Genomic DNA, 57,671 nt, shown 5'->3' on the forward strand with positions numbered 1-57,671 from the left:
GGATGGTGCCAAGAAGGAGACTGTGGCTCAAAGCACGAAGGCGGTCTCATGTAAGCGATTCGCCGAGCCAGATTCCGACAGTAAGAAGAACTGACGCCGAGCATCGCAGGTGCGGCCTGGGGCGTCTGGTGCGCTGGATGGATGAATACGGAGGGAGGAGAAGTATGAGAGTCGCGACTACGCTGCTGGCCGGCCCGATCCTCCTAAGGGCATGCGGACCCACCCACCCGGGAACGGCGATGCAGCCTCGCAGCCTCAGCCTGCGGAAGACACTACGGTTCCTACCGAGATGACGCTCATCGACGCGTCGGAGGTCAGGAACGCCGCGACGGATCAAGTCCAAGTCGTTATCGGCGCATTCGAAACGATGCGGCCGGGGAGCGGCGGCCATTCGTAGACTTGACGCACCACTCCGGTTCAATCCAGACGACCCCGGAGCCGTAAAGCGGATTGAAAGCCTAAAGGAGGCGTGCCGCGGAAATGTCGCGAAGTGCTAAGTCAAATAAACCGGCCCCACCGAGCCTCGCTACTCTAAGCTGGCCTCACAGCACCTTCGTCCCGCACGATGATCTCGGCACGTGAGCTGTGCGGCCAGCTATCGGTCACCGATGGAGATCTGTTGTTGCTCCCTTGCCGGACTCGATGCCGTGACCATCAAGGTGGTGGGTGGCTGGAAGACTCGCGCGGTAGCCGAGCGCTATAATCATGCGGCTTCGATGTGGGACGCGATGGACACGCTGCAGACCCGGCTCTCGGGACGCACAGGTACAAAGTTGCACGGGCCCACTCGCTGATCCGCCTGAAAGCCTTGACGGGCCTATAGCTCAATGGTTAGAGCAGAGGACTCATAATCCTTTGGTTCCAGGTTCGAGTCCTGGTGGGCCCACCAAATCGACACCCGCCCATGGCCGTGGATGTTGCACCTTCTCATGGGCGTCATTCTCTTTGTGACCTTTGTGTTTGAGGTCAGCTGATGGCGGAACATCACCGCCGGCGGCTCTGCTCCAGTGGCAACGCGGTCACGAGGCCATCCAGGCACGCGATGGCATGCGCGCCGGTGCCGGGCAGGGCGTTGGCGCCGCCGGTGAACAGCGAGAAGGCGGGCAGGATGGTCATGTGGGGCCACAGGAGGAACGCGGGCCAGCGCCCCGGCAATCCGGGGTAGCGCACGCGGGGATGGACATGGCCGGCGATCACGTGCGCCGCCGTCTCCCGGGGCATGTGCCGGAATTCGAAGGGCCCGTGCGATTCGCCTTCCGGGTGAAGCGCGACCTCCCAGGCTTCCGCGTTGCGCGCCAGACGCCGGTCGTGATTGCCGGCCACGATCGAGATGGCCAGGGTGGCGTGTTTCGCGCGCCATGCATGCCAATCTTCCCGCCACGCGCCTTCGCTCGCGCCATGGAGGAAATCGCCGAGCACATGCAGGGCGACCGCACCAGTCTGCTCCACAAGCAGGTGCAGTCGTTGCAGGTCTTCGCGTGTCCCGCCGCGTGGCACGGCGATGCCGCCGCGGCGTAGTGCTTCGCCCTTGCCCAGATGCAGGTCCGCGATGAGCAGCCATCGCCGCGCCGGCCAGAACAAGGCGCGCTCGGCCAACAACTGCACGGGCTGACCGGCCCGCTCGACCGTCAGGCTAGCGCCCATGCCGCCGCTCCAACTGCTCGGCCGCGCGCCGTACCCGCGCCTGCCAGTCCTCGGTGCTCAGCTGCGCCCGCATGCCATCGGCCCAGAGCGGGAAGGCGAGGGGTGTCAGGCTCTCGGGCCGTTCCAGGGCGATGGCGCGCCCACTCAAGCGGACCAGCAGCGTCTCCATCGCCGCGATCTGGAGGTCCTCCTCGAGGGCTTCACGACGCGCCAGCGCCAGCAGCAGGTGGCCCGGATCGTGTTGGGACAATACGTCGAACAGCAACCCACTCGACGCCTGCAGCTGTCTCAGACTGCGCGGAGTGCGGCCCGGCAGGGACGGTGGCAGCAGGCCCGCCACGCGCGCGATGCTCCGGAACTGTCGGCGCGCCAGTTCGGCCAGGTTGGCGCCATGCGCCAGATCGTCGACCAGCCGCTCGGACGTCAGCAGGCTGCGCAGCAGGTCGACATCCAGCGCAAGCGGCAGCTGCGGCGACAGCATGAAGCCTAGGTCGTTGGCCGACAGCGAAAAGGTGTTGGGCTGGCGCCGCCCCAACCGCCACGCGAGCAGCGCGGCAAGCCCTTCATGCGCGCGGCGTCCGGCGAACGGGAATACGAACAGATGCTGGCCGTCGCGCCGGCGCACCAGCTCCACGAGCAGCACGTCCGGTGGCGGCACCTGGCTGAGGCGCGCCTGCACCGAGAGCAGCGGGCGCAGCGCACGCATCTCCGGTGAAGTCCGGTCTCCGGACAGGGTCGCCTGCACCTGCGCGGCGAGACGCGAGGACAGGGGCAAGCGCCCTCCCATCCAGCGCGGCACGACCCCTTCACCGTGCTTCACCAGACGCACGTAGGCCGTCATGTCCTGCAGCTTGACCAGTTCCAGCAGACGCCCCGCGAAGCGGAAGCGATCGCCCGGCCGCAGCCGGCTGAGGAAGGCCTCTTCCACCGCTCCCAGGTTTCCGCCCCGCAGGAACCGGACCGCGACGCTGCCGTCGCTGGCGATGGTGCCGATGGAAAGGCGATGACGCAGGGCCACGACGCGATCGTGCACCCTGTGCACGTCATCCGGGTCGCGCACGACGCGGCGATACTCGGGATAGTGTTCCAGCGCATCGCCACCGCGGACGACGAAGTCCAGCACTCGTCGCCAGGTCGCCGCATCGAGCGCCGCGAAGGCGTCCGTGGTGCGTACTTCGGCGAAGAGATCCTCCGCGTGGAAGCCGCCACCCAGTGCCACGGTGACGCAGTGCTGGGCCAGTACGTCCAACGGCAATCGTGGCGGCCGCCGCGTCTCGACGACGCCTTCGGCGATCGCCGTGCGGGTCGCCGCATATTCGGCCAGTTCCAGCGCGTGCGTCGGCACGCAGAGCACGTGGCCGGTCTCGCCCGGGCGATGGCGGGCGCGGCCTGCGCGCTGCAGGAGTCGGGCGACGCCCTTGGGGCTGCCGATCTGGATCACCTGGTCGACCGAGGGGAAGTCCACGCCCAGATCCAGGCTGGAGGTGGCCACCACGCAACGCAGCGTGGCGTCGCGCAAACCCGCTTCTGCTTCCTTCCGAACCCCGGGATCGAGCGAGCCGTGATGCAATGCCAGCGTGCCCGCGTCCTCCGGCCATACCGACGCCAACGCCTGGTGCCAGAGTTCGGCCTGGGCGCGCGTGTTGGTGAACAGCAGGCTGGTGCGCACGGCGAACACGCGCTCGAGGACGCGCGCGAGCTGGCTCAAGCCGAGATGGCCGCTCCAGGGAAAGCGCGCCGGATCGTCGGGCAGGAGGGTTTCGAGCGTCATCGGCCTCGGCCGCGCGGCCGCCAGGACACGCGGTGGCGCGCCGGGCGGCAACAGGGCCCGGCACGCCTCGTCGAGATTCCCGAGCGTCGCCGACAGACCCCAGGTGCGCAGCTGCGGCGACCATCGACGAAGCCGGGCCAACGCCAGCTGCGTCTGCACGCCACGCTTGCTGTCCATCAGCTCATGCCACTCGTCGACCACCACGCAGCGCAGGTCCGCGAACATCGCGGACGTATCGGGGTAACTGAGCAGCAGCGAAAGGGACTCGGGCGTCGTCACCAGCACGTCCAGCTTGCCGCCCCGGGCCAGTCGCTTGTCGCGCGCGCTCGCATCCCCCGTGCGCTGCGCCACCTGCCACGGCAACCCCACGGCCTGGGAAGCTTCGGCCAATGCACGGGTGGTATCGGCAGCAAGGGCGCGCAGGGGCGTGATCCAAAGGACGCGCAGCGGGCGCGCGGTGCGCGTGCGGCGGCCCGCCGTCGAAGCAGGCGTCGTGGTTTCTGCCAACGCCTCGATCAACGGTCCGCCGAAGGCCGCGAGCGTCTTGCCACTGCCCGTAGGCGTATGGATCAGTCCCGACTCGCCCGCCAGATAGTGGCGCCAGGCCTGGCGCTGGAAAGGGAGCGGCTTCCATCCGCGGGCGAGGAACCACTGTTCCAGGCGCTGGCGGGGGGTCATCGGGCGAGCGCCTTCAGAACCTCCAGCCGATCGGCCTCGGCGGCGGGCTTGTCGTGACGCCAGCGCAGGATGCGCGGAAAGCGGACCGCGACGCCCGATTTGTGCCGCCCGCTGATGTTGACGCCTTCGAAGCCCAGTTCGAACACCTGCTCCGGGTCCACCGAACGCACCGGCCCGAAGCGCTCGCGCGTATGCGCGCGGATCCATCGGTCGAGTGCGGCGATCTCGCCATCGTCCAGGCCGGAGTAGGCCTTGGCGACCGGTACCAGCTCGCCGGCGTCATTCCACACCCCGAACGTGTAGTCGGTGTACAGCGTGCTGCGACGACCATGGCCCGCCTGCGCGTACAGCAACACCGCATCGAGGGTCAGCGGATCGATCTTCCATTTCCACCAGTCGCCGCGCCGGCGCCCGCTGCGGTAAGGCGAACTCCGGCGTTTCACCATCAGCCCTTCGACGCCCCGCGCGCGCGATGTCGCACGCAATGCGGCCGCGTCGTCCCACGTCGCCACGTCGGCCTCCACCGACAGCACGAGCCGCGGATCGCCGGTTGCCTCCAGCAGGTCGCGCAGGCGCTGCCGGCGCGACGCCAGCGGTGATTCGCGCAGGTCTTCGCCCGCCAGCTCCAGCAGGTCGTAAGCGAGTACGCGCGCGGGGGCGGACGCCAGATGCTTGCTGGCCGGGCGCTTGCGCTGGATGCGGGTCTGCAGCGCGGAGAACGGCAGGGGTGCGTCGCCCTCGTCCCACGCCAGCAGCTCGCCATCGATGACCGCATCCAGCGGCAGGTGGGCGGCGGCGGCTTCGATCTCGGGAAAGCGGCCATCCAGCCGCTCCTCGCCGCGCGACCACAGGGCGACCTCGCCGCGACGGCGGATGATCTGCAGGCGGATGCCGTCCCACTTCCATTCCAGCAGCCATTCGTCGACCTCGCCGAGTTGCTCGGGCGAGCCGTCGAGCGGTGACGCGAGAAAGAAGGGATAGGGCTGCTCGCGGTCGCTGTCGAGTGCCTCGGTGGACAGCAGCGCGGTCAGGAAATCCGGCGTCGGCGGCCAATCGCCCAGCATGCGCTGCGCGAGGGTGGCGATCGGCACCTCCGACACATCGGCGAGGGCCTGCTGGACCAGGCGCAGCGACACGCCGACACGGAGCGCGCCCGTCAGCAGTTTGTTGAAGACCAGGCGCTCGCCATCCGGCAGGCGCATCCAGCTGTCGATCACCGTGCGGCGCCGCGTTTCCGCATCCGCGCCGGCGACCGGCAGCAGGCGCTGCTCGATCCATGCATGCAGCGGTACGTCGGCTTCGGGCGAGTCGGTGGAGGGAAGCAGCAGCGCCAGCGTTTCCGCCAGATCGCCGACATGCGAGTAGCTGTCGTCCACCAGCCATGCCGGCAGTCCGGCCACGTCGCCTCCCCACGCGCGGAGTTCGCCGCTGCCGGCGATCCGTCGCAGTTTGTTGCCTGCCAGCAGCCACAGGCCCCACGCCGCATCCGCGCGCGGGACGGTCCGCACGTAGTCGGCGATCGCCGCGCGCTTGTCGAGCGTGCCGGTGCTGTGCTCAAGCGCCTGGTACAGCGCGGCGAAGGCCCTCATTCCTCGGCCCCGAAATCGGTGGCGAACGCCTGCGCGTCCCGGCCCTGCTCGCGGAGGAAGCGGATCAACGCATCGGTGCTCCCATGCGTGGCGATGATGCGCCGTGCGCCGGTCTGCTCGATGGTGGACAGCAATGCCGGCCAATCGGCGTGGTCGGACACGACGAAGCCGCGATCGTAGTTGCGGCGGCGCCGGTTGCCGCGCAGGCGCATCCAGCCGGACGCGAAGCCGTGTTCGGCATCGCGGAAGCGCCGGACCCAGGGTGAACCGGCGGCGGAGGGCGGTGCCATCACCAGGCGGCCTGCATGATCCTTGCCTTGCGGCTGCTCGCCGGCGGGCTCCGTCGCGATCATGGCGATGCCGGCGTCGCGATAGACGCGGGCACCGGCATCGATCGCGCCATGGAGCAGTACGGGCGGCTCGTCGAAGCCCGCGAGCTCGGCGAGCAGGCGCTGTGCCTTTCCCAACGCGTAGACATACAGCACGGCGGCGCGGCCGCGCGCGGCGCAGGTGCGCCGCCAGGCCACGATGCGCGCCACTTCATCCGTGGTGTGCGGCCAACGGTAGACAGGCAGGGCGAAGGTCGCTTCGGTGATGAAGACATCACAGGGCACCACTTCGAACGGCGCGCAGGTCGGGTCCGGCTGTCGCTTGTAGTCGCCGGACGCCACCCAGACCTCGCCGTCGACCTCGACGCGCACCTGCGCCGATCCGAGCACATGCCCGGCCGGATGCAGCGAAACGCGTGCATCGCCCAGGCGGAAGCCCGCGCCGTAGTCATGGGCATGCAGCGTCTGCTCGCCCAATCGCCAGCGGAGGATGGGCAGGCTCTCGGTGGCCGCATGGTATGCCCCCATGCCGATGCGCGCGTGGTCCCCGTGGCCGTGCGTGATCACCGCCGTTTCGACCGGCTGCCAGGGATCGATGTAGAAGCGGCCCGCCGGACAGTACATGCCCTCCGGACGGAGCACGATGCGTTCACGAGAACTCGGAGCCATGGTGCGAGCCTGCGCAACACAGCCTTCAGGACGGGTGAAACCGCGGCATGCGCGTGAAGAAGACAGGTGTCCGTGCGATCACGCCGCGTCCACGCTGAGACAGCTAGGCACGTCGCCATCCGTGACGGCTGAGGTGTCGCGCATCTCCGATGAATGCGATCACGCCAACGAGACGCGATGCAATGTTCCGCTATGCGATGGGGTCACGCGCTCTGTGCCGAGTGCCCAGACTCGCCACTGCCACACGGACGGCGCCGAGGATGTCTCTTCTGCACCCGCTTCCGGTCGTTCGCAGCGCACGCGCGATATCGCCGCGTCCCGATGCTCGAGGATGCCGGTGAGCCGCTCCGATCGCTCGATATCACTGTGCAACCGACGGATGGTTAGCGAGGCTAAGCGAGCGGTCTCGCGTACGTCGCGTGCGCCGCCTGCGATTCAGTCATTCTCCACACGATGCACACGACATCGGCGCAACCATGCCCGGGTCAGGAAGGACGGAATACGACGTGTCCAGTACAGGGGCAGGAAGATCGGACGTGGCGGTGGTCGCGGTGTTGGTCGCGGCAGGCGCCTGGCTGTCCGTCGCCTGGACCGGCCGACCGGGGGAACTGTCCGCGGTCTGGATACCCAGCGGCATTCTGTGTGCCTGGCTGTTGATGAAGCCGCATGCGGCGTGGCCGGCCTACTGCCTCGCGGGCGTGGCGGCGGACATGGCCGGGCAGGTCCTCGCCGGCGCTCCGGTGCCCCTCGCATCGATGCTGTCCGTCTGTCATCTGGTCGAGGTGCTGTGCGTCGCGTTCTTCATCCGGCGCAGCATTCCCGACATCCGCGACCCGCGGCACTGGGTCCATCTCGGCGGTGTCGCCACCGCCAGCACGCTGGCAGGCTGCCTGGTCTCGGGGTTGCTGGCATCGCTGGTCGGCCGCCCCTTCCTGGGCGCCGAGCCGGTCGAGGTCTTCGCCACGTGGTACGGCGCGCACGTGATGGGCATGGTGATCGCGGGCACCACCGCGCTGGTGATCCTGGTGGAGGGCGTCCGTGTCCTCGCCCCGCCGGGCCGGCGCACGGGCTTCATCCTCAGCCTGGTACTGGTGTGCCTGATGGGTGGATTCGCGTTCGTCTCCGACTACCCGTTGCTCTTCCTCACGTATCCGCCGTTGCTGCTCGGCGCATTCCGCCATCGCTTCGTCGGTGCCGCGGTCGGGGTGTCGCTGCTCGCCCTCATTGGCGTTTCATCGACGGCGGCGGGATACGGTCCGCTCGCCGAGGTCGCCGGCTCGAATCTGGCCTGGCGCATGGTGCTGTTGCAGTTGTATCTCGCCGGGGGGTGCCTGATCACCCTGCCGGTCGTGCTGGCGATGGCGGAGCGGGACCGGCTGACGGCGCGCGTGCGCGACAGCGAGCAACGGTATCGCTTGCTCGCGGACTACTCGGGCGATCTCGTGGTCAGGCTAAGTTCGACCGGCGAGCGCACCTACGTGTCGCCTTCGGCCCTCGAGATGCTCGGCTGGGCGCCCGAGGACATGCTGGGCACCCGCTGGGACCTCATCCATCCGGAGGACCGCGAGGCGCAGCGGCAGGCGATGCTGGAAGTCCTCGCGTCGGGACTGCCGCAGACGCACCGCTATCGCGTCCGGCACCGGGACGGGCGCTACGTGTGGACGGAAGTCGTCATGCGGTCCGCGCCCCGTGGCGGCACGGACGATGAGCGCGACCTGATCCTGTCGGGACGCGACATCAGCAAGCGCGTCGCCGCCGAGCAGGCGCTGGAGGCCAGCAGGCAGGAGCTTCAGCGGCTGACGATGATCGATGCGCTGACGGGCATCGCGAATCGGCGCCAGCTGGAGCATCGGCTCTCGCGGGCGATCGCCCGGTTGGGACAGGAAGGGAGCGCCGTGGCGCTGTTCTTCCTCGACATCGATCACTTTAAGGGCGTTAACGATACGCATGGCCATGCATCCGGCGACAGCGTGATCCGCATGTTCGCGCAGCGGCTGCAGGCGCATGCCGGGCTCGGCGGCCTCGTGGCCAGGCTGGGGGGCGACGAGTTCGTGATCCTGCTGGATGGCGACGTCACGTTGGCCGCCGCCTCGAAGATCGCCCGCAAGCTGCTGGTGGCCGTCAGGGCGCCCATGCGCGTGAGCGATCGCACGCTCACCGTGACGACCAGCATCGGGATGGCGTTCGCAGCGATCTCCGCCAGCGAGGACGATCTTCTGTCCGCAGCGGATGAGGCGCTCTACAAGGCCAAGGAACGGGGCCGCGACAGGTATGAAACCGCGATCGTCGGGGGCACGGCCTTGGTGGCGGACCGCGCGGACGGCGTGCCGCCGCACGGCGGACGGACCGGACAGCACAAGGGGCCTGGCAAAAAATGGGGGGCAGGATGACGGAAAGGACGGCGGGGTCGGCACCAGGGCGGGTCACGGTGGTGCGCTGGGTGGGCGTCTACCTGGGAGTGGTGATCAGCATCGGGTTGTTGTTCACCATCTTCCAGGACAGGAGCGCGCGGATCGACGCCGCGCGACGGCAGGGCATGGCGGTGACGGTGGGGGTGGACAGGCTCCTCCACTTCGAGATCCGCAACCTCGAGCGCGCGCTGCGCGGCATGGCCGTCGAGGCCGATGGATTCGCGCACGAGCGGCAGGACAGGAGCCGCTGGGATCTTCCGGGGGCCATCCGCGGCGTGATTTCCCGGCATGCCGAATTGCAGGACATCGATCTGTACGGTGCGGACGGGCAGGCGATCTACCAGGGCGTCACCGAATACGGTCAGGAGACGCTGCGCCTCGACGTGGCCGCCGCGCCGTCGCGCGCGCTGGGCGTGGGGCGGCTGGTGCAGGAGGGTCGCGCGGAGCCCATCGTCCCGCTGATGCTGCAGACGCCGGAAGGGAACTGGCTGGTCGCCCGCCTGCGCACGAGCGAACTGCAGCGGATGATCGAGGGCCTCGATGTGGGCGAGCAGGGCAGCGTCGGCATCCTCAGCCATGACGGCATCGTCCTCGCCCGCCGCGGCGTGGGCGGCGCGCACGTGGGAAGGCAGGTGCCGGTGCCCGCGGGCCTGACCCCGGGTTCGATGACCCAGCAGGATCTCGTCAGCCGGTTGGACGGCATCGAGCGCTTCGCCAGCTTCTCCGTGACGAGCGGGTATCCGTTCGTCGTGGCCGCAGGCATTTCGAAGCATGAGGCGCTGGCGCCCTGGCGCGACTACGCGCTCACCGCGATGAGCCTGCTGGCGCTCTACTGGTTGGGATCGCTCTACCTGATCCGTAAGACCGCCAGTTCCGAATCCTCCCGCGACCTCGCCCACGGCGAGCTCCAACGACATGCGGACTGGCTCGCCAAGGCGCAGGAGGCATCGCAGGCGGGCGTCTGGGCGATGGAACACGAAAGCGACTCCGTGCGGGCGTCGGCGCACGCCGCGCGGCTGTTCGGCTTCCCGCCCGTGCCCGCGATCCTGCGATTGGATGAGTTCTTCCAGCGCATGCATGGCGACGACCGGGAACGGGTGGAGCGAGCGTTCTCCGAGGCATGGGAAAGCGGCAGGCCTTTCCACGCCGAGTACCGCATCCTGTTGCCCGATGGCCGGCAGCGGTGGATCAACGCCCAGGGGGCCCTGGTTCGGGACGGCGACGACGTGCCGTTGATGACCGGCACCATCATGGACGTGACGGAGCGTCGGAACCAACAGGAACAGGTCGAGCGGACTGAAGCGCAGTTCCGCGAGCTGTTCGAGCTCAATCCGCTGCCGTTCTGGGTGTTCGACGTGCACACCCTGCGCCTTCTTGCGGTGAACGAGGCCGCGGTCCGTCGCTACGGCTACTCGCGCGATGAATTCCTCGGCATGACCATCCTGCAGATCCGCCCGCCCGAGGAGCAGGCGGGCGTCCACGAGAGCGTGCAGGAGAGCGTCGAGGAAGCGGTCGAGCCCCGCGACTCGTCGCGCGTCTGGATCCATGCGGCCCGGGATGGAAGGCGGATCCATGTGCGGATACACAGCAGCAGCATCAGTTTCGACGGCCGCGACGCGCGCCTGGTGCTGGCGGAGGACGTCAGCGGCCGCGTGGCGTACGAAGAGGATCTCGCCTGGCGCGCCGCGCACGACGAGAACACGGGACTGCTCAACGTGCGCACCTTCCTGCAACGGATGGAGCACGTCGGTGACGGCATCGCGGACGCGTCATACGCGGTCGTGCACGTCCAACTGCGCGATCTCGAGCTGGTATCGCCCATGCTCGGGCGCCACACGCGCGACGAGATCGTCGCGGCGATCGCCCAGCGGATCGCCCGCGTGAGCACGGCGTTCGGTCCCGTCGCGCACGCGCCCGCCGACGCCTTCCTGGTCGCGGCTCCCGAGGCCGAACGATGGGACGTCCTGGTGGATGCGCTGCGCGACGTCTTCGCGATGCCGGTGGTCTCGGAGTCCGGCAGCCATCGGGTCGAGGCCTGGATGGGCGTGGCGTTCCGGCAGCGGCCGGACCAGCGATGCGAAGAAGTGGTCGGCCATGCGGCGTTGGCCGCGCTGCAGGCGCGCGCCGAGAACACCCCGACGATGCACTACTCGGACGTCCTCGCGGAGCGGGCCAGCACGCGCGTGTCGATCGTCGGCCAGATGCGCAATGCGCTTTCGAACGGGGAGTTCGAGCTCTTCTTCCAGCCCATCCAGCGCGTGCGCGACGGGCGGGTGATGGCGGCGGAAGCCCTGCTGCGGTGGCGCTACGCAGAGGGCTACATGCCGCCGTCCACCTTCATTCCCTTGAGCGAAGAGTCGGGCCTGATCGTGCCCATCGGGGAATGGGTCATCGAGCAGGCAGCGCGGGCGCAGTCGATGCTGGCCGAGGCGGGCTTCGCCCACGTCGCCATCGCCATCAACGTGTCCGCCGTCCAGTTCATGGCGGGCTCGGTCCCCCGGCTGATCCGCGAAGCGGGCAGGCGCCATGGCCTCGCGCGCGGTGCCCTGCAGGTGGAGCTCACCGAAAGCGCGATGTTGAGAAGGCCCGATGCGGCGAAATTCGCGATGGAGGAGCTGCAGCACGACGGCGTCTGCGTATCGATCGACGACTTCGGCACCGGCTTCTCGAGCATGGCGTACCTGCGCGACCTGTCGCTGGACCACTTGAAGATCGATCGGAGCTTCGTGGCCCATGTCGACCAGGACCCGCGCAACGCATCGATCTGCCGCGCGCTGATCGCGCTGGGCAAGGGGCTGGACCTCAGCATCGTGGCCGAGGGCGTGGAGCGCGAAGAGGAACTGGCCTGGCTGTCCCAGCATGACGTGGACCACGTGCAGGGCTACTACATCGCACGCCCCACGCCCCTGGCGCCCTTCATCGACTGGCTCAATGCGCGGGTGGTACCGGCCGGCTCCTGAGCCTCGTCGCCGGCGTCACATCCGCCGCTGATCCCGTCCGCTACGCCTGAAAGCCCGACACGATCTCCAGCAGTTGGCCTGCCTGGTCCTGGAGGCTGTGCGCGGCGGCGGAGGCTTCCTCGACCAATGCCGCGTTCTGCTGCGTGTTGTGGTCGATGTGCGCAATGGCCTGGTTGATCTGCTGGACGCCGAGGTTCTGCTCCTGGGCCGCCTGGCTGATCTGCCCGATCAGCGTGCTCACGCGCACCACGCTGGCGACGATGTCTTCCATGTTGGTGCCGGCGCTTTCCGCCAGTCGACTGCCCGCATCCACCTTCTCCAGCGAGTCGCCGATGAGCTGCTTGATCTCCCGGGCAGCGCTCCCGCAGCGTTGCGCGAGCGAGCGTACCTCGCTGGCGACCACCGCGAATCCCCGGCCCTGCTCGCCTGCGCGGGCGGCTTCGACCGCGGCGTTGAGCGCCAGGATGTTGGTCTGGAACGCAATGCCGTCGATCACGCCGATGATGTCGGCGATGCGCCGCGACGAGGCGCTGATCTGCGACATCGTATCGGCGACGCCGCGCACGACCTGCCCCCCGCGCGACGCGACGTCCGCGGCGCTTACCGCCAGTTCGGCGGCGACCCGCGCGTTGTCGGCGGTCTGACGGACCGTCGCGCTGACTTCCGCCACCGAGGACGCGGTTTCCTCCACCGACGCGGCCTGCTGCTCCGTGCGTTGCGACAGGTCGCTGTTGCCGGCCGCGATGTCGCGCACGCCCATCCCCACGACCTCCGCGGCGCCCTTGATGTCGCGCACGAGGCCCGCCATCACCTCGACCAGGGCATTGATGCCCTGGCACAACTCGGCAACGGCACCGTCCTTGTCGGCGGTGGGCACCCGCAGGCTCAGGTCGCCCGAACGCGCCGCCTGCACGACGTGCCGGCTCTGGGCCAGGGCCGCCTGCAGGGCTTGTGTGCCACGCACCTGCGCCGTCACGTCCGTGGCGTACTTCACGACCTTCACCGGCTTTCCGGAGGCATCGAAGATCGGGTTGTACGAGGCCTGGATCCAGATTTCGCGCCCGCCCTTGCCATGGCGGAGATACTGTCCCGCGTCGTATTCGCCCCGGCCGAGTTTCTGCCAGAACGCGCGGTACGCGGCGCTGGCGCGATACGCGTCGTCCGCGAACATCGAATGGTGCCGGCCCTGGATGTCCTCCCATCGATACCCCATCGTGTCCAGGAAGTTCGCGTTCGCCGACAGAATCGTCCCCTCCAGATCGAACTCGATCACGGCCTGGGATTTGTTTATCGCGGCCAGCTGGCCCGCGTAGTCCGCCGCCCGGAGGGTCTCCGCCGTGATGTCGGTGGCGAACTTGATGACCTTGTACGGCTTGCCCTGTGCGTCGAGAACGGGGTTGTACGAGGCCTGGATCCAGACTTCGCGGCCGCCTTTTCCAAGGCGCTTGTACTGGCCCTCGTCGAACTCGCCGCGGCCCAGGCGCGCCCAGAACTGCCGGTACGCCGGACTCTCCGCCTGTTGTCCATCGACGAACATCCGATGGTGCCGGCCGACGATCTCCGCCAGGCTGTATCCCAGCGCCGCGAGGAAATTGGCGTTGGCGGTGAGGATGGTGCCGTCCAGATCGAACTCGATGACGGCCTGGACCTTGTGCAGCGCGTCGACCTGGGCCTGCAGCTCATCCAGGCGCGCGCGTGCCCGATCACCGGCATGCGATGCGGAAGCACGGATGCGGAACAGGTGCGCGACCCAGGTGCGCCATGCGAACGGCGACGACGCGTTGGCGGACGACAGGGTGGCTGCATGGCTCATGACGAGCGTTCCTCGAGTGCGTGCGGTGACGTGCAGGGTCGGATGAAAAACCTGCGTTTTTTGCGGGGCGCCTTCATAACGCGGCGCTGCATCTGCATAACGGCCATGCCAAGGTCATCTTGATATGACGTACCGTCGGTTTGCCCCGAATCACTAACGCGGGTGAGCGTGGCTTACGTGGTGCGCGCGGGCGTTGTAAGCGAGGTCTCATCGGGAGTGCGAAGACGTCCACACATCCCTTTTCTTCACTGCGCTCCACACACATCGCAATGCGGGGACGGCGCCGAAACGGATGCGCGGTTACAGGCGGCGTCCGGTGCCGAGGAGCAGCGAGTGACCGGCGAGCCGAACACCGGCACGCGTCAGGCGTTTCGCTCCGCTTCCGTTGGCGAGATCCTTCGCTTCAATCCCGAGAAAATCCCGCACGGGAGATCAGCCGCCCGCCCCGCCGCGCCTGCATCGACCCGCCAACGACCTGCGCGCGACGGCCTACCCGCGGGTCAGGACCTGCGAGGACTCGGTCCGGATCGCGCCGGAAACGTCGGTGGGGCAAGGGTCTCCGCCGCCATTGCGACGGATGGTGGCGTTCCGGCTCTTCATTCACCTTCATGAATCACCTCACATTTGTGACGGTCGTCTTGACCATGTGTGATTCGAATTACACAATTTGTCCCGTAGTCGGGGTATGCGGTCGTGCTTTGCCGGACGCATAAAGTTTGATCTACGCACCGCTTTTCGTGATCCCAGGCGCCTGAAAGGCCGGGTTGAAGAGCTGGCATCGCGGACGGCGATGGGTGCGGTACAGGGGAAATCCGAAGTGATGAAGCAATCTGGCCCGGCGGCAGGTGTCGCTGCGTGCGTACGTGCGAAATCTGAATTACCCCACGAGTTCCCTGCGCGAACCGCATCGCGGACGTCCCGGTCATGGCGACGGCTGGCCTTCTTCGCGCTGAGCTGCCTGGCGCCTGCGGCATGGGGCGCCGACCTGCAGATCAGCAACCTGTCCGACACCGGTTACGACCCGACCCCCGTAGGAGGGCAGGTCGTCTATCACGTGGTGGTCGAAAACGGCGATATCGATACGGTCTCCGATGCCGTTGCGCTGTTCGACCTGCCCGCCGGCGCAACCCCGGCCCCGTTGCCCGCCTTCTGCGCGAGCCTGGGCGGTTCGCCGGTGCGGATCCGCTGCGACATCCCCACGCTGACGCAGGCGTCGTCGTCGGCCGCTTTCGATATCCAGATGAATACCGCCGGGATGACGGCCGGTACCGTGCAGATCCACGGTGCGGTCGGCTTCGCCGGCGCGCTGCCCGGCGCAGGCGAATCGCTCAACGCGTTGTCGCCGACGCACCCCTTCTACGGCAGCGACAGCGACACCGACAACAATCACCTGAGCCAGGGCACCACCCTGCAGCAGTCCGGCGATCTGCGTCTGGTCAAATCGGCGACGCCTTCGCCGGTGATCGGCGGCGGTGAAGTGACGTACACGCTGCAGGTATTCAACGACGGCCCCGATGCATCGGCCGGCTTCAATGTCGTGGACACGCTGCCCGCCGGCGTCAGCCTCGTGGCCGGCAGCTTCCTGGGAACCGGTTGGACGTTCAACACGGGCACGATGACGGCGACCCATGCCGGCTCGCTCGCCAACGGCGCCAGCAGTTCCTTCAGTTTCCGCGCCAAGGTCAACGTCGGCAGCGGCAACATCACCAATGCAGCGGTGGTGAACGCGGGCGCGATGCCCGATCCGAACGTGGGCAACAACACCGCGGACGTGACCACGCCGGTCACGCCCGGTGCCGACCTGATGATCAGCAAGAGCGCCAATCCGGCGCCGGCGATCGCGGGCGAACCGATCACCTTCAACATCCAGGTCCGCAACCTGGGCCCCAGCGCGGCGACCAACCCGCGCTGGACCGATACCCTGCCCGCCGGCTTCCTCGTCACCGGCGGCAACCAGCCCGCGGGCTGGACCTGCACCACCAGCGCGGGCGACACGGTGCGCGGCTGCGTGCTTGCGGGCGATCTGGCGGTGGGCTCCATCGTCAACTTCACGATCCAGGCGACGGTGCCGTCCAACGGCGCCAACAGCAGCGGCAACGTGACCAACACGGCCACGGTGACGTCGGACACGGCCGACGCGGTGTCGACGAACAACACCGGCAGCACCACCTTCAGCGTCGTGCCGGATGGCGCCGACCTGGGACTGGCGAAGAGCAAGGCGCCGGCGCTGGTCGCGATCTGGCCGGGCACCGGCGACGACAGCGACAGCCGCATGACGTCGACCATCGCGGTGCACAACTACGGTCCGCGCGCCGCCACCGGCAATGTCCGCGTGGTGGATACGCTCGCGCCGGGCGAGGAATACGTCAGCGGCGGCAACACGGGCGAGTGGACCTGCTCGGTCGCGCCCCCGGCGTGGAATGCCGGCGGCCCGACCCAGGTCGTCACCTGCGACCTGGATCCGTCCCGCTATCCGCTGGCGAGGAACCAGGACGCACCGGACCTGCGCATCATCACGCGCGCCCGCACGGCCGACATCGCGCTGACCAACAACGCCTGCACCGGCGGTTCCGGCGGCTCGCTCGAGCCGCTCACCGGCAGCATCGACGAAGACCGCAACACGACCAACGACTGCGCCGGCGACGGCACGCGCACGACCAACGATCGCGTCGACCTGCAGCTCGAGAAGTGGACCAACGCGCCGGGCGCGGGCGACAACACGATCGCCGTCGGCGTGGACAGCTTCACCTACACGCTGCGCGTCACCAACCTGGCCATCACCGATGCGGTGCCCGCCACCGGCATCGTGGTCAACGACACGCTGCCCGGCTTCGTGCCGGCCTCCAACGGCCTGCCCAGCACGGGCATCTCGGTCAGTGCGCCCGCCGGCTGGAACTGCCCGGTCAGCGGCGCCTCGATCGTCTGCCGTTCGAACGCGACGGCGCTGGCGCCCGGTGCGTTCGCCGACATCGTCATCACCGTCTCCCGCCCGCTGTTCGACAGCGTCGGCCAGAGCCCGGGCAGCTGTGGCGCGGGCGCGCCCGCGTCCGGTGCGTTCTGCAACACCGCCGGCGTGGCGGTGGACCCGGCCGTGCCGGACTCGGTCGGCGAGGTCAACGGCGCCAACAACCAGGCCAGCGACTGGGTGCGCATCGAGCGCGAAGCGAACATCCGCACCACCGCCAAGAACATCACCACCGGTAATGTCGGCCGCGCGGGCGTGAACACCCAGTACGTGATGTCCTACCTCAACGAAGGTACGGCGTCCGTGCCTGGCGTGGTCTTCCGCGACACCTTCACGATTCCCGCGAACGATGCCGGCTTCGTGCTCGTGTCGGCCACGCGCACCCCCGGCACGGTGGCCTGTACGGCGACGCCGGCAGGTGGCCTCACCGCCATCAACACCGCGGGCGGCATGTCGTACGCCAACCCCACCGGCGCACCGCTGCAGCTGGCGATCGAATGCCCTGCGCTGTCGATGTCGCACCGGCAGGGCGAAGACCTGCGGGTGACCATCCGCCCGAACGTCAACAGCGGCAACAATCCCGCCGGACGCCAGTTCGACAACATCGCGGGCTTCAGCATCGCGGGCGGCGCGACCGGCAGCGACGCCAACGGCGCGTACGACTACAACACCGACACGTCGGCGGCCGACGACCAGAAGACCGCCTCGCTGACGTTCCAGCAGGGCGTGGCCGACCTGATCGTCAACAAGACCGATCTCGGGTTCACCGGCGGCGTCGACCCGCTGGGCTACGACGCCCTCAATCCCGCCAACAACCTGATCACCTATCGCATCTCGGTGCGGAACGTCGGTCCGTCCGTGGCGACGAACGTCCGCATCCACGACACCTACCGCGTGCCGAACGGACGCCAGGTGCGTTTCATGGGCATCGCACCGGGCCCCATCGGCGGTCCGTCCGCCGGCTTCAGCACGGCGGGCTGCACGGTCTCTTCGGCGAATCCGTTCACCGGCACCGGCACGACGCCCGCCGATACCGGACTGGTCATCGATTGCGACGTGCCGGGCGCGGGCTTCGGCGCCAGCGACACGGCCGGTATCCTCGGCGTGAACGCGACCAGCTACGTCTACGTGCAGTACCGCTACGAGACGCCGCCCGGCGCCAGCGGCGACACCGCCCGCAACTACGTGGACGTGTCGGGCGCCGAAACCGATCTGAACACCGCCGACAACAGCGTCGACGAGCAGACCTCGATCCGTGCCCGCGCCGACGTCGGCGTGACCAAGCACGTGTTCACCGAATTGCCGAACAGCGACCCCGATGTCGCGTTGCCCGCGTCGCCGGCGACGACGGTGGCCTTGCGCCAGCCGTTCTACTGGGTGATCGAGGGCGCCAACAACGGTCCCGGTGCCAGCCTGTCGCGCGACCGCACCGGCACCAGTCCGTTGAACGGCACGGGTACGGTGATCGCCGACACCCTGCCGGCGGGCCTGGAAATCCTCGGCAGCGCCACGTGGCAGAAGAAGGGTCCGCCCGCCGGCGGCGACGAAGTGCCCAACGGCACCGGCGCCTGCACGGCCGTCGGACTGGCGCTGACCTGCCGCCTGGGCGACATGACGGTGACCGGCAAGGTCCGCGTCGTCATCCCGGTGCGCTGGACCACCTATCCCGGCGTCGCGGCGCAGATCAACACCACCAGCATCACCACCGAGCAGGTGGATCCGAACCAGGGCAACAACACGGGCACCGAGGACATCCTCGTCACCCGTTCGTCGCTGGCCGGCGTGGTGTTCCAGGATCGCAATCGCGCGGGCGCCAACGGCGGTACCCACCAGGGTGTCGGTACCGAACCCGGCATCGCCGGCGTGACCATCACGCTGACCGGCACCGATGCCTACGGCAATGCCGTCAGCCGCACCGCGGTCACGGCCACGGGCGGTACCTACAGCTTCACCGACCTGTCGCCGGCGAACGCCTCGGGCTACACGCTGACGCAGACGCAGCCGGCCGGCTATGTGAACAGTCCGTCCGCACTGCCCACCACGGGCGGCAGCGAGCCGTCCGTGGGCGGCACCTACAGCGCGGGCTCCCCGAACTCGGTGATCGCCGCCATCCCGGTCGGCGCCAACGACACCGGCGTGCGCTACAACTTCCCGGAAGTGCGCCGTCCCTCGCTGTCGGGCTTCGTCTACATCGACGGCAACTTCAGCAACATGCGCGAAGGCAGCGACGGCGCCATCGCGGGCGCGACGGTCGAACTGTTGAACGCCGGCACCGGTGCCGTGGTGGCGACCACCACGACCAATGCGTCCGGCGCCTACAGCTTCACCAACCTGGATCCGCTGATCGTCTACACGCTGCGCGAGGCCCTGCCCGCCGGCAATTACCAGAACCGCCAGACGGCAGTGAACGCCGGCCTGATCGGCGGCGTGGCATGCGCCACCGGCTGTACGCCGGGCACCGGTGTCGGCGGTGATGCCGCGACGACCGACCGCATCAGCGCCATCGACCTCGGCGCCGGCACGGACGGCACCGTGTTCAACTTCGGCGAAGACGCCGTGGCCGGCATCAGCGGCAGCGTCTACGTCGATCGCAACGGCAACGGCGACTTCGACGCCGGCGACGCGGGCGCGACGCACTCGCGTCCCAACGGTGGCCTGCAGGGCGTGACTGTGACGCTGACCGGCGCGGGCGCCGACGGCATCTTCGGCAACGGCGACGATCCGGCGCCGGTGACGCTGCAGACCGATGTCAACGGTGCGTACCAGTTCACCGGTCTCGTGGTCGGGCAGAACTACCGGGTGACCGAGACGCAGCCGGACGGCTACGGCAACGGCACCGAGAACGCCACCAACGTCATCGACGTCAACGCGCTGCCGTCCGTGGGCGTGACGGGTCGTGACTTCGGCGAAACGCTGGGTTCGCTGGCGGGCGCGGTGTTCGAGGATTTCTCGACCACGCCAGCCAACAACAACAACGGCAGCTTCGACGGCGGCGAGAACCCGATCGCCAACGTGACGCTCACGCTGACCGGCACCGACCGGCTGGGCAACGCGGTCAACGTCACCGTGCAGACCAACGCGAGCGGCGCGTACGTGTTCCGCGACCTGCTGCCGCCGCAGGCCGGCACCACGTACACGATCACCGAAACGCAGCCCACCGGTTACATCGACGGCCGGCATGCGCCGGGCAACGCGGCCACGCCGGGCACGGCGACCACCGCGAACGTCATCGACGGCATCGCGATCAACGCAGGCCAGGCGGCGACCGGCTATCTGTTCGGCGAACTCGCCAACGCGATCATCAGCGGCACGGTGTACCTGGACCGCGATGACGACGGCGACCGCGACGCGGGCGAACCGGGTATCCCCGGCGTCACCGTGGTGATCGAAGGCGCGGGCCCGGATGGCGTGTTCGGCACGCCGGACGACCTGCCGCCGGTCACCCTGACCACCGACGCGAACGGCGGCTACAGCTATGGCGGTGCGATCACCGGCCAGAACTACCGCATCGTCGAAACCCAGCCGACCGGGCTGGCGAACGGCCAGGAAAATCCGACCAACACCATCGTCGTCACCAACCTGCCGGCGAGCGGTTCCAGCGGCAACGACTTCGGCGAGCGCGCGGCATCGCTGTCGGGCAACGTGTGGCTCGATGCGAACAACAACGGCGTGCGCGATGCGGGCGAGAACGGCATCGCCGGCGTCAGCGTGTCGCTGCCGGCCGGCACCGTGGATGCGCTGGGCAATGCGGTGGCCGCGATCGTCACCGACGCCAACGGCAACTACCGTTTCGACGATCTGCTGGCGGGCACCTATACCGTCAGTGAGCAGACCGCGCAGCCCGTGGTGGGCGGCGTGACCACGATCAACGGCACCACCGTGGCCGGCACGATCGGCGGCAGCCCCAGCGGCACCGCCACGCCGGTGGCCACCGTGCCGAGCGCGGTGTCGGGCATCGTGCTGCCTGCGGGCGGCGCGTCGATCGGCAACAACTTCGGCGAGACCTTGGGCGTGGCGCTGTCCGGCCGCGTGTTCTTCGATGCCAACAACGACGGTGCCCAGTCCGGCGCGGCGGAGACCGGCATCGACGGCGTGACCATCACGCTGACCGGCACCGACGACACCGGCGCGGAGGTCTCGCTCAGCACCACCACCGACGCCAACGGCGACTACACGTTCGAAGGCCTGCGTCCGGGCACCTACACGGTGACCGAGCCCACGCAGCCGGCCGGCACCAGCAACGGTCAGACCGTGGCCGGCACGATCGGTGGCACGCCGTCGGGCACCGCCACGCCGATCACCACCGTGCCCAGCGCGATCAGTGCGATCGACCTGACCACGCCGGGCGCGAGCTCGATCGGCAACAACTTCGGCGAGATCCCGCTCAACAGTTCCATCGGCGGCCGCGTGTGGCGTGATGCCGACAACGACGGCGTCATCGATCCGTCCGAAACCGGCATCGGCAATGTGGTCGTGCGCCTCAGCGGCACCGACCTGGCCGGCAACACCATCACCCGCGAAGTGACCACGCAGCCGGATGGCACCTACGCCTTCACCGAACTGCCGCCGGGCACGTACACCATCACCGAACCCGAGCAGCCCGCGGGTACGTTGAACGGCATCACGAACGCCGGCACCGGGGGGGGCACCGCGACGCCGCCGACCTCCACGCCTTCCGTCATCAGCGCCATCACACTGGGCGTGGGCGAGGACGTCAGCGGCAACGACTTCGGCGAAGTGCCGGCCGGTGCGATCAGCGGCCGTGTCTACAACGACGGCAACAACAACGGCGTGATCGATGCGGGCGAGGGTGGCTACGCGAACGTGCAGGTGGTGCTGACCGGCACCGACGACCTGGGCCAGGCCGTCAACGTCACCGTCACCACCGATGCCGATGGCCGCTACCGTTTCGACGATCTGCGTCCGGGCACGTACACCGTGACCGAACCCACGCAGCCGGCGGAGACGCTCAACGGCATCACCAGCGCGGGCACCCTCGACGGCACCGTCGTCGGCACCGCGACGCCGGTGACGACCACGCCGTCGGCGATCAGCGGCATCGTGCTGCCGCCGGGTGGCGAGTCGGTCGACAACAACTTCGGCGAGATCGGCGATTCGCCCGACCTGGTGGTCAGCAAGACCGCCACGCCGGCCATCTTCACGGTCAACAACACGGCCACCTACACGCTGCGCGTACGCAACATCGGGCAGCAGCCCAGCGCGGGCGAATACGTGGTGGAAGACCGCCTGCCCACCGGGCTGACGCTCGCCGCGGCACCCGCGGGCGCGGGCTGGACCTGCACCGCGGCACCGGGCGAAGACCGTTTCCGCTGCGCCAGCAGCACGGTGATCGCCGCGGGCGCGACGTCGGCCGACAGCATCATCGCGCAGGTGCGCGTGGCGGCTTCCGCCGCGACGGGATCGCCGGTGAACAACGCGGTGATCGTCGAAGGCGGCGGCGAGAACGAGTTCCGCACGCCGACGCCGGACGAACGCGCCGACTTCGAAGGCAACCCGGGCGACCTGCCAGTGTGCGACCCGGCGATCACCCAGAACGTGTGCCGCCTGCCCACGCCGGTGCAGTTGTCGGCCTCGGTGTCGGGCACGGTGTGGTTCGACCAGGGCAGCGACTTCGGCCGCATCGACGGCGGTGATCGCCGCCTGTCCGGCTGGATCGTCGAAGTCGTGAACGCAGGCGGCCAGGTCGTCGGGTCGGCGACCGCCGGTGTCGATGGCACGTACTCGATCGCCGACCAGGTGCCCGGCGTGCCGCTGAGCATCCGCTTCCGCGACCCGGCCACGGGCGTGGTGTGGGGCCTGCCGGTCAGCGGCGACACGATCGCCGGTGCGCCGGTGCCGTGCGATGCGAACACCGCCATCGCCAACGGCACCGCCAGCTCCTGCCGCAGCAACGAGGGCGGCAACACGCACCTGGCCGTCGTGCTGGCGCCGGGTGCGAACCTGCCGCAGCAGAGCCTGCCGCTGAATCCCGGCGGCGTGGTCTACGACGCGACGACGCGCACGCCGGTCCCCGGTTCGCGCGTCACCCTGACGCCGATCGGCACCTGTGCCGGCTATACGCCCGAGCAGCACGTGCTGAACGCCGCGCTGGGGGGTTACACGGTGCAGGGCACGTCGATATCGATGACGGTGGGTGCGGAAGGCTTCTACCAGTTCCTGCTGGGTCCGGACGCGCCCGCGACGTGCCGCTTCCAGCTGGCGGTGACGCCGCCGGCGGGTTACGCGTTCGAGTCCGGCATGATCCCGGCGGAAACCTCGTCGCTGACGCCGCCGTCCACGCCGGGCGAAGGCTACCCGGTGCAGACGAATGCGACCGCGCCGACCGGCCCGGTGGGCACGTCGACGACGTACTACCTGGAGCTGACCCTGGGCTCGGGCGTGGCGGTGCCGGTGCACAACCATATCCCGCTGGACCCGCAGATCGCGCCCGGCCTGGTCATCACCAAGACCGGCGACCGCAAGACGGTGGAAGTGGGTGACAGCCTGGTCTACACGATCACCATCCGCCAGACCGCGGGTGCGGCGATGGGCACGGTCAACGTCATCGACCGCCTGCCGCACGGCTTCACCTACATCGACGGTACCGCGCGCGTCGACGGCGCCGGCATCGACAATCCGCTCGGCAAACCGGGCCCGACGCTGGTGTTCGACGTCGGTGCGCTCGCGGTCGGCCAGCAGAAGGTGCTGACGTACCGCGTGCGCGTCGGCGTGGGCAGCCAGCAGGGCGACGGCATCAACCGTGCGCGCGCCCATGGCTGCTCGATCGACGGCGGCTGCGTCGACCCGACCACGCTGACGCCGTACCCGAACGGGGGCGTGGTGCCGTCCAACCCGGCCGAGTACCGCGTGATCATCAGCGGCGGCGTGTTCGCCGATGAAGGCTGCGTGCTGGGCAAGATCTTCGTGGACTGCAACGTCAACCACGTGCAGGACAAGGAAGAACTCGGCATCCCCGGCGTACGCATGTACTTCGAGGATGGCACCTGGATGGTGAGCGACTCGGAAGGCAAGTACAGCTACTGCGGCCTGCCGCCGAAGAGCCACACGCTGAAGGTCGATCCGTCGACCCTGCCCGTGGGTTCGCGCCTGACCACCAGCAGCAACCGCAACCTGGGCGACGCGGACAGCCTGTTCATCGACCTCAAGAACGGCGAGCTGCACCGCGCCGACTTCATCGAAGGCAGCTGCTCCAACCCGGTGATCGAGCAGGTCAAGGCGCGCCGCACGCAGGGCGAGATCCGCGCGCCGGAAACCGAGCGCAACCAGCAGCCGCTGCGTTTCGAGAGCAAGCCGGCGCGTGCCCCGCAGCAGGGCACCGACTCGGCCAACCAGCGGCCGATCGTCGAACCCAGGCCTACGACGAGCGCGCCGACCGGCACGGATGACATGCGCAACGGGGAGGTGCAGCCATGAGCCGCTCCGCCCCGCGTCCGTCGACCTTCATGGAATCCCGTGCCATGCGCGCATCGCGTCCTTCGTTCCACCCCCTCGCGCTGGCGCTGGCCCTGGCGGTGACGCCGGCGCTGGTACAGGCGCAGGCCGTGTCCGGCGACCAGCGTTTCACGCCAGTCCTCGGCCAGGCCACGCCGCTCTATCCGCAGTCGCCCGAATCGCGGGACCGCGCGCCGCAACCGTTGTACGCACAGCCCGGCAACGTCGACTACAGCGTCAACGCGGGCGTGGACCGCGTCGTGGTCGAGGTCGACCGCGATGGCGTGCCCGCCGACGGGCAGTCGCCGGTGAAGGTCGTCGTGCAGCTGTACGGTGCCGATGGCAAGCCGATGGCCGGCGACGCTTTCGCCACCATCGAGCACAGCGGCGGCCGCATCAAGCTGGCCGATGGCCGCACGGATGAATTCGGTCCGGGTCGCCTCGACGCCGACGACGTCACGCCCGGCATCCAGTTGCCGGTGCACAACGGTCGCGCGGAATTCGAACTGCTGGCACCGCACGACCCGCAGGACGTGCTGTTGCGGGTGACCTCGGGCGGCCACAGTGCCGAGGGCGTGATCGGCTTCGTGCCGGAGATGCGCGAGCTGATCGCCACGGGCCTGATCGAGGGCGTCATCAACTTCCGCCGCAAGGGCGACAGCCTGATCAACGGCACCCAGCAGGGCGATGGCTTCGAGCGCGAGATCCGGCGCTGGGAGAAGAAGTTCAACAACGGCAAGGCCAATGGTGCCGCGCGCGCCGCGTTCTTCGTCAAGGGCACGATCAAGGGCGAGTACCTGCTGACCGCGGCCTACGACTCGGACAAGGACGTGCGGGCGCGCCTGCTGCGCGACATCCAGCCGGAGGAGTTCTACCCGGTGTACGGCGATGCGTCGTTGCGCGGCTTCGATGCGCGCTCGGCCGAGCGCCTGTACGTGCGCGTGGACAAGGACCGCAGCTACCTGCTGTACGGCGATTTCCAGACCGGCGACAACATCGCCACCCAGACCGGCGTGGATTTCGGCATGCGGGCAGGCCCGCGCGTGCTGGGTACCTACAACCGCACCGCGACCGGCCTGGGCTGGCATTTCGAGAATGCGCGCGTACGCGGCAACGTCTTCGCCATCGAGGACTCGCTGCGCCAGGTCATCGAGGAACTGCCGGCCGCCGGCAGCGGCCCCTACGGCCTGCGCAACAACGCGGTGCTGGAAGGCAGCGAGCGGGTGGAGGTGGTCGTGCGCGATCGCAACCAGCCGTCGCGCATCGTCTCGGTGCGTCCGCTGGGCCGGCTGGTCGACTACAGCTTCGAGCCGTTCTCCGGCCGCATCCTGCTCAACAGCTTCCTGCCTTCCTTCGACAGCGACCTCAATCCGGTATCGCTGCGCATCACCTACGAACTGGACCAGGGCACCGAGAAGTTTCTGGTGCTGGGCGCGGACGCGCAGCTGCGCGTGGGCGAACGCGGTGAGATCGGCGGTTCCTACGTCGACGACCGCAATCCCTTCGCGGCGTTCGAAATGGGCAGCGCCAACATCGGCTACAAGCTCGGCGCCAACACCTGGCTGGTGGCCGAAGCCGCGCGTACGCGCAGCGAGGTCAACACCAACAGCGTCAACCAGTACGGCACGCCGGGACTGCAGGGCCTGAGCGGATTGGTGGAAGGCGATGCGTGGCGCGTCGAGCTGGGCCATGCGGGCGAAGCGCTGAGCCTGAAGCTGTTCGCCGGCCAGTCCGATCCGGCGTTCAACAACCCGGCCTCGCCGCTGTACGGCGGCCGCGGCGAGTACAGCCTGACCACGCGCTGGCGCGTCAACGAGCGCTTCGAGTTGTATGCCGAAGGCCTGCGCAGCGAGGACCGCAACCCCGATGGCGGCGAACGCGATGCCGCCAGTGCGGGCACGCGCGTGAAGCTCACCGACCGGCTCACCTTGGATGTCGGCTATCGCGCCATCCGCGAGACGGTCGGCGCGTACTACACGTGGGCCACCAGCAGCGGCTACGGCAACATCGGTGGCCTCACGGGCGGTTACGCCACCGGTTCCGGCGGGGGCGCGCTCGGCTACGGCCAGCAACCGCTGGATCCGCTGACCGGCCTGCCGATCATCAGCAGCGGCAACCCCAACGATGTGGCCACTGGCCTGCCGGTGGGCACCGAGCTGTCGTCGGACATGCTGCGCATCGGCCTGGGCTACCGCGCCAGCGATCGCTTCAGCCTCGGCGGCGAAGTGGAGCAGGACATCCACGGCGAGGACCGCAACCGCGTGGCGCTGGGCATGGACTACCAGTTGCGCGAACGCAGCCGCATCTACGGCCGCTACGAGAAGCAGACCGGCATCAGCGGTGTGAACGGCCTGACCCAGGACGGGCGCGAGGCGGACACGGTGGCACTGGGCGTGGACACCAGCTTCATCAAAGACACGCAGCTGTTCTCCGAGTACCGCCTGCGCGATGCCATCGCCGGCCGCGACATCCAGGCCGCCTCGGGCATGCGCAACCGCTGGGACCTGCGCGAGGGCCTGCGCCTGGATACGACGCTGGAGCACACCAACGTCATCTCGGGGAACATCGGCGACTCCACCGGCATCGGCTTCGCGCTGGACTACAGCGCCAATCCGCTGTGGCGCGGCAACGTGCGCCTGGAGCACCGGATCTCCGACGACGTCGCCGGCACACCGACCAACGAGGCCTACAACACCACGCTGCTGCAGTTCCTGGCCGCGCGCAAGTTGAGCCGCGACTGGACGCTGCTGGCGCGCAACTACCTGTTGCGCACTGAGTACGACGCGCGCGGCGACGTGTTGCAGGACCGCTTCCAGATCGGCGCGGCCTACCGCGACACCGACACCAACCGCGTCAACGCGCTGGCCCGCTACGAGTACAAGCTGGAGAAGGACGAGAGCGGCATGGACGGTTCCGGCTTCGGCTCGGACACCGGCCAGGACATCCGCAGCAGTGCGCACATCGTCTCGGCGCACGCGGACTGGCATCCGTCGCGTCCGTGGTGGCTGACCGGGCGGGTGGCGGCGAAGTGGCAGCAGGACAGCTTCTTCTACGCCGACACCGGTCGCGTCGACGACGACTTCAACGCCGTGCTGCTGTCCGGCCGCATCGTCTACGACATCACCGAGAACTGGGACATCGGCGTGCTGGGCTCGACGTTCCGCGGTCAGGACGGCGCCAACCAGTATGCGTTCGGCATGGAAGTGGGCCGCCTGTTGCGGCAGAACCTGTGGCTGTCGGTGGGCTACAACGCCACCGGCTTCCGCGGCGACGACGACCTGACCGGTTACGAGTACACGCAGCAGGGCGCGTTCATCCGCCTGCGCTTCAAGTTCGACGAAGACCTCTTCCGCAGGGAAGACGCCCGCTACCGCGATCCGGTGCGCTGAGGATTACCGACATGACCCACACGAAAACCTCCCTTCTGTGCGCCGCCGTGCTGGCTGGCCTCGTTTCCACCGCGCATGCGCAGCAGACGCAGCTGACGCCGGCGCGCGACCGCATCACCGACGAGGCGATCCATGCCGACCTGTCGGGCTACGAGCACACCCAGGGCCGCATCCAGGCCTTGAACGACGGCGGCCGTCCGGTCCGCGACTACCACCTGTCGAAAGCGCAGTGCTGGCTGGACGTCTCCTTCCACGAGTATTCGCGCAATGACCGCAGCGCCTTCCCGCAGGAAGCGCTGACCGAGTCCGAGAAACTCATCGTGGGCATGGAGCAGGGCGTCTCGCCGCTGCCGACCGATACGCCGCTGGTCAATGGCGCCGCGCGCGTGCGCGAGGACCTGTGGAAGCGCCTGGGCGCGATCCACGGCACCCCCGGGTTCGCCTGCGCGCAGCAGGCCGTCGCGTGCGGCGAAGTGGAACTGGTCCACGCCGGCAACGAGTTCAACCAGCAGCAGTGGCGCCACGCCAAGCCGTACATCCAGATCGCCGAAGACTGGGTGAGCGATGCCGAAGCGCTGTCGCGCCAGTGCGGTGCCACGCCGGCCACGCCCGCCGGGCTGCCCGCGGACACGGTGCTGACGGCGAACGTGCTGTTCGAGTTCGACCGCTCCGGTCGCACCGACATCCGCGCTTACTCGTTGCAGAGCCTGGATCGCGAACTGGCCCACGTGCGCGAGGAAGGCCTGACCCTGGCCGGCATCGAGCTGGTGGGCCATGCCGATCGCCTGCAGGGCCGCGGCCACGACTACAACCAGGCGCTGTCCGAGCGTCGCGCGCAGACCGTGCGCGCGCTGCTGATCGAACGCGGCATCGATGCGACCCACGTGACCTACAGCTTCAAGGGCGATGGCGAGCAGGTCCAGCAGTGCGACGGCGTGAAGCCGCAGGCCGCGCTGCGCGAATGCCTGATCCCCAACCGTCGCGTCGAAGTGCGATTGAAGGTCGCGCGCTGACCGACAGGGTCAGCGCATCGTAGGGCGAGGACGTCCCGGCGCGGGGCGCGCGGGAAGTTGTGGGAGAATCGGACCTCCGTTCGTATCCGGTCCGGTTTCCTGCATGCGTGCGACGTCGAGGTTCTGGTGGCTGGTGGGCGGCGCGCTTCATTCGCCTGCGGCAATCGCCGTTGACGGCGTGGTGCCCGCGGCCGAAACCCTTGACCGCGTGGTGGTGACCGCCACGCGGCTCGACACCGTCACCGCGTTCGACACGCCCGCGTCGATCGACGTCATCGCGCTGGGCGATGGCGGTACGCGCACGCAGTCCGCCTTGTCGGAGACGCTCGATGGCGTGGCGGGCGTCCAGGCCCGCGAACGGCAGAACCTGGCCCAGGACACCCAGTTGTCGATCCGCGGGTTCGGCGCGCGCTCCACGTTCGGTGTGCGCGGCGTGCGGCTGTACGCCGATGGCGTGCCGGCGACGATGCCGGACGGGCAGGGGCAGGTGTCGCACTTCAGCATGCTCGGCGCGGATCGCGTGGAGGTGCTGCGCGGTCCGTTCTCCGCCTTGCACGGCAATTCGTCCGGTGGCGTGATCCAGGCCTGGAGCGATCTGCCCGACGCAGGGCGCGACGCGCGGCTGCAGGCCAGCGCGGCGAGCCACGACACCTACCTGCTGGGCGCGCGCCTGCGCGGCGCGGGCGACACGATGGGCTACAACGTCGCGGCCTCGGTGCTCGACACGCAGGGCTACCGCGATCACGCCGCCGCGCGCCGCGAGTCGTTGAACGTGCTGCTGCGCCTGCGTCCCGGCACCGGTACGCTGGACCTGGTCGCCAATCATTTCGATGCGCCCGACGCGCAGGATCCGCTCGGCCTGACGCGTGCCCAGGCCTGGCAGTCGCCACGACAGGCATCGCCGGTGGCCCTCACGTTCAATACGCGCAAGTCGGTCGGCCAGGACCAGCTGGGCGCGGTGTACACCCAGCCCTTCGGCGACGGACACCGACTGCGGGTGATGGGGTACGGCGGTCAGCGCGACGTCGAACAGTTCCTCGCGCTGCCGGTCGCGGCGCAGGCCAATCCGCTGAATTCCGGTGGCGTGATCGATCTGGACAATACGTACGGCGGCGCCGACCTGCGCTGGTCGTGGGAAGGGCGCATCGCCGACCAGCCCGTCGAGTTCACGGCCGGCGCCAATGCCGATCGCCAGCGACAGCATCGGCGCGGCTACGAGAACTTCGTCGGTTCGGCACTGGGCGTGCGCGGCGCGTTGCGTCGCGACGAGCGCAACGAAGTGGAGAACGCGGACCAGTACCTGCAGGCCTGGTGGCGCTTCGCGCCGCGCTGGTCGTTGCTGGCGGGCGCGCGTCGCAGCCGCATCACCTTCACGTCAGAAGACGCATACGTCACCGCCGCCAATCCCGACGACAGCGGGCGGGTCACCTACGACCGTGTCATGCCGGTGGCGGGCGTGGTGTTCGCGCCGCGCGATACCCTGCGCGTGTACGCATCGGTGGGCCGCGGCTTCGAGACGCCGACCTTCAACGAAGTGGGCTATCGCGCCGACGGTGCCGCCGGCCTGGCCTTCGACCTCCGCCCGGCCGTCAGCCGCAATATCGAACTGGGAACGAAGTGGCGCGCGGCCGGCGGCCATACGCTCGAAGCGGCCGTGTTCCGTGCCGACACCGACGACGAACTGGCCGTGGCGCGCAATGTCGGGGGCCGCAGCAGCTATCGCAACGTCGGCGCGGCGCGCCGGCAGGGATTGGAAGTCCAGTCGGACATCCCGATGGGCGATGCCTGGCAGCTGCAGTTCGCCTACACGTGGCTGGATGCGACGTTCCGCGACAGCTTCCCGATCTGTACCGCCGCGGGCTGCACCACGCCGGGCGTGCAGGTCGCGGCCGGGACGCGCATTCCCGGCATCGCGAAGCAACAAGCGTCGATGCGGTTGCACTGGCAGGGCGCGCGCTGGCAGGCCGCGGTACAGCTGGTGGGCGTGGACGACGTCACCGTCAACGATACCGGCAGCGAACGTGCACCGGGTTACGGCCTGCTGCATCTGGAGGCGGGACGCGCCTGGTCGTGGGCGAGCGGACGCCTGCAGGTGTTCGCCCGCATCGACAATGCGATGGATCGCTCCCACATCGGGTCGGTGATCGTCAACGAAGGCAACGGACGTTTCTACGAGCCGGGCGCGGGACGCGCGTTAACCCTGGGCGCTCGCTGGCACTGGGCCGCCATCCGGGACTAGGGATCGGTATTCCGGACGGCACGCACGCGCGCGACGTGCTGCATGATGTCCACGAAGGGCGCCACCCAGTACACGTCGGGATGCGCGGCAAGGTGCCGCAGCAACGCGTCGTGTGCTTCGTTCGATACCGACAGGTAGTCGCCGCCGATGCCGTGGAAGGTGAAGCTGACGAGCGTGCCGCGCCGTGCGGCTTCCTCCACGCGCGCGATCAGCTGTTCGCCGGTGACTTCCACCGGCACATCGACCGGTACGGCGGCGGGGTCGAGGCGCGCCATGTCCGCCACCACGCCGCCCTGGCCGAGCTTGATGCCGACGAACTCCGACGACACCGCATCGATGTAGTTGCCGTCCTGCGCCTGGGTGTCGCCACAGGGCACGGTCATCGTCCGTACGGTGCGTCCGTCCAGCGCGGCCAGCATGACGTTGGCCAGGCGCACCTGGTCGGCCATCTGCGCGACGGAGGTGGTGTCGAGATCGCGGTGTGCCGGCACCCAGGCGCGATCGGGCAGGGACGACCTGCACTGGTGGAACAGGCTGTGGTTGCCGAGTTCATGGCCATGGCGGGCGGCGTCCACCCACGCCTGCCGGCGCGTAAGCAGCGTGTCCGATGCCAGGGTGAGATAGAAGCTGCCCTTCAGCCCCTGCCGATCCAGCGCCGGGATCGCGTGGTCCAGCTGCGAGGGCAGCGCATCGTCGTAGGCGAGGCTGACCGCGGCGCGCCTGCCGTCGGGCCACGCGAACGGCTCCGCGGCCGCCGCATGCCCGGCCGCCAGCATCAGCGCCAGCGTCCATCCGCATGCGACGGCGCGATGCCGGGCCATCGTGGCTCAGTTCACCAGCGTCTGGATCGCGCGCGCGGGGATCGTGACCACGGCCGAGGCCTGGCCGACATAGAAGTTGTACGCGATCTCCTTGTCGGTCGGGTTCATCACCACCGTGGCCAGGCGCCCGTCCGGATTGACGAAGGACGTCGCCAGCAGGGTGCTGCGGCTGGTCGCGGCGCTGACGCGGCGCGCGTCCGGGCGGATGAACTTCGAGAAGTGGCCGATGTAGTAATAGCTGGGCGTGTAGATCAGTTCACCGGTGCGCGTGTTGGCATGCAGGGGCGAAAAGCAGTAATTGCCCACGTGATTGGGGCCGCCCTTTTCGTCGAGCAGCATGTTCCAGTCGGTCCAGCCCACGGATCCGTTGTTGAAGTCGTTGATCATCGACGTGCCGTAGCGTTCCGCGTTCGGCCAGTGCTGGTAGCGCGCGGGGTCGAACTTCTCCACCGCGGCCTCGGTGAGCAGCACCGGCTTGTCGGGGAAGGCCTGCGTCACCGCGGCCACGTTGCGAAACATCGGATCGAAACCGGCCCAGGTCTCGTACCAGTGGAAGCCCAGGCCCCATGCGTACTTCGCGGCTTCCGGATCGCCGAGGATCACCTGCGCGCGGTACAGCATCATGTCGCGGTTGTGGTCCCACACGATGATCTTCTTGTCGGCGAAGCCCGCCTTGTGCATCGTCGGGCCGAGGTAGTCCTTGAGGAAATCGCGCTCCTCTTCCGCCGTGTAGAGCATCGACTCCCAGGTCTGGGTGGCCATCGGCTCGTTCTGCACGGTGATGCCCCAGATCGGGATGCCTTCCTTCTCGTACGCCTGGATGAACTTGACGAAGTAGTTCGCCCACGCCTGGCGGTACTCGGGCAGCAGCGCGCCGCCGCGCAGCATGTGCTTGTTGGTCTTCATGAAGGCCGGCGCGCTCCACGGGCTCGCGAACAGCGGCAGGTCTCCGCCCGCGGCCGCGATGGCCTGCTTGATCATCGGGAGGCGGGCCTGGCGGTCATGGTCGATGGAGAACGATGCCAACGCCTTGTCGCCTTCCTTCACGTAGGTGTAGCTGGCCGAGCTGAAATCCGAGCTGTGGATGGTGGTGCGCGCCAGCGAGTAGCCGATGCCGGCGTCCTTGTCGTAGTACGCCTTCATGAACTCCGCGCGCTTCTCCGGCGACAGCGTGGCGTACACCTCGGCGGTGGAGTCGGTGATCGCGCCGCCGATGCCCAGCACCGACTGGAAGCGCTTGGCCGGATCGACGAAGATCGAATTCTCGACCTCCGTCAGCTTGTGTCCCGGCTGGAGCGTCGCGGTGCCCGTCCTGGCCAGGCGCTGCCCGGTGTCCTGCGCGGTGGTGTAGATGGTGACGGTGGCCGACGTCGGCATGGGGGTCTCCCGGGGTTGCGCGGCAACGGCATGCGTCAGGCCGGCGGCCATCGTCACGCCCAGCGCGACGGCGGCGAACATGCGGGTGGATTGCATCGTGGTGCCTCTCGAGGGTGGATGCGGCGCCGGCATCGACATGCCGGACGCGCGGTAGTTGACAGCGCTGTCATACCGTTGGTACATCTTGGTGTCAACCGCAGGCGGCGTTCGGCGGCGGAACGCGCGATGCAGTGCGCATCGCGTCGCGCATCCACCGCAATGATGTGCTGCTTTGCAACAACGATTTGCGCGCATCGCACGCGCGGATCGCGGGGGTCGGGAGGCACCGCAACGCGCAGGCGCGCGCTGCGGTATCCAGGGAACGGGCGTCGCTGTCAGAATCCGGGGTCTTGCCAGGAGGATGTGCGGAGTGGAGCGGGAGCAGCCGAATGCGTAGTCGGATCGAGGACGTGGCCGCCGCCGCCGGCGTATCCATGAAGACGGTGTCGCGCGTGCTCAACAACGAGCCGAACGTGCGCGACGAGATGCGCCAGCGCGTCATGAAGGCGGTGGAGAAGCTGCAGTACCGGCCCAACCTGTCCGCACGCAGCCTCGCCGGGCAGCGTTCCTACGTCATCGCGCTGGTCTACAACAATCCGTCGCGCAACTACCTGATGGAAATCCAGAGCGGCATGCTCGACGCCTGCCGGGACAACCACTACAACCTGGTGCTCGCGCCGGTGGGATCGGCCAAGCAGCGCAAGGCCGAAGACCTGAAGGTGGTGTTCGAGCACTTCGCGCCCGATGGTGTCGTGCTGATCCCGCCGCTGACCGACGATCCGCCGGTGCTGGAATTCCTCGAGCAGCACGAGGTGCCCTTCGCCTGCATCGCGCCCAAGCACCCGCAGGACCGCATCGGCGTGTCGATGGACGAGACCGCGGCCGTGCTCGAACTGATGGCGGGACTGGTGGCGCAGGGGCATCGCCGGATCGCCCACATCAAGGGGCCGCCTGCGCATGGCGCCTGCCAGTGGCGCTTCAAGGGGTATCGCGAAGCCTTGCGGAAGGCGGGCCTGGACTACGACGAAGACCTCGTGGTGCAGGGCGCCTTCTCGTTCGAGTCGGGCATCGAGGCGGGCAACCGCCTGATGGACCTCAAGCGACCGCCCACGGCGATCTTCGCCGCCAACGACGACATGGCGGCCGGCGTCATCCGCGCCGCCTGCGAACGCGGCCTGGCCGTGCCGCGCGATATTTCCGTATGCGGTTTCGACGACACCCCGATCGCGCGCCATATCTATCCGGCCCTGACCACCGTGCGCCAGCCCACCTCGGAAATGGGCCGCCTGGCCACTCTCCAGCTGCTCGCGCGCATCCGTGCGGCGGAGGCCGGCGGCATGGTGCATGTGGAGCACGAGGTCGTCTTCCGCGAATCGACCCAGTCGCCCACGCGACGCTGACATCCGCGACCTGTTCCTGGTCGAAGATCGCGTCCATCGCGATGCGCCGCCGTGCCCGTCGTCGTGGCCCGAACGCCATACCAATCGAAAACCTTCCGAGCGATCACGCGAAAAATTTCTTCCATGCGATCGTGTCGCGCAAAGAATGGAAAACGATTTCAGCTGCGCCGCAACATGGACAATACAGCTGAAAACAAGGGGTTTTCGGCGCTCGCTCGCTCAAATCACTGAAAGTTGACAACGCTGTCAATCGCGCGTCCAATGCGGCCCAATGTGAGAGGACATGGGGGCCTCGAGCACGTCACGCCAACTCAGATCACCACGCTATTCGTGAATTTCCGGAGAGGGGAAAGTCCATGAAGCAAGTGCAGTCCGTTCCAAGGAAGCGGGTGCTTACGTCCGCATTGCTGATCGCCATGGCGGCTCCCGCCTGGGCCCAGCAGGCAGAGCCGCAGAGCGCCACCGCCACGCCATCCACGACGGCCAGTGAGGCCGACCCCACGACGCTCGATACGGTCGTGGTGAAAGGCATCCGCGCCAGCCTCGAGTCCTCGATGAACCTCAAGCGCGATGCGCAGGGCGTCGTCGACGGCATCGTGGCCGAAGACATCGGCAAGTTCCCCGACACCAACCTGGCCGAGTCGCTGCAGCGCATCAGCGGTGTGTCGATCGATCGCACGCCCAGCGGCGAAGGCTCAAAGGTCACCGTGCGCGGCATCGGGCCGGACCACAACCTGGTGCTGCTCAATGGCCGCCAGATGCCCGGTGCGCTGTTGAATGGTTTCTCGGCATCCAACTCGCGCGCGTTCGATTTCGCCAACCTGGCATCGGAAGCGGTGTCGGGCATCGAGGTCTACAAGACCGGCCTGGCCTCCAACCCGACCGGCGGCATCGGCGCGACGATCAACATCAAGACGGTCCGTCCGCTGGAAAGCGGACCGCTGCTGAACCTGGGCGTGAAGACCGTCCACGATACGTCGAACGACAATCTGCCCAAGATCATGCAGGGGGACGATTACACCCCCGAAATGTCCGGCATTTTCAGCCAGACGTTCGCCGACGGTAAGTTCGGCATCGCCGTGACCGGCAGCTACCAGGAACGCGACAGCGGCTTCAGCCAGGTCGGCGTGACCGCCGGCTGGCGCACGCATTTCGGCGGTGAGGGCGGCTGGGGCGCGATCGCGCCGGGAACGCCGGGCAACGACAACCTGCCGGGCCCGACCGATCTGTACTCGGTGCCGCAGAACCTCAACTACAGCGTCAACGGCATCCAGCGGCAGCGCACCAACGGCCAGGTGACCCTGCAGTGGGCACCCACGGATCGCATCACCACGACGCTGGACTACACGTATTCCGAGAACAAGATCCAGCAGCAGCGGAACGAGATGTCGGTGTGGTTCAACTTCGTCGGCCAGGAAAGCGCCTGGACCGACGGCCCCGCCGCCGGCCCGGTGTTCTACCGTGAACTCATCCCCTGCACCGGCACGCAGAACGCGAACGGCACCTACGAGGGCTGCAGCGACCTGGCGATGGCGGGTGGCATCAGCGCGACGAAGGCCGAGAACGAGTCGGTCGGCTTCAACGTCGAATGGGAAGTGACGGACGCGCTGGATCTGGCGTTCGACTATCACCGCTCCACGGCGGAACTGTCGCCCGACAGCGAGTGGGGTTCGCAGGGCAACATCGGTACCGCCGCCTGGGTCCGTGGCGACACCACGGTGTACTTCGATGGCGAACTGCCGATCCTCAGCTACACGCTGGCGCCGGGCGTCAGCGGGGTGGATCCGTCGCAGGCGCGTCCGACCGGTCGCCAGTTCGTGAACGGCTATTCGCGTGGTGAGGTCGACCAGGGCCAGCTGAGCGGCACCTTCAAGTTCGGCGACTTCTCCGACCTCAAGTTCGGCGTGGCCAATACCGAGGTCAAGAACCGGACCGCGTGGGGCATCAACGAAGCGGCGGACTGGGGCGGCATCGGGAATGCCTCCGACTTTGCCGACAACCTCTGGCAGATCGACAACATGTCGCGGTACTTCGATGCGTTCCCGGGGTACAACGATCCGCGCTTCAACAGCCAGTTCCTGGTCTTCGACTACGAGGCCATGCGCCGCGCCGTAGGCGACTTCACGGGCAGGCCGGACCTGGCCCGGGCCCCGGACAATTACAACCGCGCCGATCTGCGCACGACCGAGAAGACCCGCAGCGCCTACCTGCAGTACAGCACCAGCTGGGAGACGCGGATCCCCATCAATCTGGCGATCGGCGTGCGGTACGAGAAGACCGAGATCGAATCCGCGGCCCAGGTGGATACGCCTGTCCTCGTGCGCTGGGTGGCGGACAACGAGTTCTTCACCGACATGGGCGACAAGTCGTTCACCACCATGACCGGCGAGTACGATTACTTCCTGCCGAACATCGACGCCAGCTTCGAGCTGACCGAGGACATGGTGCTGCGTGCCAGCTACGGCCACTCGCTCGGCCGTCCCGGCTGGCAGGACATCCAGGGCGGGCAGACTGTCAGTCCGTTGCTGCGCATCAACGGCGGTAGCGGCAACTCGGGCAATCCGAACCTGAAGCCGCTGCTGTCGAAGAACATCGACCTGTCGTACGAGTGGTACTACGCCGAGGCCAGTTACTTCTCGGTGGGCTACTACCGCAAGAACATCTCCAACTACATCGACAGCGGCGCGGGTTCGTTCCAGGACACGTTGTTCAGCCTGCCCACGCCGGTCGGCGGCGCGTACTGGAACGCCGCCATCGGTGCCGGTGGGTGCGGCAGCGCGGACGTGGGCTGCATCCGGCAGTACATCTTCGACAACTTCGATGGCCAGCCGGGCGTGGACAGCACGGCGGGGACCAATGGCGAGATCACCGGCATCGAGGGCGACCCGCTGACGGTGTACAACATCACCATCCCCGGCAACGCGGGTTCGCATACCCTCAACGGCTTCGAACTCAGCCTGCAGCACATGTTCGGCGACAGCGGCTTCGGTGTCGCGGCCAACTACACCATCGTCGACAGCGACAGCCTTTCGTACGACAACAATGCGAAGGGACCGCAGCAGGTGCTGATCGGCCTGAGCGATTCGGCCAACCTGGTGGGCTTCTACGACAAGGGGCCGTGGCAGGTACGCCTGGCCTACAACTGGCGCGACAAGTTCCTCAACAGCCAGTACGACGGCGATGCCGCCGACGTCGCCAAGAACAACCCGGTGTACGTGGAAGAGTATGGCCAGTGGGATCTGAGCGTCGGCTACAAGTTCAACGATCGCTTCACGGTCCAGTTCGAGGGCATCAACCTCACGGATGAGACCGCCCGACTCAGCGAGCGCCACAAGAACATCCTGTTCTACGGCACCCAGACCGGTCCCCGCTACATGCTCGGTTTCCGCTACAACTTCCGCTGACGTTCGACGGCATGCCCGGATCCGGGATGGGTCCGGGCAGCATCGCCAAAGCCGCTGGTTTCCAGCGGCTTTGGTTTTGGGGCGGGCCGCGAGTCCCGCTGGGCGAGTAGCAAAGACGAGGTAGCCGCGTGGATCTTCCTGTCAGGCATGTAGTCATCCTCGGGGGCGGCTCGGCGGGCTGGCTCACGGCCGCCGTGCTCGCGGCCGAGCATCAGACCGCGCTCGCCGGCGGGCTGCGGATCACCCTGATCGAATCGCCGGACGTCGCGACGGTGGGCGTGGGCGAGGGCACCTGGCCGACCATGCGCGATACCCTGCGCCGGACCGGCGTCAGCGAGACCGACTTCATCCGCCAATGCGATGCGGCCTTCAAGCAAGGGTCCAAGTTCGTGCGGTGGAGGGAAGAGGTCGACGGCGACTACTACCACCATCCGTTCGTGTTGCCGCCGGGCTTCCTGGAGACCCATCTGGCGACCGGCTGGATGGCGCACCGCGACGTGCCCTTCAGCATGCTGACCTGCTACCAGGCGCACCTGTGCGAAGCAGGGAAATCCCCCAAGCAGATGTCCACGCCGGAGTGGGCCTCCGTGGCCAACTACGCCTATCACCTCGATGCGGCCAAACTCGGCGTCTTCCTGCGGACGCATTGCGTCGGGAAGCTCGGCGTGCGCCACATCGCGGACCATATGGTCGGGGTGGAGACGCACGAGAACGGCGACATCGCCGCGTTGCGCACGCGCGAGCACGGGGCGATCGAAGGCGACCTGTTCGTGGACTGCAGCGGCATGCGCGCGTTGCTGATCGGCCAGCATTACGGTGTCGAGATCGAATCGCAGAAGGACGTGCTGTTCAACGACCGCGCCATCGCCACGCGCGTGCCGTACGCGGACCCGCATGTCGAAATCGCCTGCCAGACCATTTCCACCGCGCAGGAGGCCGGCTGGATCTGGGACATCGGCCTGCAGAGCCGGCGGGGCATCGGCCATGTTTACTCCAGCACCCATACCAGCGATGACGCGGCCGAGGCGGCGCTGCGCCGCTACATCGTGGCGACAGGCGGTCGCGAACAGGACATCGACACGCTGCCGAAGATCATGATCCGCCCGGGCTTCAGGCGGGGCGCCTGGCACCGGAACTGCGTGGCCATCGGGCTGTCCAGCGGGTTCATGGAGCCGCTCGAAGCGTCGTCGCTGGTCATGGTGGAGCTGGCCGCAGGCATGCTCGCCGACCAGATGCCGGCCACGCGTGCGGCCGTGGACATCGTCGCGAAGCGCTACAACGACACCTTCAGCTATCGCTGGGACCGCATCGTCGACTTCCTGAAGCTGCACTACGTGCTGAGCAAGCGGGACGACAGCGAGTACTGGCGCGACAACCGCAGGCCGGAAACGATCCCGGAACGCCTGCGCGACCTGCTCGAGTTCTGGCGCCACCAGCCGCCTTCCCGGTACGACCTCAACCGGGTCGAGGAAGTATTTCCATCGGCGAGCTACCAGTTCATCCTCTACGGCATGGGCTTCGTGCCCGACGCGCGGCCCACCACGCGGCGCATGGACGACGTGCGCCGCGCCGAGGAATACTTCGGGCAGTCGGCGGACATCGCGAGGAAGATGCTGTCGGCATTGCCTGGGCATCGCGAGATGCTCGATCATGTGATGACGCGCGGAATGCCGCGCATCTAGGACGACCCACCGATGCCCCGACACGCCCAGGTCAACAACATCGACCACAAGGACCTGCGAATCGATACCCGGCGCAGCGCGACGCTGGGCGACGACGTCGCGTTCGCCGCCACCTTCCCCGCCGAATTCCGCGACCTGCAGGCGCACTACCCCATCGTGTTCCGGAAGGATGCGCATGGCGGTCTGTCGCCGGTCGCGTTGCTGGGGTTCGAGGAAGGGACGAACCTGTTCCTCGACGGCGAGCGCTGGGACGCGCACTACGTGCCGCTGGCGATCGAACGGCAGCCGTTCCTGATCGGCCGCGGCGGCGACGAGATGACCGTGCACATCGACCTGGACAGTCCCAGGGTCGGCAACGAGGTCGGCCAGCCGTTGTTCCGCGAACACGGCGGCCAGACCGAATACCTGGACCGGATCGCGTCGGTGCTCCTTACGTTGCACAACGGACTGGAGCGCGTGCCGGCCTTCGTCAATGCCCTGCTTGCGCTCGACCTGCTGGAATCCTTCGCGCTCGACATCGAGCTGGACGATGGGTCGCTCAACCGGCTTGCGGGGTACTACATCATCAACGAAGAGCGCCTTCGTGGCCTGGATGCCGGGGCATTGGGCCCGCTGCACGCGGCCGGCCATCTGGAGCCGATCTACATGGCCGTGGCATCGGTCTCGAATTTCCGCGGACTGATCGACAGGATGAACCGGAGCCGTGCTGGCGGACGCTAAGCCCATCCGCGAGTCGCGTGGCGATGCGGTCGATGCACTGCCCCAGGCGCTGCAGGCTTCGTCGTCCGGACCCGTCGTGCTGCGGGGCCTTGTCGCGCACTGGCCCATGGTCGCTGCGGCACGCGAGTCGATGCAGGCGGGTGTGGCCTACCTGCACGGTTTCGAGCGTGCGGACGCGCCGCCGGTGGTCGCGACAGTCGCCGCTCCCGGCAGCGGCGGACGGGTGTTCTACAACGACGACCTGAGCGGGTTCAATTTCCGCCAGGAGCAGATCCCGCTGAGGACGGTGCTCGACACGTTGCTCAAGTACGCGGAGCGGGAATCCGCGCCGATGATCTACGTCGCGTCCACCACGCTCGATACGTGGCTGCCGGGCTTCCGCGACGAGAACGCGCTTCCCCTGGAGGGGCGCGATCCCCTGGCGAGCATCTGGATCGGCAATCGCACCCGCATCGCGGCTCACCAGGACGTGCCCGACAACATCGCCTGCGTGGTGGCGGGGCGCCGCCGCGTCACCCTGTTCCCGCCGAACCAATTACGCAACCTGTACATCGGTCCGCTCGACTTCACGCCCGCCGGGCAGGCCATCAGCCTGGTGGACTTCGCCTCGCCGAATCTGGAGCGCTTCCCGCGCTTCGCCGAAGCGATGCGGCACGCCCAGGTGGCCGAACTCGCGCCGGGCGACGCGGTGCTGATTCCGAGCATGTGGTGGCACCACATGGAGGGACTGGAGCCGTTCAACGTGCTGGTCAACTACTGGTGGCGCGACACGCCGGGGTGGATGGACACCCCGATGAACGTCCTGATGTACGCGCTGATGACGATGCGCGACCTGCCGCCGCATGAGCGGGAGATCTGGAAGGACGTGTTCCGCCACTATGTGTTCGACGCCGACGCGGACACGGTCGCCCACATCCCGGAGCCCGCGCGTCGCCTGCTCGCTCCGCTGGATGAGATACGCGCGCGCGAACTTCGCGCACGCCTGCTCAAGCGCCTCAATCGCTGATCACACGACGCCAGGAACCAACCACATGCCCGACATCCACCATCAGCCGATCAGGCGCGTCATCATCGCCGGCGGTGGCACCGCCGGCTGGATGGCGGCCGCGGCGCTCTCCAAGGTGCTCGGCGAAGTGCTGGACATCACCCTCGTGGAGTCGGAGGAAATCGGCACCGTGGGCGTCGGCGAAGCCACCATCCCCACCCTGCTGAGCTTCCACCGGATGATCGACATCGGTGAGCAGGAGTTCATGGCGGCGGTGCAGGGCACCATCAAACTCGGCATCTCCTTCGAGAACTGGCTGGACGTCGGGCACCGCTACATCCACTCCTTCGGATTCAGCGGAAAGGACCGGGGAGCGACCGGTTTCCAGCATTTCTGGTTGCGGGGGCGCAAGGAGGGGTACGCCAGCGGCTACGAAGATTATTGCCTCGAGTTGAAGGCCGCCCTGCAGGACCGCTTCGCGCACCTGCCGCGCAGCGGTACGAACTACGCGTATCACATGGATGCGAGCCTGTACGCGAAGTTCCTTCGGCGATTCAGCGAACGACACGGCGCGAAGCGGGTGGAGGGCAAGATCGCCGAAGTCCTGACCGATGCGGCGTCGGGCCATATCACCGCATTGAAGATGGAAAGCGGCGACAGCCTCGAAGCCGACTTCTTCATCGACTGCACGGGCTTCCGGGCGTTGCTGATCGGCAAGACGCTGGGCGTGGGCTTCACCGACTGGTCGCACTGGCTGTTCAACGACAGTGCGTTGGCCACCCAGACCACGGCGGTGCGCGACGCGGTGCCCTACACGCGCGCGATCGCCGGCAAGGCTGGCTGGCAGTGGCGCATTCCGTTGCAACACCGGGTCGGCAACGGCATCGTCTATTCGAGTCGCCATGTCGGCGATGACGAGGCGCGGGAGGAGTTCCTCGGCAGCCTCGAGGGCGAGGTCATCAAGCAGCCGTGGCCGATCCGCTTCAGGCCGGGCCAGCGCCAGCAGTGCTGGGCGAAGAACTGCGTGGCCCTGGGCCTGGCCGGCAGTTTCATCGAGCCGCTGGAATCGACGACGATCCACCTGATCCAGCGCGGCATCGTGCACCTGCTGCAGAACTTCCCCCAGGTGGTTACCCCGCCGGCGATCGACGAGTACAACGCGCGCCTGGACGAGGAACTGCAGCACGTGCGCGACTTCGTTGTGATGCACTATGCGCTCAGCAACCGGCGCGACTCGCCCTATTGGCGCGAGATCGCGGAGATGGCGCTTCCCTCGACGCTGCGCCACCGCATCGAGTTGTTCCGCGAGACCGGCACCGTCTTCCACGTGCCCGGCGAGCTGTTCGGCGAGAATTCGTGGATCCAGGTGATGATGGGGCAGGGCATCATGCCGAAACGCTACCACCCGACGGCGGACGCGGTGCCGCCGGCGGAACTGCAGCGCTTCCTCGACGACATCCGCGCCAGCGTGCTGGGCAATGTGGAACGGATGCCGGCCCACATGGACTATCTGCGCAGCTACTGCCCGGCACCGAAGCCCTGATCGCGCGGGCGGCGGCATGGCCTATGCTGCCGGCATGAGCGATCCACGACTGCAGGACTTCATCGGTGCGCACCGTCGCCTGTTCGTGCTGACCGGCGCCGGCTGCAGCACGGGGTCCGGCATCCCGGACTACCGCGACGAGCAGGGTGCGTGGAAGCGCACGCCGCCGGTGACGTACCAGGCGTTCGTCGGCGACGGGGCGACGCGGCAGCGTTACTGGGCGCGCAGCCTGCTCGGCTGGCCGCGCATCGCGGAGGCGCAGCCGAACCCGGCGCACCGCGCACTGGCGGCGTTGGAAGCGCAGGACCGCTGCGAACACCTGCTGACCCAGAACGTCGACGGTCTGCACCAGGCCGCAGGAAGTCGATCCGTGATCGATCTGCATGGCCGGCTGGACGCCGTCGTGTGCCTCGACTGCCGTGCGGGATCGTTGCGCGCGGATCTGCAGGTCCGTCTCGCCGATGCGAACCCCGACTGGGCCGGCCTGGTGGCGGCCGCTGCGCCGGACGGCGACGCGGATCTGGACGGACGCGACTTCGGCGCTTTCCGGGTTCCCGCCTGCGAGGCGTGCGGAGGCATGCTGAAGCCGGATGTCGTCTTCTTCGGAGAGAACGTGCCGCGCGAACGCGTGCAGACGGCGATGGCGCACCTCGCGCGTGCCGACGCGATGCTCGTCGTGGGTTCCTCGCTGATGGTCTACTCGGGCCTGCGGTTCGTCCATGCGGCGGTCCGCGCGGACACGCCGGTCGCGGCGGTGAACCTGGGACGCACGCGCGCCGACGATCTCCTGCGCTTCCGCGTGGCGGCGCCGTGCGGGGATGCACTCGCGTTCCTGCTGGGCAGCGACGCGGAGCGCGGGGTCACGCCGTCGGCGATTGCAGGGTGAGCCAGCGCTCCAGCGAATGCGGCGACAACGGCCGCGATACGTAGTAACCCTGCAGGATGTCGCACTTCAGGCCTGACAGCACCGCACGCTGGGCCTGGTTCTCCACGCCTTCGGCGACCACCTTCAACGAGAGGCTTTCGCCGATGCGCAGGATGGACGTGGTCAGCGCGCGCGCCGATTCGCTGTGCTCGAGGTCGCGGACGAAGCTCATGTCGAGTTTCAGTTCGCTGATCGGCAGGCGGTGGAGGTGGCTAAGGCTCGAGTAGCCGGTGCCGAAATCGTCGATCGACAGGTGCACGCCCATGCGATGGATCGCATCGATGTTGGCCAGTACTTCCGGCTTCTGCGCGAGCATGACGCTCTCGGTCACTTCGACCATCAGCTCCTCGGGCGAGAGGCCGCACTTGCCGAGTACGTTGCCGATGAAGACTGGCAGGTCCTGCTGTTCGAAATTGATCGCCGAGAGGTTCACCGATACGCGCGGCACCGGCACGCCGCGGCGGCGCCAGTCCGCCATCTGCGTGCAGGCTTCTTCCAGCGTCCACCGGCCGAGGTCGTCGATCAGGCCGCATTCCTCGGCCATCGGCACGAACGTGGCCGGCGAGATCTCGCCGATTTCCGGATGGCGCCAGCGCAGCAGCGCTTCCACGCCGTGCAGGTGCGTGTCGTCTTCCATCCCGACCTGCGGCTGGTAATGCAGGCGCAACTGGCCGCTGCGCACGGCCTCGCGCAGGGCGTTCTCGAGCGCCAGCCGTTCCTGCATCGCCTGGTTCATCTCGACGCTGTAGAACACGATCCGGGCGCCGCCCTCGGATTTGGCGCGGTACATCGCGATGTCCGCGTGGCGCACGAGCGAGTCCACGTCCCAGCCGTCGCTGGGGAACATCGCCACGCCGACGCTGGCCTGCGGCGCCAGCATCATGCGTCCGGCGCTGACCGGCTGCGACAGGCGCGCCATCAGGCGGTCGGCGAGGTTGGCGGCATCCTCCGCGTCATAGTCGGGCACGGCCAGCACGAATTCGTCGCCGGCCAGCCGCGCGACCACGTCGGAGTCGCGCAGTTCGCCGGCCAGCCGCTTGGCCAGTTCGCGCAGCAGGGTGTCGCCGGCGGTGTGGCCCTGGGTGTCGTTGACGATCTTGAAGCGGTCGATGTCGATGAACAGCAGCGCCACCCCGCTGTCGCGGCGCGCCGCATCCAGCAGCATCTGCTCGACCTTGTTGTTGAACAGCGCGCGGTTGGGCAGGCCCGTCAGCGTGTCGAAGAAGGACAGCTGGTGCATGCGCACGCGCGCGCGCTCGCGGTCCATCGCCAGTGCGCACAGGTGCAGGCAGACATCGACGACGCGCTGGTGGAAGTCGTCCGGCGCGCGGTTCTCCCAGTAGTAGAGCGCGAAGGTGCCGAGCACGCGGCCGTCATGGCCCTTGATCGGGCTGGACCAGCACGCGCGGATGCCCAACGCGAGGAACGGCGCCTTGTACGCCTGCCAGCGCGGGTCGCGATCGATGTCGGTGCACTCCACCGGCTGCCCGCTCCACGCGGCCGAGCCGCAGGCGCCGACCATCGGCCCCGCGCGTTCGCCGTCCACGACGGCGGCGAGATGGTCCGGCAGGCTGGGTGCGGCGAGTGGACGCAAGTGGCCGTAGTCGTCGAGCCCGATCACCGAGGCCACGGCCTCCGGCATCACCTTCTCGACTTCGCGACAGACCAGCGTCAGCACGTCCTGCAGCGGTTGCTCCCGGACGATGGCGCCCAGCACCTTGCGGTGCAGCTCCTCGTGCAGCTTGCTGTGGGTGATGTCGGTATACACGCCGAGCAGATGGCGCACGTTGCGCTCGCCGTCGAACACCGGATTCACCACGGCGGAAATCCACAGGGGCACGCCCGTCTTGGCGTAGACCAGCAACTCGGTCCGGTAACCCTGTTGGGTATTGAGTTGGCCGCGCACCCACTCGACCGTTTCGGGATCGGTGTGCGGCCCGGCGAGGAAGTCGCTCGGGCGACGGCCCGCCACTTCCTCCAGGGTATAGCCCAGCATGCGGGTGAAACCCTGGTTGATATAGGTGATGCGCGCGTCGTCGTCGCAGACGACGACGGCGTTGTCGCTGTGGTCGATGACCCACGACACGTCGGGCTCGGCAGGCGCGGCAAACGATGGCATGGCGATAGGAGTGGGCCTCACGGTCGCGTCTTCCCCAAGAACGGTATCCGTCGGATGGTCCGGGTTCGCCACGGCAGTCCCTGCTACGCCGCCCCGGGGTGGGGCCATACGAAACGGTATCGGCCCCGGATCGACGCACTTTACCCGAACTTCCGCGCCGCAAACGGGATGTCACGGCATGCAAACGCTTCCATTTTCCCCGTGTCGCAATACCGCACCGTGCCGCCCGGGAACGCGTGCGTGTCGCCTGCCGGGAGGGAACGCGGAGGGCGTGCGGCCGGGCTGACGCACCGGCGTCATGAACGCCGCCTAGGCTTGCCGGCCGCACGACGGGGGTGATCGAGATCATGAAGAAGATAGGGATGGGCCTGGCCCTGCTGGCCGGCCTGACCGCCTGTGGGCGCTCGCCCGAGACGGTGTCCGGGACGCAGGAGGTCGCGGCCTCCGCCGGTACGGTATCGCCCGACAGCGTGGACGAGATGCGCACGGCGTATGCGCGCGCGTCGCAGGCGCTCGCCGAGCAACGGATGATGTCGCCTGCGGGCGACAACGCGATCGAGCACTACCTGGCCGCGCGCGCCGACACGGCAGAAGCGGCCCGCGCGCAGGCGGCGCTGGCGGAACTGCAGCCGTACGTGCTGATCGCGGCCGAGCAGGCGCTGGCACGCAGCGACGCGGTCGAAGCGGAACGCCTGCGGGGCCTCATCGAACGCATCGATGCGGGCGCACCCGCGTTGCCCCGCTTGCGCGCGGGCATCGCGACGCTGCAGCGCGAACAGGCAGCGCAGGCCTCGATCGCCGCGCTGGAGACGCCGCCGCCCTCGGTGACGGTCGCGCCCCGCGCCACCGCCGTGCCGCCCCCCGCGGTCGCGACCCGCGAACCTCCGCCCGTGGCGGCCGGTATGCCCGTCGTTGCCGAGCCTGCACCGCCACCCGCGGCGCCCGTCGTGGAAGCCCCGCCGCCGGCCGCGGTGGTCGCGCGTGCCGCGACCGTGGCCCCTGCGCGTGCGCCCCGCCTGGTGCAGGACGCGCAGCCGCGCTACCCGCTGCCGGCACTGCGCGCGCGTATCGAGGGCCAGGCGGAAGTGTCCTTCACCATCCAGCCCGATGGCAGCGTGCGCGACGTGCGCCTGCTGTCCTCCACGCCCGCCGGATTGTTCGACGCCTCGGCGCTGGCGGTGGCGCAGCGCTGGCGTTTCGAGCCGAGCGGGCAGGCGCACGCCTCGCAGCGCACGGTGCGGTTCCGCTTGCCGGCGGGCGCCGAGGGTGGCGCGGACTGATTGGTATCCGCGCGTCGCTGCGGCGAGAATGGCGGCATGACGACCTCCCATGCCCCGCTTCTCGAAACCGTCGAACAGGACACCGGTCCTTCCCCGCAGTGGTCCGTGCTGTGGCTGCACGGCCTCGGCGCCGACGGCCATGATTTCGCGCCGCTCGTACCGGAACTGGTGCGCCCGGGCTGGCCCGCGCTGCGCTTCGTGTTCCCGCACGCGCCGGTGCGTGCGGTGACCATCAACAACGGGGTGCGCATGCGCGCCTGGTACGACATCGTCGGGATGGACTTCCCGACCCGTGCGGACAGCGCCGGCATCGAGGAATCCCTCCTGCAGGTGAACGCGCTGATCGAGCGTGAGCTCGCGCGCGGCATCGCGCCGGAGCGGGTGCTGCTGGCGGGCTTCTCGCAGGGCGGTGCCATCATCCTGGCGGCCGGCCTGCGCCGGCAGGTCCCGCTGGCCGGCCTGATCGCCCTGTCGACCTATCTGCCCGGTGCCGCGCAGGCGGCCTCGCATCTTGCGGCGGCCGCGACCGCGCAGCCGGTCTTCATGGCCCATGGCACGGGCGACCCGGTGATCCCGCTGGTCCACGCCGAGCAGAGCGCCAGGGCCTTGGGCGGCATGGGCTTCGATGTGGCATGGCACCGCTATCCGATGGCGCACCAGGTCTGCGCGGAGGAAATCCGTGACCTGGGTGACTGGATGGAACGGCGGTTTGCGTTGTAATCCGCATGCGTCCCCGCCCGGGTGACGCGTGGCGCCGTCGTGGGTAACCTAGGCCACGGGGGATCACGCCAACGTTCATCGAGGACGCCTTTGCCGTGAAAGTGGTCATTGCCGACGACGAACCCCTCGCCCGCGAACGCCTGCGCGCGTTGCTCGCCGAGCATGCCGGCATCGATGTGGTGGCCGAGGCCGAGAACGGCCTGGATGCGCTGCAGGCCTGTTCGCAGCACCGCCCGGACATGGTCCTGCTCGACATCGCGATGCCGGGCGTCGATGGGCTGGAAGCCGCGCGGCACCTGGCCGCCTTCGATCCGCGCCCGGCCGTGGTGTTCTGCACCGCCTACGACGAGCACGCGCTGTCGGCCTTCGAGGCGGCCGCCATCGACTACCTGATGAAGCCGATCCGGGCCGAGCGGCTGGCCGCGGCGCTGGAGCGCGCGCGCACCTTCATCGCCGGGCGCGAGACCCAGGCGCCGGCGGCCGCCAGCGGCCAGCCGCGGACCCACCTGTGCGCGCGCCTGCGCGGCAGCCTGCGCCTGATCCCGGTCGACGAGGTGCATTACCTGCAGGCCGAGGAGAAGTACGTGGTGGTGCACCACGCCCGCGGCGAGGACCTGATCGAAGAGTCGCTGAAGTCGCTGGAAGAGGAGTTCGGCGGACGGTTCGTGCGCATCCACCGCAACTGCCTGGTGGCGCGCCACGAGCTGGTCGAGATCAAGCGCGTCGGCGATGGCCACGTGCAGGCGATCCTGCGCCACGGCAAGGCGCCGCTGGAAGTCAGCCGCCGCTGCGTGGCCGGCCTGCGCGAGACCGTCAAGACGCTCTGAGCGCCGCGCGGGACGCGGCATGCGGCATGCGGGATAATGCCCGCATGACCACGCTGCGCATCGCCACCCGCAAGAGCCCGCTCGCCCTCTGGCAGAGCGAACATGTCGCCGACCGCCTGCGCGCGGCTCACCCGGGCCTGGTCGTCGAGCTGGTCCCGATGAGCACGCGCGGCGACGAAGTACTGGACCGCTCGCTGGCCGCCATCGGCGGCAAGGGACTGTTCCTGAAGGAACTGGAGCTGGCGATGCTGCGCGGCGAGGCGGACTGCGCCGTGCACTCGCTGAAGGACGTGCCGATGGAGCTGGAGGGTCCGTTCGCGCTGCCGGCCATCCTCACCCGCGCCGATCCGGCCGACGCCTTCGTCTCCAACCACTACGACGGCATCGCCGCGTTGCCGCATGGCGCGCGCGTGGGGACGTCGTCGCTGCGCCGGCAGGCGCAACTGCGCGCGCAGCGCCCGGACCTGCAGTTGCTCGACCTGCGCGGCAACGTCAACACGCGCCTGGCCAAGCTGGATGCCGGCGACTACGACGCCATCGTGCTGGCCTGCGCGGGTCTGCAGCGGCTGGGCTTCGATGCGCGCATCCGCGCCCGCCTGCAGGCGCCGGACTGGCTGCCGGCACCGGCGCAGGGCGCCATCGCGGTGGAATGCCGCGCCGAGGATCCCGAAGTGCATGCCTTGTTCGCGCCGCTGGACGACGCCGCCACGCGCCTGTGCGTGGAAGCGGAGCGCGCGATGAACCGCGCATTGCACGGCAGCTGCCATGTGCCGGTGGCGGCGTTCGCGCATCGCGACGGTGACGCGCTCGTGCTGGCGGGCCTGGTGGGCTCCGCCGCGGAAGGCCAGCTGCTCCGCGCGGAAGGCACGAGCGATGCGCGCGACGCCGACGCGCTGGGTCGTCGCGTCGCCGCGCAGTTGCTGGAACAGGGCGCGGGCGCGTTCCTGGCCTGACCGACGCTTACTTGAAGCGGTAGACCACGTTCATCGTGGTCAGCGTGTCGGTCTTCTTGATGTCCTCGGCCACGTCGCTGTTGTGGCGCGCCTGCCAGCCGGCCTTCAACGCGAGGTGCGAGTTCATCGTCACCGACACGCCCAGGTCGTTCTGGGCGAAGGTGTTGTACTCGCCCGATTCCACCAGCAGCTTGTTGACGATCTCGGTGTTCTCGGTGAGCGCGTAGCGCATGTCGATCAGCCCACGGCCGATCAGGCTGGATTCGGTCCGCCCGTCCACAGTGTCGTACGCGCGGCGGTAGCCGGGGCCGACCTGCAGGTCCAAGTGGGCGCGCTCGTTCTTGATCACCCGGTTGCCGTAGCTGAGGCTGAGCGACTGCTGGCGGCTGTAGGTGCCGAAATCGTCTTCCTCGTGGCGCAGCGCGGTGTTGATCGTGCCGCGGTCATCCATCAGGTAGGCGCTGTTGGCATTGACGGTGTAGCGGTTGGCGGTGGTGCGCGTATCGCGGACGAGGCTGCCGTCGTCCTGCGTGCGTGCGTACTCGGAACGCGAATGCAGGCCGAACAGGCTGGCGCTGTGGCGCCAGGCGCCACCATCGGTATAGGTCAGGTCCAGCCGCCCGTTGAAACTTTCGGTATTGGTGTTGCCGCTGGCCGCTGCGAACCCCAGTTCGCCGCCGCCGGTCAGCTTCGGCGTGGGCGGCGGCGGGGCGGGCGGGGTTTCGGGGATCGGACGCACCGCCATCGCCACCACCGGCAATGCGGTGGCAGCGTCCTTGCCGAAGGCCTTCCCGGTCTTCGTCGCATCGGTCTTGTCGTTGCGCGGGAGCAGGACGTCCGTGGCCAGGGCCGGCGAGGCCAGGGTCGCGAGCAACGCGAAGGTCAGCAGGGAGAAATGCGCGCGGGGCATGGAGCAGCCTCTGGGGGAGGGTGTAATCGGTTACATGGTAGACAGGGCCCGGCAGGGCCACAACCCAAGTGCTTGTTCCGATTCAGGTTTGCGACATGGATTGTGACACGAACGGGCCGGGCGGCACCGATCCGCGTCACGGTTCGACGGGGTGGTCGATAACGATGGCCGGATCGTCGTACCGGGAATAGGTCTGCACCACCGTGTAGTCGCGGCCCTCGTTGTCGGTACCGGCATGGCGCAGCCGCAGGGGCAGGCCACCGGTCCCGATCCAGTACTCGAATTCGACCGGCTGGGGCACGGTGTTGCGGACCCGGTAGTGCCTGGCCGACACCCCGTCGATCTGGGTCTCGCCGAGGAATTCCGCCGTCAGGCCCTGCTGGGCCTGCTGGAGTTTCAGCGGGTCGCGCCAGGGCGACAGCGTTTCAGGGGGCAGCGGCACCCGGGTGGTGCGGCCGTTCACCTGCATGTAGAGCATGTTGCCGATGACGGTCTGCGTGCCGGTCGGCAGGGTGATCCGGTAGCGGTCGGGCGCCACGTAGTCCATCTCGCTGGTCATCGGATGGGCGCCTTCCAGCACCATCCGGGCGTGGAAGCTGCGCGCGTCGAGGAACCGGTGCATCGAGGCCTTCACGTCGGCCACGGCGTCCGCCGCAGAGCCTCGCGCGGGCAAGGCGTCCGCCGCCGGCGCGGGCACGGCGGTATCCGCGGGGGCAGGGCGCTGGCAAGCCGTCACGGCCAGCAGCAGGAACAGGGACAGCGGCAAGGCAGCGGCGCGCGAAGACATGGCGATGGGCCTTTGGAAGGGGCAACGCCTTGGGTCCGTGCGTTGAGGGCGTCCCGTCGGCGCAAACACGCCGGGACGCCTGGCACCGCACGGGCCCAAGGCGCCGCCGGCGCTCGTCCCCTGTATTCGCACCAACGTCAGGCGGACGGCGAAAACGGCCACCCGTCGGCGATAATCGGGCCACGCCCCCTGCCGTGCCCCCCCATGGACAAGATCGAACGCATCACCGCCCTGCACCGCATCCTCAAGGCGGCGCGCTATCCGGTCACGGTGAAGCGCCTGCAGGAGGAACTCGGCTGTTCGCGCGCGACGGTCTACCGGGACCTCGCCTACCTCCGCGACGCGCTGATGGCGCCGATCGAAGGCGACGGCGAAGCCGGCTTCCGCTACCACGCCGCGGAGAGCGAACGCTTCGAACTGCCCGGCCTGTGGCTGAGCTCGGAAGAGCTGTATGCCCTGCTCGCGGCGCAGCAGTTGCTGGTCCGCACCGGCGGCGGCGTGCTGTCCGGCGCGCTGGCGCCGCTGCAGAAGCGCATCGAGGGCCTGCTGGCCGACCATGCCGGCGTGTCGCAGTGGCCGGTCGACCGCGTGCGCGTCATCCCGCACCGCGGCCGCAAGCTGGACGAAGCCAGTTTCCGCACGGTCGCCTCGGCGGTGCTGGAGCGCAAGCAGCTGCAGTTCGAATACCGCGCGCGTTCCACCGACGAGCGCACGCGCCGCACCGTGTCCCCGCAGCGCATCACCCACTACCGCGACAACTGGTACCTGGACGCGTGGGACCACGAGCGCAACGCGTTGCGCAGCTTCGCCGTGGACCGGGTGGGCAACGCACGCCTGGGCGAAGAAGCCGCACGCGACCTGCCCAACGAGGAACTCAACCAGCACCTGGCCTCGAGCTACGGCATCTTCTCCGGCGAACCGAAGGGCTGGGCGACGATCCTGTTCAGCGCCAAGGCCGCGCGCTGGGTCGCGGACGAACAGTGGCATTCGAAGCAGCAGGGCCGGCACCTGCCCGACGGCCGCTACGAGCTGAAGATCCCCTACAGCGTGTCCCGCGAACTGCTGATGGACATCCTGCATTACGGCGCCGACGCGGAGATCGTCGAACCGGCCGTGCTGCGCGAGCAGGCGAAGGCGCTGCTCGAACTGGCGTTGTCGAACTACGAGAAGAAGTAAGGCCCCTTCGTCGATGCCGAGGGTCGCTTACGGGCCCTTCGGCTCCCCGAATCCCGGTGCGCCCACCTGGGCAGGCACCTGCGGCACGCGGACCAGTTGACGGGCGTTGATGCCATGGTCGCGCGCCTTCTTCACCAGATCCTGGTACTGCGCGTCGCCCATCATCGGGTCGCGGGCGAGTATCCAGCCCATGTCACGGCCCGGATAGTCGATCAGCGCCCAGGAGTAGTCCGGCGCCACGTCGACGATGCGCCACTTCGCCGGCACCACGCCGACGAACCACAACGTCCACTCGCGGTTGCCGGAGGCTTCCTTTACCGACGCGCGGGCTTCGCGCACCTGCTCGGGCTGGTCGAAGCCTTCGCGGTAGTGGTAGCCCACGCCGACCTTGTCGGAATCGCGGAAGGCGTATTCGTAGCGCGCCGCGACATGGCCGCGTTCGGCGAAATAGGGGATGTGTGCCACCACATGCCAGGTGCCCATGAAACGGGGCAGGTCCACCGCCGCGGGGCCCTGCGGCACCTCGCCCCGGCTGGCGCAGCCGACGGCGGCCACCAGCAGGCAGGCAAGCAGGGCAAGTCGGGCCACGCGGAAGAACAACGGCATGGGCATGTGGGACTCCTTCCTCCCTGTCATACGGACACGCTAGTCATCAGGATGCGACGGCGATGTTAACCGGGTATGTCGCAACCCGTGAGATGCAGGTGCGCGAGTGTGACGTCGTACCGACATCAACTCACGGGAGTTCTTCGCCATGTCCACCGGGTCATTCTTCTTCGCGCGCACCGCATCACACGATCGTCCCGACGCCGCACTGGATCGCGTGCTGCGCCGGGCCGTGCTCGCCGGCCTGGCGCTGGTGCTGCTGGTGCCGCTGGCCCGCGCCAGCACCGACGCGCTGGGGTGGCTGCCGCTGTGGCTGGTGGGCATGCCGGCCGCGGCGTGGTGGGCACTGCACCGGTTCCGGCTGCCGGACGCCGTGCGCCGGATGCGTCCGAGCGGGCGCCGACGCGCTCCCCAGGCGCGGCGCCTGCGCGCCCGTCGCGCGGCCCTGGCCCGGGTGGCCTGACCTTCGGCATGGGGTGGCCTCCGGGCCTTGTGCTAGCGTGACACGTTCATGAACTGCACCTCCGGAGCCACCCCCGATGCCCAGACTCACCCATGCCTGCCTGGCCGCCGGCCTTGCCGTTGCGGGCGCAATGTCCGCCCCTGTCCACGCCAAGGACGCTGACGTGTCCAACGACCCGTACGCCTGGCTGGAAGACGTCGAAGGCCAGAAGCAGCTCGACTGGGTGAAGGGCGTCAACGCCAAGGCCGAGGCCGAGATCGCCTCGACCCCGGCCTTCAAGCAGCTGGAAGCGGACATCCGCGCCATCCTCGACTCCGACGCCAAGATCCCGGGCGTGCAGAAGATCGGCGACCACTACTACAACTTCTGGAAGGACAAGCAGCACGAGCGCGGCGTCTGGCGCCGGACCACGCTGGCCGAATACCGCAAGGCCCAGCCGCAGTGGGAGACCGTGCTGGACCTGGACGCGCTGAACAAGGCCGAAGGCAAGAACTGGGTCTGGCACGGCGCCGACTGCCGCAAGCCGGACTACACGCGCTGCCTGGTCGCGCTGTCGCGCGGCGGTGCCGACGCGGACGAGACCCGCGAGTTCGACCTGGTCAACAAGGCGTTCCTGAAGGACGGCTTCTACCGTCCTGAAGCCAAGGGCGCGCTGGGCTGGAAGGATGCCGACACCGTCTACGTCTACAGCGACTTCGGCGCCGGCAGCCTGACCAGCTCGGGCTACCCGCGCATCGTCAAGGAATGGAAGCGCGGCACCCCGCTGGCCTCGGCCGCGGTGGTGTACGAAGGCACCGCCGAAGACATGTACATCGCCGCGTTCCACGACGACACGCCGGGCTTCCAGCGCGATTTCGTCAGCCGCACCATCGCCTTCTACAACGATGAGCTGTACCTGCGCAGCGCCGACGGCAAGCTGGTCAAGATCGACGTGCAGAACTCGGCCAACAAGGGCGTGCACAAGGAATGGCTGACGCTGGAACTGCGCGAGCCGTGGACCGTCGGCGGCAAGACCTACGCGGCGGGCAGCCTGCTGGCGACGAAGTTCGACGACTTCATGGCCGGCAAGCGCGACTTCGACGTGCTGTTCACCCCGACCGACAAGACCTCGCTGGCCGGGTTCACCTGGACGAAGAACCACCTGGTGCTGAACGTGCTCGAGGACGTGAAGAACCGCCTGAGCGTGCTCACGCCGTCCGCGTCGGGCTGGAAGACCAGCGCCTTCGTCGGCGCACCGTCGTTCGGCACCATCGGCGTCAGCGACGTCGACAGCGACGACAGCGACGCGGTGTGGCTGACCGTCACCGACTACCTGACCCCGACCACGCTGTCGCTGGCCGAGATCGGCAAGCAGCCGGAGCAGCTGAAGTCGATGCCGGCGTTCTTCGATGCCTCGGGCAAGAAGATCGAGCAGCACTTCGCCACGTCCAAGGACGGCACCAAGGTGCCGTACTTCCTGGTCCGCCCGGAAGGCCTGAAGTACGACGGTAGCACGCCGACCCTGCTGTACGGCTACGGCGGCTTCGAGATCTCGCTGACCCCCGGCTATTCGGGTGGCGTGGGCAAGGGCTGGCTGGAGAAGGGCGGCGTGTATGCGGTGGCCAACATCCGCGGCGGTGGCGAGTACGGCCCGCGCTGGCACCAGGCCGCGTTGAAGGCCAACCGCCACAAGGCGTACGAGGATTTCGCCGCGGTCTCGCAGGATCTGGTGGCCCGCAAGATCACCTCGCCGAAGCATCTGGGCATCCAGGGCGGCAGCAACGGCGGCCTGCTCACCGGCAACATGCTGACCCAGTACCCGGAGCTGTTCGGTGCGGTCGTCGTGCAGGTCCCGCTGCTGGACATGAAGCGCTACAGCCATCTGCTGGCCGGCGCCTCGTGGATGGCCGAGTACGGCAACCCCGACACCGCCGACTGGGAATTCATCAAGACCTTCTCGCCGTACCACCTGTTCGACGCGAAGAAGGACTATCCGCCGACCCTGTTCATGACCTCCACCCGCGATGACCGCGTCCATCCGGGCCACGCCCGCAAGATGGCCGCCAAGATGCTGGAGGCCGGCAAGGACGTGCGCTACTACGAGAACATCGAAGGTGGCCACGGCGGCGCGGCGAACAACGCCCAGGCCGCCCACATGAGCGCGCTGGCCTACACCTTCCTCTGGCAGCAGCTGGCCAAGTAAGCGTCCGACGCCCCTCTCCGGAGGGGCGTCGCCATTGCATCCCGCGTCCCCGGACCCCATCCATGAAACCGACCTTCCTGCTGCTGGCCGCTTCCGTCCTGATGAGCACCCCGATCACTTCCGCCCTCGCCGCCACCGCCACCCCGCCCGACGCGGTGAAGAAGCCGCACGTCGTCAAGGCCCCGCATGGCGCCGAGCGCAACGACGAGTACTACTGGCTGCGCGACGACAAGCGCGAAAACAAGGAGATGCTGGCGTACCTCAACGCCGAGAACGCCTACACCGATGCGCTGATGGCGCCGCTGAAGCCGCTCGAGGACAAGCTCTATAACGAGGTCGTCGCGCGCATCAAGCAGGACGACGCCAGCGTGCCGTACCGCGAGCGCGGCTGGTGGTACTACGCGCGCTTCATCGCCGGCAAGGATTACCCCGTGCATGCGCGCCGCAAGGATGGCGCGGGCGTGGATGCCGTGTCGATCCAGGCGGCCAACGCGGCCGGCGACTTCACCGGCGAGCAGGTGCTGCTCGACGTCAACGCGCTGGCGGGTGACAAGCTCTTCTACAGCGTCGGCGACTACGAAGTCAGCCAGGACAACACCCTGCTGGCCTATGCCGACGACACCAACGGCCGTCGCCAGTACACGATCCGCTTCAAGAACCTGCAGACGGGCGAGTTGCTGGCGGACACCGTCACCAACGCCGAGCCGAACCTGGTGTGGTCCGATGACGGCCGCACGTTGTTCTACGTCGACAAGGACCCTGAGACCCTGCTCAGCAAGCGGGTGAAGTCGCACGTACTGGGCACGCCGGCCAGCCAGGACAAGCTCGTCTACGAAGAGGAAGACGACAGCTTCTACATGGGCATCGGCCGCAGCCGCGACGACGAGTTCATCTGCATCAGCGTCGAGAGCACCGTCTCCTCCGAGATGCGCTGCACGCCGGCCGCCAGCCCGGGCGTGTTCACCGTACTCGCTCCGCGCGAGCGCGACGTGGAATACCAGGCCGACCACCTCGGCGGCCGCTGGGTCATCCGCACGAACGCCGACGGCGCCACCAACTTCAAGCTGGTGACCGCGCCGACCGATTCGACCTCGCGCAAGGACTGGAAGGACTGGATCGCGCACCGCGACGACGTGTTCGTCGAGGGTTTCGAACTGTTCGACGGTTTCAGCGTCGTTTCCGAGCGCGCCAACGCGCTGGAAAGCCTGCGCGTGATCAAGGCCGACGGCAGCAGCGACTACGTCAAGGCCGACGAACCCGCCTATTCGATGGGCCTGTCGGCCAATCCCGAGACCGGCACCGATTGGCTGCGTTACGGCTACACGTCGATGACCACGCCGTCCACGACCTATGAGATCAACGTCAAGACCGGCGAACGCCGCCAGCTCAAGCAGCAGCCGGTGCCGGGCTACGACGCCTCGCAGTACGTGACCGAGCGCGTGTGGGTGCCCGCCCGCGACGGCAAGACGAAGATCCCGGTGACCCTGGTCTACAAGAAGGGCTTCAAGCGCGACGGCACCGCACCGCTGCTGCAATACGGCTATGGCAGCTACGGCGCATCGATGGACCCGAACTTCAGCGTCACCAACGTCAGCCTGCTGGACCGCGGCGTGGTGTATGCGCTGGCGCACATCCGCGGCGGCCAGGAAATGGGCCGCACCTGGTACGACGACGGCAAGCTGTACCACAAGGTCAACACGTTCACCGACTTCATCGACGTCACCGACTACCTGGTGAAGGAAGGCTACGCGGCGAAGGATCGCGTGGCAGCGATGGGCGGCAGCGCCGGCGGCCTGCTGATGGGCGCGGTGTCGAACATGGCGCCGGAGA

General features: G+C 68.3%; 32 protein-coding genes and 1 tRNA gene (1 of these 33 running past the window's edge). 22 read left to right on the top strand and 11 right to left on the bottom strand.

Annotated elements, in window-relative coordinates:
- Positions 1–813: 813 nt before the first annotated feature.
- Positions 814–889, top strand: a tRNA-Ile gene (locus BLT45_RS03115).
- Between the two features lie 95 nt (positions 890–984).
- On the opposite strand, the gene pdeM is transcribed toward BLT45_RS03115, so the two are convergent.
- Genes pdeM through BLT45_RS03135 form a run of 4 tightly spaced genes read right to left on the bottom strand, consistent with a single transcriptional unit; the run spans position 985 to position 6,680 of the window.
- On the bottom strand, positions 985–1,644 hold the full coding sequence (gene pdeM, locus BLT45_RS03120) for a ligase-associated DNA damage response endonuclease PdeM (protein ID WP_093295034.1): 660 nt from the start codon (positions 1,642–1,644) through the stop codon (positions 985–987).
- Positions 1,634–4,093 (bottom strand): ligase-associated DNA damage response DEXH box helicase, encoded by a 2,460-nt coding sequence (locus tag BLT45_RS03125; RefSeq protein WP_093295037.1) that lies wholly within the window; start codon positions 4,091–4,093, stop codon positions 1,634–1,636. Before BLT45_RS03125 ends, pdeM begins: the two co-directional genes overlap by 11 nt.
- Complete coding sequence (locus BLT45_RS03130; protein WP_093295040.1) at positions 4,090–5,682, bottom strand: ATP-dependent DNA ligase; 1,593 nt, start codon at positions 5,680–5,682, stop codon at positions 4,090–4,092. The genes BLT45_RS03125 and BLT45_RS03130 overlap by 4 nt, the downstream gene beginning before the upstream one ends.
- Positions 5,679–6,680: a ligase-associated DNA damage response exonuclease gene (locus BLT45_RS03135; RefSeq protein WP_093295043.1), complete on the bottom strand. Its 1,002-nt coding sequence runs from the start codon at positions 6,678–6,680 to the stop codon at positions 5,679–5,681. The genes BLT45_RS03130 and BLT45_RS03135 overlap by 4 nt, the downstream gene beginning before the upstream one ends.
- A gap of 536 nt (positions 6,681–7,216) precedes the next feature.
- Between BLT45_RS03135 and BLT45_RS03140 the strand changes: the two genes are divergently transcribed.
- Together BLT45_RS03140 and BLT45_RS03145 are read left to right on the top strand one after the other, a co-directional pair.
- Complete coding sequence (locus tag BLT45_RS03140; RefSeq protein WP_175455708.1) at positions 7,217–9,070, top strand: sensor domain-containing diguanylate cyclase; 1,854 nt, start codon at positions 7,217–7,219, stop codon at positions 9,068–9,070.
- Positions 9,067–12,051, top strand: a complete 2,985-nt coding sequence (locus tag BLT45_RS03145; protein WP_175455709.1) for a bifunctional diguanylate cyclase/phosphodiesterase — start codon at positions 9,067–9,069, stop codon at positions 12,049–12,051. The genes BLT45_RS03140 and BLT45_RS03145 overlap by 4 nt, the downstream gene beginning before the upstream one ends.
- A 40-nt stretch (positions 12,052–12,091) precedes the next feature.
- Here the strand turns inward: BLT45_RS03145 and BLT45_RS03150 are convergent, their stop codons facing one another.
- Complete coding sequence (locus BLT45_RS03150) at positions 12,092–13,864, bottom strand: methyl-accepting chemotaxis protein (RefSeq protein ID WP_093295054.1); 1,773 nt, start codon at positions 13,862–13,864, stop codon at positions 12,092–12,094.
- 820 nt (positions 13,865–14,684) lie between these two features.
- Here BLT45_RS03150 and BLT45_RS03155 point away from each other — a divergent pair.
- The 4 genes from BLT45_RS03155 (at position 14,685) to BLT45_RS03170 (ending at position 30,922) form a co-directional block, all read left to right on the top strand.
- Positions 14,685–24,263 (top strand): SdrD B-like domain-containing protein, encoded by a 9,579-nt coding sequence (locus BLT45_RS03155; protein ID WP_175455710.1) that lies wholly within the window; start codon positions 14,685–14,687, stop codon positions 24,261–24,263.
- Positions 24,260–27,670: a TonB-dependent receptor gene (locus tag BLT45_RS03160; RefSeq protein WP_093295060.1), complete on the top strand. Its 3,411-nt coding sequence runs from the start codon at positions 24,260–24,262 to the stop codon at positions 27,668–27,670. Before BLT45_RS03155 ends, BLT45_RS03160 begins: the two co-directional genes overlap by 4 nt.
- An 11-nt stretch (positions 27,671–27,681) precedes the next feature.
- Positions 27,682–28,683 (top strand): OmpA family protein, encoded by a 1,002-nt coding sequence (locus BLT45_RS03165; RefSeq protein WP_093295063.1) that lies wholly within the window; start codon positions 27,682–27,684, stop codon positions 28,681–28,683.
- Positions 28,684–28,786: 103 nt separating this feature from the next.
- Positions 28,787–30,922, top strand: a complete 2,136-nt coding sequence (locus tag BLT45_RS03170) for a TonB-dependent receptor family protein (RefSeq protein WP_093295066.1) — start codon at positions 28,787–28,789, stop codon at positions 30,920–30,922.
- On the opposite strand, the gene BLT45_RS03175 is transcribed toward BLT45_RS03170, so the two are convergent.
- Together BLT45_RS03175 and BLT45_RS03180 are read right to left on the bottom strand one after the other, a co-directional pair.
- Entirely contained in the window at positions 30,919–31,743 is an 825-nt protein-coding gene (locus BLT45_RS03175; RefSeq protein WP_093295069.1) for a polysaccharide deacetylase family protein, read from the bottom strand. The genes BLT45_RS03170 and BLT45_RS03175 overlap by 4 nt on opposite strands.
- A 6-nt stretch (positions 31,744–31,749) precedes the next feature.
- The gene (locus tag BLT45_RS03180; protein WP_093298420.1) at positions 31,750–33,120 is read right to left on the bottom strand and encodes a glycoside hydrolase family 30 protein; all 1,371 of its coding nucleotides are present in this window, start codon (positions 33,118–33,120) and stop codon (positions 31,750–31,752) included.
- A gap of 428 nt (positions 33,121–33,548) precedes the next feature.
- On the opposite strand from BLT45_RS03180, the gene BLT45_RS03185 reads away from it, so the two are divergent.
- From BLT45_RS03185 to BLT45_RS03215, 7 genes are all read left to right on the top strand, one after another.
- Positions 33,549–34,559 (top strand): LacI family DNA-binding transcriptional regulator, encoded by a 1,011-nt coding sequence (locus tag BLT45_RS03185; RefSeq protein ID WP_093295072.1) that lies wholly within the window; start codon positions 33,549–33,551, stop codon positions 34,557–34,559.
- Positions 34,560–34,915: 356 nt separating this feature from the next.
- The gene (locus tag BLT45_RS03190; protein WP_093295074.1) at positions 34,916–37,963 is read left to right on the top strand and encodes a TonB-dependent receptor; all 3,048 of its coding nucleotides are present in this window, start codon (positions 34,916–34,918) and stop codon (positions 37,961–37,963) included.
- Positions 37,964–38,091: 128 nt separating this feature from the next.
- Entirely contained in the window at positions 38,092–39,645 is a 1,554-nt protein-coding gene (locus BLT45_RS03195; protein ID WP_093295077.1) for a tryptophan halogenase family protein, read from the top strand.
- Between the two features lie 12 nt (positions 39,646–39,657).
- Positions 39,658–40,365: a SapC family protein gene (locus BLT45_RS03200; protein ID WP_093295080.1), complete on the top strand. Its 708-nt coding sequence runs from the start codon at positions 39,658–39,660 to the stop codon at positions 40,363–40,365.
- Positions 40,352–41,371 (top strand): cupin-like domain-containing protein, encoded by a 1,020-nt coding sequence (locus BLT45_RS03205; protein WP_093298423.1) that lies wholly within the window; start codon positions 40,352–40,354, stop codon positions 41,369–41,371. Before BLT45_RS03200 ends, BLT45_RS03205 begins: the two co-directional genes overlap by 14 nt.
- Positions 41,372–41,396: 25 nt before the next feature.
- Positions 41,397–42,893: a tryptophan halogenase family protein gene (locus tag BLT45_RS03210; RefSeq protein WP_093295083.1), complete on the top strand. Its 1,497-nt coding sequence runs from the start codon at positions 41,397–41,399 to the stop codon at positions 42,891–42,893.
- Positions 42,894–42,927: 34 nt separating this feature from the next.
- Positions 42,928–43,779: an NAD-dependent protein deacetylase gene (locus tag BLT45_RS03215; protein WP_093298426.1), complete on the top strand. Its 852-nt coding sequence runs from the start codon at positions 42,928–42,930 to the stop codon at positions 43,777–43,779.
- Here the strand turns inward: BLT45_RS03215 and BLT45_RS03220 are convergent.
- On the bottom strand, positions 43,754–45,937 hold the full coding sequence (locus tag BLT45_RS03220; RefSeq protein ID WP_093295086.1) for a sensor domain-containing protein: 2,184 nt from the start codon (positions 45,935–45,937) through the stop codon (positions 43,754–43,756). The genes BLT45_RS03215 and BLT45_RS03220 overlap by 26 nt on opposite strands.
- A gap of 347 nt (positions 45,938–46,284) precedes the next feature.
- Between BLT45_RS03220 and BLT45_RS03225 the strand changes: the two genes are divergently transcribed.
- From BLT45_RS03225 to hemC, 4 genes are all read left to right on the top strand, one after another.
- Entirely contained in the window at positions 46,285–47,217 is a 933-nt protein-coding gene (locus tag BLT45_RS03225; RefSeq protein WP_139187906.1) for an energy transducer TonB, read from the top strand.
- A gap of 36 nt (positions 47,218–47,253) precedes the next feature.
- Positions 47,254–47,937 (top strand): alpha/beta hydrolase, encoded by a 684-nt coding sequence (locus BLT45_RS03230; RefSeq protein ID WP_093298429.1) that lies wholly within the window; start codon positions 47,254–47,256, stop codon positions 47,935–47,937.
- Between the two features lie 95 nt (positions 47,938–48,032).
- Positions 48,033–48,764: a LytR/AlgR family response regulator transcription factor gene (locus BLT45_RS03235; RefSeq protein ID WP_093295091.1), complete on the top strand. Its 732-nt coding sequence runs from the start codon at positions 48,033–48,035 to the stop codon at positions 48,762–48,764.
- Positions 48,765–48,808: 44 nt separating this feature from the next.
- Positions 48,809–49,717: a hydroxymethylbilane synthase gene (hemC, locus tag BLT45_RS03240; protein ID WP_093295094.1), complete on the top strand. Its 909-nt coding sequence runs from the start codon at positions 48,809–48,811 to the stop codon at positions 49,715–49,717.
- A gap of 7 nt (positions 49,718–49,724) precedes the next feature.
- On the opposite strand, the gene BLT45_RS03245 is transcribed toward hemC, so the two are convergent.
- Complete coding sequence (locus tag BLT45_RS03245) at positions 49,725–50,462, bottom strand: DUF481 domain-containing protein (RefSeq protein WP_093298432.1); 738 nt, start codon at positions 50,460–50,462, stop codon at positions 49,725–49,727.
- 301 nt (positions 50,463–50,763) lie between these two features.
- On the bottom strand, positions 50,764–51,414 hold the full coding sequence (locus tag BLT45_RS03250; RefSeq protein ID WP_093295097.1) for a hypothetical protein: 651 nt from the start codon (positions 51,412–51,414) through the stop codon (positions 50,764–50,766).
- A 204-nt stretch (positions 51,415–51,618) separates the two neighbouring features.
- Between BLT45_RS03250 and BLT45_RS03255 the strand changes: the two genes are divergently transcribed.
- The gene (locus BLT45_RS03255; RefSeq protein WP_093295100.1) at positions 51,619–52,590 is read left to right on the top strand and encodes a helix-turn-helix transcriptional regulator; all 972 of its coding nucleotides are present in this window, start codon (positions 51,619–51,621) and stop codon (positions 52,588–52,590) included.
- Positions 52,591–52,617: 27 nt separating this feature from the next.
- Here BLT45_RS03255 and BLT45_RS03260 read toward each other — a convergent pair whose 3' ends face one another.
- The gene (locus BLT45_RS03260) at positions 52,618–53,202 is read right to left on the bottom strand and encodes a lipocalin family protein (RefSeq protein ID WP_254771774.1); all 585 of its coding nucleotides are present in this window, start codon (positions 53,200–53,202) and stop codon (positions 52,618–52,620) included.
- A 142-nt stretch (positions 53,203–53,344) separates the two neighbouring features.
- Between BLT45_RS03260 and BLT45_RS03265 the strand changes: the two genes are divergently transcribed.
- The 3 genes from BLT45_RS03265 to BLT45_RS03275 form a co-directional block, all read left to right on the top strand.
- The gene (locus BLT45_RS03265; protein WP_093295105.1) at positions 53,345–53,659 is read left to right on the top strand and encodes a hypothetical protein; all 315 of its coding nucleotides are present in this window, start codon (positions 53,345–53,347) and stop codon (positions 53,657–53,659) included.
- Positions 53,660–53,735: 76 nt separating this feature from the next.
- Positions 53,736–55,841, top strand: a complete 2,106-nt coding sequence (locus tag BLT45_RS03270; RefSeq protein WP_093295108.1) for a prolyl oligopeptidase family serine peptidase — start codon at positions 53,736–53,738, stop codon at positions 55,839–55,841.
- Between the two features lie 62 nt (positions 55,842–55,903).
- Positions 55,904–57,671, top strand: the 5' portion of a protein-coding gene (locus BLT45_RS03275) for a S9 family peptidase (protein ID WP_093295111.1). Its footprint extends 404 nt past the window's final position; only the first 1,768 of its 2,172 coding nucleotides appear in the window; the start codon lies at positions 55,904–55,906; the stop codon falls past the right edge of the window.

This window comes from Pseudoxanthomonas sp. CF385 (genome assembly GCF_900104255.1).
Classification (GTDB): Bacteria; Pseudomonadota; Gammaproteobacteria; order Xanthomonadales; family Xanthomonadaceae; genus Pseudoxanthomonas_A.

Excerpts from the sequence above, each read along its gene's own strand:
- BLT45_RS03220 (WP_093295086.1), bottom strand. The coding sequence starts at position 45,937 with ATGCCATCGTTTGCCGCGCCTGCCGAGCCCGACGTGTCGTGGGTCATC.
- BLT45_RS03150 (WP_093295054.1), bottom strand. The coding sequence starts at position 13,864 with ATGAGCCATGCAGCCACCCTGTCGTCCGCCAACGCGTCGTCGCCGTTC.
- BLT45_RS03130 (WP_093295040.1), bottom strand. The coding sequence starts at position 5,682 with ATGAGGGCCTTCGCCGCGCTGTACCAGGCGCTTGAGCACAGCACCGGC.
- BLT45_RS03170 (WP_093295066.1), top strand. The coding sequence starts at position 28,787 with ATGCGTGCGACGTCGAGGTTCTGGTGGCTGGTGGGCGGCGCGCTTCAT.
- BLT45_RS03190 (WP_093295074.1), top strand. The coding sequence starts at position 34,916 with ATGAAGCAAGTGCAGTCCGTTCCAAGGAAGCGGGTGCTTACGTCCGCA.
- BLT45_RS03135 (WP_093295043.1), bottom strand. The coding sequence starts at position 6,680 with ATGGCTCCGAGTTCTCGTGAACGCATCGTGCTCCGTCCGGAGGGCATG.
- BLT45_RS03200 (WP_093295080.1), top strand. The coding sequence starts at position 39,658 with ATGCCCCGACACGCCCAGGTCAACAACATCGACCACAAGGACCTGCGA.
- BLT45_RS03160 (WP_093295060.1), top strand. The coding sequence starts at position 24,260 with ATGAGCCGCTCCGCCCCGCGTCCGTCGACCTTCATGGAATCCCGTGCC.
- BLT45_RS03180 (WP_093298420.1), bottom strand. The coding sequence starts at position 33,120 with ATGCCGACGTCGGCCACCGTCACCATCTACACCACCGCGCAGGACACC.
- BLT45_RS03270 (WP_093295108.1), top strand. The coding sequence starts at position 53,736 with ATGCCCAGACTCACCCATGCCTGCCTGGCCGCCGGCCTTGCCGTTGCG.
- BLT45_RS03250 (WP_093295097.1), bottom strand. The coding sequence starts at position 51,414 with ATGTCTTCGCGCGCCGCTGCCTTGCCGCTGTCCCTGTTCCTGCTGCTG.
- BLT45_RS03260 (WP_254771774.1), bottom strand. The coding sequence starts at position 53,202 with ATGCCCATGCCGTTGTTCTTCCGCGTGGCCCGACTTGCCCTGCTTGCC.
- BLT45_RS03145 (WP_175455709.1), top strand. The coding sequence starts at position 9,067 with ATGACGGAAAGGACGGCGGGGTCGGCACCAGGGCGGGTCACGGTGGTG.
- BLT45_RS03175 (WP_093295069.1), bottom strand. The coding sequence starts at position 31,743 with ATGGCCCGGCATCGCGCCGTCGCATGCGGATGGACGCTGGCGCTGATG.
- BLT45_RS03210 (WP_093295083.1), top strand. The coding sequence starts at position 41,397 with ATGCCCGACATCCACCATCAGCCGATCAGGCGCGTCATCATCGCCGGC.
- BLT45_RS03245 (WP_093298432.1), bottom strand. The coding sequence starts at position 50,462 with ATGGCGGTGCGTCCGATCCCCGAAACCCCGCCCGCCCCGCCGCCGCCC.
- BLT45_RS03125 (WP_093295037.1), bottom strand. The coding sequence starts at position 4,093 with ATGACCCCCCGCCAGCGCCTGGAACAGTGGTTCCTCGCCCGCGGATGG.
- BLT45_RS03265 (WP_093295105.1), top strand. The coding sequence starts at position 53,345 with ATGTCCACCGGGTCATTCTTCTTCGCGCGCACCGCATCACACGATCGT.
- BLT45_RS03225 (WP_139187906.1), top strand. The coding sequence starts at position 46,285 with ATGAAGAAGATAGGGATGGGCCTGGCCCTGCTGGCCGGCCTGACCGCC.
- BLT45_RS03255 (WP_093295100.1), top strand. The coding sequence starts at position 51,619 with ATGGACAAGATCGAACGCATCACCGCCCTGCACCGCATCCTCAAGGCG.
- BLT45_RS03185 (WP_093295072.1), top strand. The coding sequence starts at position 33,549 with ATGCGTAGTCGGATCGAGGACGTGGCCGCCGCCGCCGGCGTATCCATG.
- BLT45_RS03165 (WP_093295063.1), top strand. The coding sequence starts at position 27,682 with ATGACCCACACGAAAACCTCCCTTCTGTGCGCCGCCGTGCTGGCTGGC.
- BLT45_RS03155 (WP_175455710.1), top strand. The coding sequence starts at position 14,685 with ATGAAGCAATCTGGCCCGGCGGCAGGTGTCGCTGCGTGCGTACGTGCG.
- BLT45_RS03215 (WP_093298426.1), top strand. The coding sequence starts at position 42,928 with ATGAGCGATCCACGACTGCAGGACTTCATCGGTGCGCACCGTCGCCTG.
- BLT45_RS03230 (WP_093298429.1), top strand. The coding sequence starts at position 47,254 with ATGACGACCTCCCATGCCCCGCTTCTCGAAACCGTCGAACAGGACACC.
- hemC (WP_093295094.1), top strand. The coding sequence starts at position 48,809 with ATGACCACGCTGCGCATCGCCACCCGCAAGAGCCCGCTCGCCCTCTGG.
- pdeM (WP_093295034.1), bottom strand. The coding sequence starts at position 1,644 with ATGGGCGCTAGCCTGACGGTCGAGCGGGCCGGTCAGCCCGTGCAGTTG.